Source organism: Pseudomonas sp. NCIMB 10586 (assembly GCF_023127895.1).
Classification (GTDB): domain Bacteria; phylum Pseudomonadota; class Gammaproteobacteria; order Pseudomonadales; family Pseudomonadaceae; genus Aquipseudomonas; species Aquipseudomonas synxantha_A.
This window is the reverse complement of record NZ_SPKQ01000018.1, coordinates 115,344-173,014: the sequence shown is the minus strand read 5'-3', so window position 1 is coordinate 173,014 and position 57,671 is coordinate 115,344. Positions and strand designations below refer to the sequence as shown.

The 57,671-nt window shown below is 60.3% G+C and carries 37 protein-coding genes (2 of these 37 cut by a window edge); 19 read left to right on the top strand and 18 right to left on the bottom strand.

Annotation, left to right across the window (positions count from 1 at the left end):
• On the bottom strand, positions 1-377 hold the 5' portion of the coding sequence (locus E4P01_RS08750; RefSeq protein ID WP_005785137.1) for a DNA polymerase III subunit chi. It extends 52 nt beyond the left edge of the window; the window shows 377 of its 429 coding nt (coding positions 1-377); its start codon is at positions 375-377; the stop codon falls past the left edge of the window.
• Between the two features lie 51 nt (positions 378-428).
• Positions 429-1,919, bottom strand: a complete 1,491-nt coding sequence (locus E4P01_RS08745) for a leucyl aminopeptidase (protein ID WP_032877622.1) — start codon at positions 1,917-1,919, stop codon at positions 429-431.
• A 284-nt stretch (positions 1,920-2,203) separates the two neighbouring features.
• Here E4P01_RS08745 and lptF point away from each other — a divergent pair, with 284 nt between their 5' ends.
• The 10 genes from lptF (at position 2,204) to tadA (ending at position 12,713) form a co-directional block, all read left to right on the top strand.
• The gene (gene lptF, locus E4P01_RS08740) at positions 2,204-3,322 is read left to right on the top strand and encodes an LPS export ABC transporter permease LptF (protein WP_032877621.1); all 1,119 of its coding nucleotides are present in this window, start codon (positions 2,204-2,206) and stop codon (positions 3,320-3,322) included.
• A complete protein-coding gene (lptG, locus tag E4P01_RS08735) occupies positions 3,315-4,394 on the top strand; it encodes an LPS export ABC transporter permease LptG (RefSeq protein WP_032877620.1) in 1,080 nt (359 codons plus the stop codon). The genes lptF and lptG overlap by 8 nt, the downstream gene beginning before the upstream one ends.
• 151 nt (positions 4,395-4,545) lie before the next feature.
• On the top strand, positions 4,546-6,345 hold the full coding sequence (gene lepA, locus E4P01_RS08730) for a translation elongation factor 4 (protein WP_032877619.1): 1,800 nt from the start codon (positions 4,546-4,548) through the stop codon (positions 6,343-6,345).
• 5 nt (positions 6,346-6,350) lie between these two features.
• Complete coding sequence (gene lepB, locus E4P01_RS08725; RefSeq protein ID WP_032877618.1) at positions 6,351-7,205, top strand: signal peptidase I; 855 nt, start codon at positions 6,351-6,353, stop codon at positions 7,203-7,205.
• A gap of 152 nt (positions 7,206-7,357) precedes the next feature.
• Positions 7,358-8,047 carry a ribonuclease III gene (gene rnc, locus E4P01_RS08720; RefSeq protein ID WP_005785145.1) on the top strand — a complete coding sequence of 230 codons (690 nt, stop codon included), beginning with the start codon at positions 7,358-7,360 and terminating at the stop codon, positions 8,045-8,047.
• Positions 8,040-8,942, top strand: coding sequence for a GTPase Era (era, locus tag E4P01_RS08715; RefSeq protein ID WP_005785147.1), 903 nt, complete (start codon positions 8,040-8,042; stop codon positions 8,940-8,942). The genes rnc and era overlap by 8 nt, the downstream gene beginning before the upstream one ends.
• Positions 8,943-9,099: 157 nt before the next feature.
• Entirely contained in the window at positions 9,100-9,789 is a 690-nt protein-coding gene (gene recO / locus E4P01_RS08710) for a DNA repair protein RecO (RefSeq protein ID WP_216090792.1), read from the top strand.
• A 51-nt stretch (positions 9,790-9,840) separates the two neighbouring features.
• Complete coding sequence (gene pdxJ / locus E4P01_RS08705) at positions 9,841-10,584, top strand: pyridoxine 5'-phosphate synthase (RefSeq protein WP_032877617.1); 744 nt, start codon at positions 9,841-9,843, stop codon at positions 10,582-10,584.
• Between the two features lie 249 nt (positions 10,585-10,833).
• Positions 10,834-12,216: a multicopper oxidase family protein gene (locus E4P01_RS08700; protein WP_032877616.1), complete on the top strand. Its 1,383-nt coding sequence runs from the start codon at positions 10,834-10,836 to the stop codon at positions 12,214-12,216.
• Positions 12,216-12,713 (top strand): tRNA adenosine(34) deaminase TadA, encoded by a 498-nt coding sequence (tadA, locus tag E4P01_RS08695; RefSeq protein WP_216090793.1) that lies wholly within the window; start codon positions 12,216-12,218, stop codon positions 12,711-12,713. The genes E4P01_RS08700 and tadA overlap by 1 nt, the downstream gene beginning before the upstream one ends.
• 141 nt (positions 12,714-12,854) lie before the next feature.
• Here tadA and cmoB read toward each other — a convergent pair whose 3' ends face one another.
• The 5 genes from cmoB to lon all read right to left on the bottom strand — a co-directional run bounded on the left by cmoB (position 12,855) and on the right by lon (position 18,255).
• A complete protein-coding gene (cmoB, locus tag E4P01_RS08690) occupies positions 12,855-13,811 on the bottom strand; it encodes a tRNA 5-methoxyuridine(34)/uridine 5-oxyacetic acid(34) synthase CmoB (RefSeq protein WP_103733384.1) in 957 nt (318 codons plus the stop codon).
• Positions 13,808-14,551 carry a carboxy-S-adenosyl-L-methionine synthase CmoA gene (gene cmoA, locus E4P01_RS08685; protein WP_078820363.1) on the bottom strand — a complete coding sequence of 248 codons (744 nt, stop codon included), beginning with the start codon at positions 14,549-14,551 and terminating at the stop codon, positions 13,808-13,810. Before cmoA ends, cmoB begins: the two co-directional genes overlap by 4 nt.
• 35 nt (positions 14,552-14,586) lie before the next feature.
• Positions 14,587-15,243, bottom strand: a complete 657-nt coding sequence (locus E4P01_RS08680; RefSeq protein WP_103733385.1) for a lysoplasmalogenase — start codon at positions 15,241-15,243, stop codon at positions 14,587-14,589.
• A gap of 1 nt (position 15,244) precedes the next feature.
• Entirely contained in the window at positions 15,245-15,634 is a 390-nt protein-coding gene (locus E4P01_RS08675) for a protease inhibitor I42 family protein (RefSeq protein ID WP_078820365.1), read from the bottom strand.
• 200 nt (positions 15,635-15,834) lie between these two features.
• Positions 15,835-18,255 (bottom strand): endopeptidase La, encoded by a 2,421-nt coding sequence (gene lon, locus E4P01_RS08670; protein ID WP_032877610.1) that lies wholly within the window; start codon positions 18,253-18,255, stop codon positions 15,835-15,837.
• Positions 18,256-18,567: 312 nt separating this feature from the next.
• On the opposite strand from lon, the gene E4P01_RS08665 reads away from it, so the two are divergent.
• Entirely contained in the window at positions 18,568-20,904 is a 2,337-nt protein-coding gene (locus tag E4P01_RS08665) for a GGDEF domain-containing phosphodiesterase (protein ID WP_078820366.1), read from the top strand.
• Here the strand turns inward: E4P01_RS08665 and E4P01_RS08660 are convergent.
• The 4 genes from E4P01_RS08660 to E4P01_RS08645 all read right to left on the bottom strand — a co-directional run bounded on the left by E4P01_RS08660 (position 20,901) and on the right by E4P01_RS08645 (position 28,255).
• On the bottom strand, positions 20,901-22,322 hold the full coding sequence (locus E4P01_RS08660) for a pyridoxal-dependent decarboxylase (protein ID WP_216090794.1): 1,422 nt from the start codon (positions 22,320-22,322) through the stop codon (positions 20,901-20,903). The two genes, E4P01_RS08665 and E4P01_RS08660, sit on opposite strands and share 4 nt — an antisense overlap.
• 34 nt (positions 22,323-22,356) lie before the next feature.
• On the bottom strand, positions 22,357-23,202 hold the full coding sequence (locus tag E4P01_RS08655; protein ID WP_032877604.1) for a 2OG-Fe(II) oxygenase: 846 nt from the start codon (positions 23,200-23,202) through the stop codon (positions 22,357-22,359).
• 243 nt (positions 23,203-23,445) lie between these two features.
• Positions 23,446-25,863: a glucose/quinate/shikimate family membrane-bound PQQ-dependent dehydrogenase gene (locus E4P01_RS08650; protein WP_005785177.1), complete on the bottom strand. Its 2,418-nt coding sequence runs from the start codon at positions 25,861-25,863 to the stop codon at positions 23,446-23,448.
• Positions 25,864-26,236: 373 nt separating this feature from the next.
• Positions 26,237-28,255, bottom strand: coding sequence for a TonB-dependent receptor (locus E4P01_RS08645; protein WP_216090795.1), 2,019 nt, complete (start codon positions 28,253-28,255; stop codon positions 26,237-26,239).
• Positions 28,256-28,426: 171 nt separating this feature from the next.
• Between E4P01_RS08645 and E4P01_RS08640 the strand changes: the two genes are divergently transcribed.
• Both E4P01_RS08640 and E4P01_RS08635 read left to right on the top strand, forming a co-directional pair.
• Positions 28,427-28,660 (top strand): VF530 family protein, encoded by a 234-nt coding sequence (locus tag E4P01_RS08640; protein WP_003188882.1) that lies wholly within the window; start codon positions 28,427-28,429, stop codon positions 28,658-28,660.
• A gap of 4 nt (positions 28,661-28,664) precedes the next feature.
• The gene (locus tag E4P01_RS08635) at positions 28,665-29,288 is read left to right on the top strand and encodes a Pr6Pr family membrane protein (RefSeq protein WP_032877598.1); all 624 of its coding nucleotides are present in this window, start codon (positions 28,665-28,667) and stop codon (positions 29,286-29,288) included.
• A gap of 1 nt (position 29,289) precedes the next feature.
• Here E4P01_RS08635 and E4P01_RS08630 read toward each other — a convergent pair whose 3' ends face one another.
• Both E4P01_RS08630 and E4P01_RS08625 read right to left on the bottom strand, forming a co-directional pair.
• Positions 29,290-30,057, bottom strand: coding sequence for a siderophore-interacting protein (locus E4P01_RS08630; RefSeq protein WP_078820369.1), 768 nt, complete (start codon positions 30,055-30,057; stop codon positions 29,290-29,292).
• Complete coding sequence (locus E4P01_RS08625) at positions 30,054-30,563, bottom strand: PadR family transcriptional regulator (protein WP_005785185.1); 510 nt, start codon at positions 30,561-30,563, stop codon at positions 30,054-30,056. Before E4P01_RS08625 ends, E4P01_RS08630 begins: the two co-directional genes overlap by 4 nt.
• A gap of 493 nt (positions 30,564-31,056) precedes the next feature.
• Between E4P01_RS08625 and E4P01_RS08620 the strand changes: the two genes are divergently transcribed.
• From E4P01_RS08620 to E4P01_RS08600, 5 genes are all read left to right on the top strand, one after another.
• Complete coding sequence (locus tag E4P01_RS08620; RefSeq protein WP_032877593.1) at positions 31,057-31,554, top strand: CS1 type fimbrial major subunit; 498 nt, start codon at positions 31,057-31,059, stop codon at positions 31,552-31,554.
• A 108-nt stretch (positions 31,555-31,662) separates the two neighbouring features.
• The gene (locus E4P01_RS08615) at positions 31,663-34,185 is read left to right on the top strand and encodes a CS1-pili formation C-terminal domain-containing protein (RefSeq protein ID WP_216090796.1); all 2,523 of its coding nucleotides are present in this window, start codon (positions 31,663-31,665) and stop codon (positions 34,183-34,185) included.
• Between the two features lie 47 nt (positions 34,186-34,232).
• Positions 34,233-35,459, top strand: coding sequence for a hypothetical protein (locus E4P01_RS08610; protein ID WP_248129975.1), 1,227 nt, complete (start codon positions 34,233-34,235; stop codon positions 35,457-35,459).
• A gap of 59 nt (positions 35,460-35,518) precedes the next feature.
• Positions 35,519-36,277, top strand: coding sequence for a molecular chaperone (locus E4P01_RS08605; protein ID WP_216090797.1), 759 nt, complete (start codon positions 35,519-35,521; stop codon positions 36,275-36,277).
• Between the two features lie 5 nt (positions 36,278-36,282).
• The gene (locus tag E4P01_RS08600; RefSeq protein WP_078820401.1) at positions 36,283-36,765 is read left to right on the top strand and encodes a CS1 type fimbrial major subunit; all 483 of its coding nucleotides are present in this window, start codon (positions 36,283-36,285) and stop codon (positions 36,763-36,765) included.
• A gap of 98 nt (positions 36,766-36,863) precedes the next feature.
• Here the strand turns inward: E4P01_RS08600 and E4P01_RS08595 are convergent, their stop codons facing one another.
• The 3 genes from E4P01_RS08595 to E4P01_RS08585 form a co-directional block, all read right to left on the bottom strand.
• Positions 36,864-38,882 carry a membrane-targeted effector domain-containing toxin gene (locus E4P01_RS08595; RefSeq protein ID WP_216090798.1) on the bottom strand — a complete coding sequence of 673 codons (2,019 nt, stop codon included), beginning with the start codon at positions 38,880-38,882 and terminating at the stop codon, positions 36,864-36,866.
• Positions 38,883-38,936: 54 nt separating this feature from the next.
• Positions 38,937-43,082 (bottom strand): toxin, encoded by a 4,146-nt coding sequence (locus E4P01_RS08590; protein ID WP_216090799.1) that lies wholly within the window; start codon positions 43,080-43,082, stop codon positions 38,937-38,939.
• 216 nt (positions 43,083-43,298) lie between these two features.
• Positions 43,299-48,377, bottom strand: a complete 5,079-nt coding sequence (locus E4P01_RS08585; protein ID WP_216090800.1) for a DUF6543 domain-containing protein — start codon at positions 48,375-48,377, stop codon at positions 43,299-43,301.
• 134 nt (positions 48,378-48,511) lie between these two features.
• Here E4P01_RS08585 and E4P01_RS08580 point away from each other — a divergent pair, with 134 nt between their 5' ends.
• Complete coding sequence (locus tag E4P01_RS08580) at positions 48,512-53,149, top strand: hypothetical protein (RefSeq protein WP_216090801.1); 4,638 nt, start codon at positions 48,512-48,514, stop codon at positions 53,147-53,149.
• Here E4P01_RS08580 and E4P01_RS08575 read toward each other — a convergent pair.
• A complete protein-coding gene (locus E4P01_RS08575) occupies positions 53,136-56,228 on the bottom strand; it encodes a transglycosylase domain-containing protein (protein WP_216090802.1) in 3,093 nt (1,030 codons plus the stop codon). The two genes, E4P01_RS08580 and E4P01_RS08575, sit on opposite strands and share 14 nt — an antisense overlap.
• Positions 56,229-56,308: 80 nt before the next feature.
• On the bottom strand, positions 56,309-57,671 hold the 3' portion of the coding sequence (locus E4P01_RS08570) for a hypothetical protein (RefSeq protein WP_216090803.1). Its footprint extends 3,674 nt past the window's final position; 1,363 of the gene's 5,037 nt are visible here — the last part of the coding sequence; its start codon lies off the right edge, out of view; its stop codon occupies positions 56,309-56,311.

Genomic DNA, 57,671 nt, shown 5'->3' with positions numbered 1-57,671 from the left:
AAACGGAAACTCTCCCGCGCGGCCTGACGAATAGCCGGGTCTTCCACCACCACTTCCGCCACGCGGGCGAAAGCCTTGGCAAAGGCCGGTACTTTCAGGTCCAGGTTGACCAGCAGGTCATGGTGATCGCCGCAACTGTCGCCCACACCCAGGACTACCAGGCTTTCAGGTTCGGATTCGGCGGGGCCGTGGGGCACGAAGCTTTCGCCCTTGAAGCGCCACAGGCGGGCATCCAGCTCATCGCGTTGGGCGGCATCGCTGCAATGCAGGTAGATGCGGTGGCCCATGCGCCAGGCTTTTTCGGTGAGCTTGCAGGCAAAGTCCAGGCGCGCGAGGGGATCGGCGCTGGGCAATATATAGAAGTCGACTTGGGTCATTGCGGTTCCTGAGACCGGGGCGGCGGGATGGTCGCCCCGGCATCTTCAGTTTCAGGCCTTGGCGCGATCCAGCAGGTATTGGGTCAACAGTGGCACCGGACGGCCGGTTGCGCCCTTGTCCTTGCCGCCGCTGGTCCAGGCGGTGCCGGCGATGTCCAGGTGGGCCCAGTTGAAGTTCTTGGCAAAGCGCGACAGGAAGCAGGCCGCCGTGATGGTGCCGGCTTTCGGGCCACCGATGTTGGCGATGTCGGCGAACGGGCTGTCCAGTTGTTCCTGGTACTCATCGAACAGCGGCAGTTGCCAGGCGCGGTCGTCGGCAGCCTTGCCGGCGCTGAGCAGTTGCTCGATCAGTTCGTCGTTGTTGCCCAGCAGGCCCGAGGTGTGCGAGCCCAAGGCAACGATGCACGCGCCGGTCAGGGTGGCGATGTCGATCACGGCCTGGGGCTTGAAGCGCTCGGCGTAGGTCAGGGCGTCGCACAGCACCAGGCGGCCTTCGGCGTCGGTGTTGAGGATTTCCACGGTCTGGCCGCTCATGGTCGTGACGATATCGCCCGGGCGGGCCGCGCCGCCGCTCGGCATGTTCTCGGCACAGGCCAGGATGCACACCAGGTTGATCGGCAGCTTGAGTTCCAGCACGGCACGAAGGGTACCGAACACGCTGGCCGCGCCGCCCATGTCGTATTTCATCTCATCCATGCCCGCGCCCGGCTTGAGGCTGATGCCGCCGGTGTCGAAGGTGATGCCTTTACCCACCAGGGCGTAGGGCTTCTCGGATTTCTTGCCGCCGTTGTATTGCATCACGATCAGGCGTGGCGGCTGGTCGCTGCCCTGGCCTACGGCATAGAACGAGCCCATGCCCAGGTCCTTGATCTTCTTTTCATCCAGCACTTCAACCTTCAAGCCCTTGAACTCTTTGCCCAATGCTTTGGCCTGTTCGCCCAGGAATGTCGGGTGGCAGATGTTCGGCGGCAGGTTGCCCAGGTCGCGGGTGAACGACATGCCGTTGGCGATGGCCTGGGCGTGGGTCACGGCGCGCTGAACTTCAGCCTGGGCAGCCTTGATGGTCAGCAGGGTGATTTTCTTCAGGGCGCGGGGTTCGGCCTTCTGGCTCTTGAACTGGTCGAAAATATAGCCGCCGTCCAGCAGCGACTCGGCCAGCAGGCGGGTCTTGCCGTAGCTGTCACGGCCCTTGATCACGATTTCGTCGAGGGCCAGTGCCGCATCGCTGCCGCCCAGGCCCTTGAGGGTGGTAAGGATGCCGCTGATGATCTTGCGCAATGGACGGTCGCCCAGTTCGGCGTCCTTGCCCACGCCTACCAGCAATACGCGCTCGGCCTTGAGGTTGGGCAGGCTCTGCAGCAGCAGGCTCTGGCCGACTTTGCCGGCCAGGTCGCCGCGCTTGAGGATCGCGCTGATCGCGCCGCCGCTCAGTTCGTCCAGTTGCTTGGCGGCGACGCCGAGTGTGCGGCCTTCGCCGACAGCGACCACGAGGGTGGCGGTTTTCAACGTTTCGGGGCTAACGCTTTTTACAACCAATTCCATGTTCGGGTCCCTTATCAAGGTCTGTGAGCCTGGAGTTTGTACTCAGGCTTGAAGCTCGGCAGCTTGGTAAACCGCCAGCGGACAAAGGCCGCAGTTTGAACCTCGCCGGCGGAGCCTGACAACCCTTGGCGCACGCTTTGTGCGTGCGCATGAGTAAGCTCCGTGACAGGCGCGGTCAATCACAGGATAATGCGCCATCTTTTTAGCCGATCCGTGATAAACGGGTCGTCTCGGTATGCTTGCTTGTTTGGCCGCCTTAGCCTGACAACCCTGGAGTGTCTGGTTTGATCGTCTTCCGTTATCTGTCCCGCGAAGTCCTGTTGACCCTGAGTGCCGTGAGTGCGGTGTTGCTGGTCATCATCATGAGTGGTCGTTTCGTCAAGTTCCTGGCTCAAGCCGCCGCAGGCGCCCTGGATCCGGGGTCGTTGTTCTTGATCATGGGCTACCGGATGCCCGGGATGCTGCAGCTGATCCTGCCCCTTGGCCTGTTTCTCGGCATATTGCTGGCCTATGGCCGCTTGTACCTTGAGAGTGAAATGACCGTGCTGTCGGCCACCGGCATGAGCCAGCAACGTTTGCTGGCCATGACCATGGTGCCGGCCGCCGGCGTTGCCCTGGTGGTGGCCTGGTTGAGCATGAGCCTGGCGCCCCAGGGCGCCATGCAGTTCCAGCTGCTGTTGAACAAGCAGGATGCGATGACCGAGTTCGATACCCTCGAGCCCGGGCGCTTCCAGGCGCTCAGTGACGGTTCGCGGGTCACCTATACCGAAACCATGACCGATGACCGCTCCAACCTCGGCGGCGTGTTCATTTCCCAGAAAAACCTCGGCCAGAACCAGAAAGACCGTGGCATTACTATTCTGGTGGCCGATAGCGGGCGCCAGGAAATACGCCCCGACGGCAACCGCTACCTGATCCTGGAAAATGGCTACCGCTACGACGGCAGCCCTGGTCTGGCGGACTACCGGGCGATCAAGTACGACACTTATGGCGTCATGCTGCCCAAGCCTGAGATCAGCGGCGAGGTCACCGACCGCGACGCACTGCCGACTGCATCGCTGTTCGGCAGCCAGGAACTGCGCTCCATTGCCGAGCTGCAATGGCGTTTGTCCTTGCCGCTGCTGGTGTTTATCGTAACCTTGATGGCCGTGCCGCTGTCGCGCGTCAACCCGCGCCAGGGGCGTTTCCTCAAGCTGCTGCCGGCGATCCTGCTGTACATGGCCTACCTGACCATCCTGATTTCCGCCCGTGGCTCCCTCGAGAAAGGCAAGTTGCCGCCAGCCCTTGGCCTGTGGTGGGTGCATGGGGTTTTCCTGTTGATCGGCCTGGGGCTGCTCTATTGGGAACCTATCCGTTTGAAAATGAAGAGCCGTCGTGGCCTGAAGGAGTTGGCCCGTGGCTAAGCTTGATCGCTACATAGGCAGCAGCGTACTGATCGCCATCCTGGCGGTACTGGGCATCATTCTTGGCCTGGCCTTGCTGTTCGCCTTCATTGATGAAGTGGGCAACGTCACCGACACCTACACGGTCACGGATGTACTGAGCTACGTGGCACTGACTGCGCCGCGCCGCCTCTACGACATGATGCCGATGGCGGCGCTGATCGGTTGCCTGATCGGCCTGGGCACCCTGGCCAGCAACAGCGAGCTGACCATCATGCGCGCCGCCGGCGTTTCCATTGGTCGTATCGTCTGGGCGGTGATGAAGCCGATGCTGCTGCTGATGGCGTGCAGCGTGCTGATCGGTGAATACGTCGCCCCCCCGGCCGAAGCCACCGCCCAGGCCAATCGCGCCCTGGCCCAGGGCTCGGGCGATGCGCAAAGCGCCAAGCACGGCCTGTGGCACCGCCAGGGTGATGAGTTCATCCACATCAACGCCGTGCAGCCAGGCGGCCTGTTGATCGGTGTCACGCGCTATACCTTCGATAAAGAGCGGCACATGCTGTCCTCCAGCTTCGCCAAGCGCGCGCAATACAATGCCGAGCAATGGCAACTGAGCGACGTCACCACCACCTACTTCCGCAATGTGGGCCAGGGCACCAAGGCCAGCACCGAAGTGGTCAATGCACCGACCGAGCAGTGGGATATCGCCCTGAAGCCGGAACTGCTCAACACCGTGGTGATGGTCCCCGAAGCGCTGCCGATCTCGGGGTTGTGGAGCTACATCCATTACCTCAAGGACCAGGGCCTGAACAACGGCCGCTACTGGTTGGCGTTTTGGGTGAAAGTCCTGCAGCCGGTGGTAACCGCCGCGTTGGTGTTGATGGCGATCTCCTTCATCTTCGGGCCGTTGCGCTCCGTAACCCTGGGCCAGCGGGTATTTACCGGCGTGCTGGTGGGCTTTACCTTCCGCATCGCCCAGGATCTGCTCGGGCCGTCGAGCCTGGTGTTCGGTTTCTCGCCGCTGTTTGCGGTGCTGGTGCCGACGGCCATCTGCGCCGTGGCCGGGTTCTGGCTGCTGCGTCGGGCCGGTTGAAGCTGCGCTTATGCACAAAAAATGCCCCGCTCTCGTGAGTGGGGCATTTTTGTTCTGGTCAGCAAAGATGACGTCTGGCCTGAGCATCAGGTACAATTCCCGGCTATTTTTCAGCGGGCAATCTGCCTGCAGCCTTTTTGAGTGTTGATCCGTGAGTGATTTGAGTCATATCCGCAATTTCTCCATCATCGCCCACATTGACCATGGCAAGTCGACGCTGGCCGATCGATTCATCCAGATGTGCGGCGGCCTTGCCGAGCGTGAAATGGAAGCCCAGGTACTGGACTCCATGGACCTCGAACGCGAACGCGGGATCACCATCAAGGCCCACAGCGTTACTCTGTATTACAAGGCCAAAGACGGCATCACCTACCAGCTGAACTTCATTGACACCCCGGGCCACGTCGACTTCACCTATGAAGTCAGCCGTTCGCTTGCGGCCTGTGAAGGTGCCTTGCTGGTAGTCGACGCCGGCCAGGGCGTCGAGGCGCAGTCGGTTGCCAACTGCTACACCGCGATCGAGCAGGGCCTGGAAGTCATGCCCGTGCTCAACAAGATCGACCTGCCCCAGGCCGAGCCTGAGCGCGTCAAGGAAGAGATCGAGAAGATCATCGGCATCGACGCCACCGACGCCGTCACCTGCAGCGCCAAGACCGGCCTGGGTGTCGACGAAGTACTCGAGCGTCTGGTGCACACCATTCCCGCGCCGACCGGCAACTACGAAGATCCGCTGCAAGCGTTGATCATCGACTCCTGGTTCGACAACTACCTGGGCGTTGTCTCCCTGGTCCGCGTGCGCCATGGCCGTGTGAAGAAGGGCGACAAGATCCTGGTCAAGTCCACCGGCAAGATCCACCTGGTGGACAGCGTCGGTGTATTCAACCCCAAGCACACCGCCACCACTGATCTGAAAGCCGGTGAAGTAGGCTTCATCATCGCCGGTATCAAGGACATCCACGGTGCACCGGTGGGTGACACCCTGACCCTGAGCTCCACGCCCGACGTCGACGTACTGCCCGGCTTCAAGCGTATCCAGCCACAGGTCTACGCCGGCCTGTTCCCGGTCAGCTCCGACGACTTCGAGGATTTTCGCGAAGCGCTGCAAAAGCTGACCCTCAACGACTCGTCGTTGCAGTACACCCCGGAAAGCTCCGACGCCCTGGGCTTCGGCTTCCGCTGCGGGTTCCTGGGCATGCTGCACATGGAAATCATCCAGGAGCGTCTTGAGCGCGAGTACGACCTGGACCTGATCACCACGGCGCCGACCGTTATTTTCGAGCTGTTGCTCAAAACCGGTGAAACGATTTACGTCGACAACCCGTCCAAGCTTCCGGATCTGTCGGCCATCGAAGACATGCGTGAGCCAATCGTGCGGGCCAATATCCTGGTCCCGCAGGAGCACCTGGGCAACGTCATCACCCTGTGTATCGAGAAGCGTGGCGTACAGCGCGACATGCTGTTCCTCGGTACCCAGGTGCAAGTGACCTACGATATGCCGATGAACGAAGTGGTCCTGGACTTCTTCGACCGTCTCAAATCCACCAGTCGCGGCTATGCTTCGCTGGATTACCATTTCGATCGTTACCAATCGGCTAATCTGGTGAAACTGGATGTGCTGATCAACGGCGACAAGGTAGATGCCCTGGCACTGATCGTGCACAAGGACAACGCGCACTACAAAGGTCGCCAACTGACCGAGAAGATGAAAGAACTGATTCCGCGCCAGATGTTCGACGTTGCGATCCAGGCCGCCATTGGCGGGCAGATCATTGCACGGACTTCCGTCAAGGCTCTCAGAAAGAACGTACTGGCCAAATGCTACGGCGGTGACGTAAGCCGTAAGCGCAAGCTGCTTGAGAAGCAAAAGGCCGGTAAAAAACGCATGAAGCAAGTAGGTAACGTGGAAGTTCCACAAGAAGCCTTCCTTGCGGTGCTCAGGTTGGATAGTTAGGTCCTATGTCACTAAATTTCCCGCTGTTGCTGGTTATCGCCGTCGCCGTTTGCGGCCTCCTGGCGTTGCTCGATCTGGTGTTCTTCGCCCCGCGTCGGCGGTCGGCCATTGCTTCCTATCAGGGCAGCGTCAGCCAGCCCGATGCGGTGGTGATCGAGAAGCTGAACAAAGAGCCCTTGCTGGTTGAATACGGCAAGTCGTTCTTCCCGGTGTTGTTCATCGTGCTGGTGCTGCGTTCGTTCCTGGTGGAGCCGTTCCAGATCCCTTCCGGGTCGATGAAGCCGACCCTGGACGTGGGCGACTTTATCCTGGTGAACAAGTTTTCCTACGGGATCCGCTTGCCGGTGATCGACAAGAAAGTCATCGAGGTCGGTGACCCGCAGCGCGGCGATGTGATGGTATTCCGCTACCCGAGCGACCCCAACGTCAACTACATCAAGCGTGTAGTCGGCCTGCCGGGCGACGTGGTGCGCTACACCAGCGACAAGCGCCTGTTCATCAACGGTGAATCGGTGGCCGAGAAGCTGCTGGGCGCCGAGCCGAACACCCTGGGCAGCGCCGAGTTGTACCAGGAAAAACTCGGTGCGGTAGAGCACGAGATCCGCAAGGAAATGAGCCGCTACCGCGCAATGCCTGATGGCCAGTGGAAAGTACCCGCCGGGCACTACTTCATGATGGGCGACAACCGCGACAACTCCAATGACAGCCGTTACTGGGATGACCCCAATATTCCCAAGGACCTGCTGGGCATGGTGCCCGACGAGAACATCGTCGGCAAAGCCTTCGCGGTCTGGATGAGTTGGCCGGAGCCCAAGCTCAGCCACCTGCCGAACTTCTCGCGGGTCGGGCTGATCAAGTAATACAGGCGGCGCTGTGAACACAGCGCCGAATGCTTTTCTGGGGTTTGGACAATTAACCGTCCGGCCCCATGCAGCACCAATCAGGATGTGAATTTGAACACTGCGTCAATCGTCGATGGCCGCCGGTGCCACCAACTAGATATGGATAAACCGTGACCGTTTCTCTAAGTCGTCTCGAGCGCCAGCTCGGCTACACCTTCAAGGACCCCGAATTGATGGTCCTTGCCCTCACACACCGCAGCTTTGCAGGGCGCAATAACGAGCGCCTGGAATTCCTCGGTGATGCCATCCTCAATTTTGCCGCCGGTGAGGCGCTGTTCGAGCGTTTTCCTCAAGCGCGCGAAGGCCAGCTTTCGCGCCTGCGGGCGCGCCTTGTGAAAGGCGAGACCCTGGCCGTGCTGGCCCGAGGTTTTGGCCTGGGCGAGTACCTGCGGTTGGGGTCCGGTGAGTTGAAAAGCGGCGGTTTCCGTCGCGAATCGATTCTGGCCGATGCCCTGGAAGCCTTGATCGGCGCGATCTACCTCGATGCAGGGATGGAGACGGCCAAGGAGCGCGTGGTCGCCTGGCTGGCTTCTGAAATCGAAAGCCTGACGCTGGTCGACACCAACAAAGATCCCAAGACCCGCCTGCAGGAATACCTGCAGTCCCGCGGTTGCGAACTGCCACGCTACGAAGTGGTGGATATCCAGGGTGAGCCCCATTGCCGCGTGTTCTTCGTGGAGTGTGAAATCACCTTATTGAACGAAAAAAGCCGAGGTCAGGGTGTGAGCCGTCGCATTGCCGAACAGGTAGCGGCCGCTGCAGCACTGATTGCCCTGGGCGTGGAGAATGGCCATGACTGATTCAACCGCAACACGCTGTGGCTATGTTGCCATCGTCGGCCGCCCGAACGTGGGCAAGTCCACGCTGCTCAACCACATCCTCGGCCAGAAGCTCGCGATCACTTCGCGCAAGCCCCAGACCACTCGCCACAACATGCTGGGCATCAAGACCGAAGGCAACGTGCAAGCGGTGTATGTCGATACCCCGGGCATGCACAAAGGCGGTGAGAAAGCCCTGAACCGCTACATGAACAAGACTGCTTCGGCGGCGTTGAAAGACGTCGACGTGGTGATCTTCGTGGTCGACCGCACCAAGTGGACCGACGAAGATCAGATGGTTCTCGAGCGCGTGCAGTACGTCACCGGCCCCTTGATCGTCGCGTTGAACAAGACCGACCGCATCGAAGACAAAGCCGAGCTGATGCCGCACCTGACCTGGTTGCAGGAACAACTGCCGAACGCCCAGATCATGCCGATCTCGGCCCAGCACGGCCACAACCTCGAAGCCCTGGAGCGCGTGATCGCCGGTTACCTGCCGGAAAACGAGCATTTCTTCCCGGAAGACCAGATCACCGACCGCAGCAGCCGCTTCCTCGCCGCCGAGCTGGTACGCGAGAAAATCATGCGCCAGATGGGTGCCGAGCTGCCGTACCAGATCACCGTCGAGATCGAAGAGTTCAAGCAGCAGGGCAAGACCTTGCATATCCATGCGCTGATCCTCGTCGAGCGTGACGGCCAGAAGAAAATCATCATTGGCGACAAAGGCGAGCGCATCAAGCGCATCGGCACCGAAGCGCGCAAGGACATGGAGCTGCTGTTCGACTCCAAGATCATGCTTAACCTGTGGGTGAAGGTTAAGGGTGGCTGGTCAGATGATGAGCGTGCGTTGCGCTCACTGGGCTATGGCGACCTTTAAGAACACCGCAGGTCTGAAAAAATGTGGGAGGGGGCTTGCTCCCGATAGCGGAGGGTCAGTCACTTATTTGTTTAACTGACCCACCGCCATCGGGAGCAAGCCCCCTCCCACATTAGGTTGTGTGGTTTTAAAAATTGCATTCCAGCAGTGAGTTCCCATGTCTCAATCCCCACCTCCCAGCCAACTCGCCTACGTGTTGCACAGCCGCGCCTACCGCGAGACCAGCGCGCTGGTGGACTTCCTCACGCCTCAAGGCCGCCTGCGTGCGGTGCTGCGCAGCGCACGGGGCAAGGCAGGTACCTTGGCGCGGCCCTTCGTGGCCCTGGATGTGGAGTTTCGCGGTAAGGGCGAGTTGAAAAACGTCGGCCGCCTGGAAAGCGTCGGCACCTCTGCCTGGCTTAACGGCGATGCACTGTTCAGCGGCCTTTACCTCAATGAACTGCTGATCCGGCTGTTACCCGCCGAAGACCCGCACCCGGCGGTCTTCGATCACTACGCCGCGACGCTGCTGGCCCTGGCTGAAGGGCGCCCCCTGGAACCGCTGCTGCGCGCCTTCGAATGGCGCTTGCTCGACGACCTGGGCTATGGCTTTGAATTGCACAACGACCTGCACGGCGATCCCGTCGCCGCCGACGGCATGTACCGCCTGCAAGTGGATGCGGGCCTTGAACGCGTGTACCTGTTGCAGCCGGGGCTGCTCCAGGGCAGCGAACTGCTGGCCATGAGCGACGCGGACTGGAGCGCGCCGGGCGCCTTGTCCGCCGCCAAGCGCCTGATGCGCCAGGCCCTTGCCGTGCACCTGGGCGGGCGACCGCTGGTCAGTCGCGAGTTGTTTCGAAAGCCCTGACATCCCCGTGTATGCTGTGCACCGATTCTTTCCCTTTTCAGGAGCGCTTCCGTGACCACCAGCAATCGCATTCTTCTTGGCGTCAACATCGACCACGTCGCCACCCTGCGCCAGGCCCGGGGCACCCGTTACCCTGACCCGGTCAAGGCCGCGCTGGACGCCGAAGAAGCGGGCGCCGACGGCATTACCGTGCACCTGCGCGAAGACCGCCGCCACATCCAGGAGCGTGATGTGCTGCTGCTCAAGGACGTGCTGCAAACGCGCATGAACTTCGAAATGGGCGTCACCGAAGAAATGATGGCGTTTGCCGAGCGCATTCGCCCGGCGCATATCTGCCTGGTGCCCGAAACCCGCCAGGAGCTGACCACCGAGGGCGGCCTCGACGTCGCCGGCCAGGAAGCGCGGATCAAGGCCGCGGTGGAGCGCCTGTCGAAGATCGGCAGTGAAGTCTCGTTGTTCATTGACGCCGACGAGCGCCAGATCGAAGCCTCGCGCCGGGTCGGTGCCCCGGCCATCGAATTGCACACTGGCCGTTACGCCGACGCCACCACCCCGACCGAAGTGGCCGACGAGCTGCAACGCATCATCGACGGCGTGAACTGCGGGCTCAACGAAGGCTTGATCGTCAATGCCGGCCATGGCTTGCACTACCACAACGTCGAAGCTGTGGCGGCGATCAAGGGCATCAACGAGCTGAACATCGGCCATGCACTGGTGGCCCATGCGCTGTTCGTCGGTTTCAAGGGTGCGGTTGCCGAGATGAAAGCCTTGATTCTGGCGGCTGCCAGGACCTGAGCAAACACAATATAAGCCACAATGAAGTTCACAATGTGGGAGGGGGCTTGCTCCCGATAGCAGTGTGTCAGTCAGCATGTTTTTAGCTGACCCACCGCCATCGGGAGCAAGCCCCCTCCCACATGTTGATCTTTATCGACATCCACAATTGCGCCATGCGGCAATGCGAAGCCTTACTGTTTAGGCGACGCAGGTGTATCGTATCTGCCCTTTGCGGGCCTTGGCCTGCGGCAGATACGTGAGGTTGCTGTGTCCCAATCGTTTTCCCGTCGACAGATCCTCGGTGGCCTTGCCGGCCTGGCAGTCGTCGGTGTGGGCGCCGGTGGCGCCTATCGTTACTGGCTGGGCAAGGTCGCCGATGCCAACGCAGGAAGCGACTACCAACTGATTGCCGCGCCCCTGGACGTGGAACTGGTACCGGGGCACAAGACCCAAGCCTGGGCATTCGGCCCTTCGGCGCCTGGCACCGAGTTGCGCGTGCGCCAGGGCGAATGGCTGCGGGTACGTTTCATCAATCACCTGCCGGTCGCCACTACCATCCACTGGCACGGCATCCGCCTGCCGCTGGAAATGGACGGTGTCCCCTACGTTTCGCAATTGCCGGTGCTGCCTGGGGAATATTTCGACTACCAATTTCGCGTGCCCGATGCCGGCAGCTACTGGTATCACCCCCACGTAAGCAGCAGCGAAGAACTTGGCCGTGGCCTGGTCGGCCCATTGATTGTGGAAGAGCGCGAACCCACCGGTTTCAAATACGAACGTACCTTGAGCCTGAAGAACTGGCACATCGACGAAGAAGGTGCGTTTGTCGAGTTCAGTATCCCCCGTGAAGCGGCGCGGGGCGGCACTGCAGGGCGCCTCTCCACCATCAACGGCGTGCCCCAGGCGGTCATCGACCTGCCCGCTGGGCAAATCACTCGCGTGCGCTTGCTCAACCTCGACAACACCCTGACCTATCGCCTCAACATCCCCGGCGTCGAAGCGCAGATCTACGCGTTGGACGGCAACCCCATCGAGCCGCGCCCGCTGGGCAAGGAATACTGGCTGGGCCCAGGGATGCGCATCTGTCTGGCAATCAAGGCCCCGCCGGCGGGTGAAGAATTGTCGATCCGCAACGGCCCGGTGCGCCTGGGCACCTTCCGTTCGGTGGCCAACACCGATGCGCCTACCCAGTGGCCACCGGCATTGCCGGCCAACCCGGTTGCCGAGCCGGACCTGGCCAATGCCGAGAAACTCAACTTCAATTTCGAATGGGTCGGTTCGGTGTCGGTCAATGTCGAAAACGGTAAGCCACCCAGCCTGTGGCAGATCAACGGCCAGGCCTGGGACATCACCGACAAGACCTGTGCCGACCGCCCGATTGCCAGGCTTGAAAAGGGCAAGAGCTACATCTTTGAATTGAAGAACATGACCCAGTACCAGCACCCGATCCACCTGCATGGCATGAGCTTCAAGGTGATTGCGTCGAACCGCCACAAGGTCATCCCGTATTTCACCGACACCTACCTGCTGGGCAAGAACGAACGCGCCCGTGTGGCGCTGGTGGCGGATAACCCGGGAGTGTGGATGTTCCATTGCCACGTGATCGACCATATGGAAACCGGCCTGATGGCCGCTATCGAGGTGGCGTGATGCGCCAGATTCGCCCCGGCGCGATTATCGACCGCAGCCGCGACCAGGACTTTATGCGCGAAGCCCTCGCCCTGGCCGCCCAAGGCGCCGCACTGGGCGAAGTGCCGGTGGGCGCGGTGCTGGTGCAGGATGGTGCAATCATCGGCCGCGGTTTCAATTGCCCGATCAGCGGCAACGACCCCAGCGCCCATGCCGAAATGGTCGCGATCCGCGCCGCTGCGCAAGCCATCAGCAACTATCGCCTGGTGGGCAGCACGCTGTATGTGACCCTGGAACCGTGCAGCATGTGCGCCGGGTTGATCGTGCATTCACGCATCGCAAGGGTGGTGTATGGCGCACTGGAGCCCAAGGCCGGGATTGTGCAGAGCCAGGGGCAGTTCTTTACCCAGGGTTTTCTCAACCATAAGGTACTGTTTGAAGGCGGCGTGCTGGCCGAGGAGTGCGGCACGGTGTTGAGCGAGTTCTTCAAGGCTCGCCGGGCTAAACCAGCACTCTAAAGAACACTGAGAACAAAAAATGTGGGAGGGGGCTTGCTCCCGATAGCGGTGTATCAGCCATAAATGTGGTGGCTGACACTCTGCTATCGGGAGCAAGCCCCCTCCCACATTTGGCCCTGTGTTTCTTCAGGGAGATCGGGGTTACTTTTTGGCGATGATCACCGCCCGCATCGGCGCCGGCAGCCCTTCGATGGTCTTGCTGTGATCTTCGGGGTCGAGGAAGTCACTGAGCGACTGATATTTCATCCACTCTGTTCCACGCTGTTCCTCAACCGTGGTCACGCTCACATCCACGCACCGCACCTCACTGAAGCCTGCACGGCGCAGCCACAACATCAACGCCGGCACCGAGGGCAGGAACCACACGTTACGCATCTGTGCATAACGGTCTTCCGGCACCAGCACCTGCTGCTGATCGCCTTCCACCACCAGGGTTTCCAGGACCAGCTCGCCGCCCTTGACCAGGGTGTCCTTGAGCGCCAGCAAGTGCTCGATCGGCGAGCGGCGATGGTAGAACACGCCCATGGAGAACACCGTGTCGAAGCCTTCCAGGTTCGCCGGCAAGTCTTCGAACGGGAACGGCAGGTGCCAGGCTTTGGGCTCAGACAGATAACGTTGCACTGCCTGGAACTGGCAGAAGAACAGCCAGTTGGGGTCCACGCCAATCACACTGTCGGCGCCCGCGCCGAGCATTCGCCACATGTAGTAACCGTTGCCGCAGCCCACATCGAGGATGCGTTTGCCCTTCAAGTTCAAGTGCGGCGCAACCCGCGACCACTTCCAGTCCGAACGCCATTCGGTGTCCACATGCACGCCGAACAGGTGGAACGGGCCTTTGCGCCATGGGCTCAGCCCCATCAGTGCCGAGTGCATCCGGGCGCGGGTTTCGTCGTCGCAATCGGTGTCCAGCACCAGGCCGTTCAACAGGTCGACTTCGTTGGGCTGGATCTTCGGCAGTGCGTCCAAAGCACTCTGCCAACGCTCGAGGTCGCCGTGACCTTTTTCCATCTTGCTGTCGAGCTGCGCTTGCAGGCCCTGGGCCCAAACGGCCAAAGGAGTGCCGACCAGATGGCGGGCGAGGGGGGATAAATCAATCATGGCAAGGCAATCAACGAGGCAAAGTTAAGACACTGGAACCACGGCACGACTTTCGAGAACCCGGCCGCCAGCAGGCGTTCGCGGTGTTCTTCGAGGCTGTCGGGTTTCATGACGTTTTCGATGGCGCTGCGCTTCTGGGCGATTTCCAGTTCGCTGTAGCCGTTGGCGCGTTTGAACGCGATATGCAGGTCGGTCAGCAGTGCGTGTTCTTCAACATCGTTAAAGCGCAGCTTTTCCGAGAGGATCAACGCCCCGCCCGGCAGCAGCGATTGGCGGATACGCCCGAGCAACGCCAAACGTTCGTCAGGGGCGATAAATTGCAGGGTGAAGTTCAGCGCTACTACCGAGGCGGGCTGAAATTGCAACGCGAGGATATCGCCCTCGATCACCTCGACCGGCAGCAACTCCTGGAACATCGAGTCCTGGCCGTTGAGGTATTCGCGGCAACGTTCGACCATCGCCGCCGAGTTGTCCACCGCGATCACCCGGCAGCCATCGGTGCGCACATGGCGACGCAGGGCTTGGGTCACGGCACCCAGGGACGAGCCCAGGTCATACAGCACGCTACCCGGCTGGGCAAATTGCGCGGCCAGCACGCCGAGGTTCTCGACGATGGTCGGGTAGCCCGGTACCGAGCGTTTGATCATGTCCGGGAACACCCGCACCACATCCTCGTTAAAGGCGAAGTCCGGCACCTGGGGCAGGGGCTGGGCGAATAGGCGATCGGGTTCTTTGCTCACGGTTGTTCCGGCGACGAGGGGGAAAGGCCGGCATTTTAGCCAAGTTGGTCGTCGGATGCGCGGGTTGTCTGATGGAAAGCTGAGGCGGTGATGCCCCATTGCCCGAGCCAATAAGTGGCGATCAACAAATAGGGCGCCGCATCGAAGGCCAATACAAACCGGTTGATACCGATCAACGTATCGGAAAACACAAACGACACCGCACCCGCTGCCGCCAGCAGTGCCGAGCGTTGCGGTACCGCGCTGCCCAACCTTGCCAATGCACGCCAGAGCATGGCGCTGATCACCAGCGCGTAAACCACCACCGGTATCAGCAACTCGCCTAAACCGTGGGAGATCAGGATGCCCAGCAGGATCGCCCCGACAGCCAGGGCCAGCACCAGCGGTACTATTGCCAGGCGCCGACAGTCGCTGAAATAGGCTTTGAGGTAAGCCAGATGCGCAAACAGAAATGCGCCCAGGCCAAAGATAAACAGGTCCCCCGGCCAGGCGAGCAATACGTCGCCCACCACGGAAAAAATCAACCCCAGGCTGATCCAGCGTCGATAGTCGGTAGGCGGTGCGTCATGCAGCCAACCCAGCAGCGCCAGAACCGGCAGTGGCTTGACCAGCAGGCACAGCAGCGTCGCGTGAGTCGCCAGGCCGTAGATAAAGGTACCGGCGCCCATCAAGGCAAGGATCAGCCAAGGCATATCAGTTCACCGTAATGGCGCAGTCAAAGGTTTCGACAGGTTCGGCTTCCGGCTCCCAGGGTTGCTGGGAGGTCAGGCGCAAACGGCCTTGCCCTGGGGCGAATGCCTGGAAGCGCCAGGTCGATTGACCACCGCCGCCGATCACACCGGATTCGGTGCTGCTATAGACCTCGGGGCTTAATGCGCGCAGAACACCGCCAGCCGAATCCTGGATGGCCCAGCGGTAGCCGGTGGTGGGATTGCTGGGCAAGGTGAGGATCAGGTTTTGATTGGTTTTAAGCTGGAGCGGGCAGGCGCTCTGGTTGTCCACGGTGACGTTTTGCTTCGGTGCACTGGCGCACGCGGCCAACAGGGCAAGGCTCAAGGGGAGAAGCAGGCGGGCAGCGGTCATGGAGGCTCCGTTTATACACGACGAAGGGCGAGCATAACCGAAGATGAGGCAGGGTGTGACAAGCAGGATATGTGTCGCGGCCACTCACGCCATCGGGGGCAAGCCCCCTCCCACATTTGACCGCGTTGTCATTCACGACGCCGGTTCCCTGTGGGAGGGGGCTTGCCCCCGATGAGGCCGGTTCAGGCGCTAGAGCTCTATCAGAACAGCACCTTCGCCACATCCGCAAAGCGCTTGGCGAAGTGCACTGTCATGCCTTCCTTCAGGTACTCCGGCAGCTCTTCAAAGCTGCCACGGTTGGGCTCCGGCAGGATCAGCTCGTGGATCTTCTGGCGCCGCGCCGCAATCACCTTTTCACGCACCCCGCCAATCGGCAGTACATGCCCGGTCAAGGTCAGTTCGCCGGTCATGGCCACGCCTTTCTTTGGCGGCTGGTTGCGTGCCAGCGACAGCAGCGCACTGGCCATGGTCACACCCGCACTCGGGCCGTCTTTCGGCGTGGCGCCTTCCGGCACGTGCAAGTGAACGAAGGCTTCGTCGAAGAACTTCGGATCACCGCCAAACGACTTCAGGTTCGAGCTGATGTAGCTGTAGGCGATTTCTGCGGACTCCTTCATCACTTCACCCAACTGCCCGGTGAGCTTGAAGCCGCGATTGAGCGTGTGGATACGCGTTGCTTCAATCGGCAATGTGGCGCCGCCCATGCTGGTCCAGGCCAGGCCGGTGATCACGCCGGTGCCGGACAGTACCTGCTCGTTACGGAATACCGGCATCCCCAGGGAGCTTTCCAGGTCCTTGTTGCCGATCTTGATCACGCTGTCGGGCTCATCCAGCAGCTTGACCACCGCCTTGCGCACCAGTTTGCCCAGTTGCTTCTCCAGCTGACGCACCCCGGCTTCCCGCGCATAACCGTCGATCAACGCGCGCAGCGCGCCGTCGCTGATGGTCAGGCTGTTTTTCGCGACGCCGGCTTTTTCCAACTGTTTGGGCCACAGGTGGCGCTTGGCGATGGCGACTTTTTCTTCGGTGATATAGCCCGACAGGCGAATCACTTCCATGCGGTCCAGCAACGGGCCCGGAATCGAGTCCAGGGTGTTGGCGGTGCACACGAACAGCACTTTGGACAGGTCCAGGCGCAGGTCCAGGTAGTGGTCGAGGAATTCGACGTTCTGCTCCGGGTCCAGGGTTTCCAGCAGCGCCGATGCCGGGTCGCCCTGGAAGCTCTGGCCCATCTTGTCGATCTCGTCGAGCATGATCACCGGGTTCATGACTTCCACGTCTTTCAGTGCCTGCACCAGCTTGCCGGGCAGGGCGCCGATGTAGGTGCGGCGATGGCCCTTGATCTCGGCCTCATCGCGCATACCGCCGACGCTGAAACGGTAGAACGGTCGGCCCAGGGACTCGGCAATGGATTTGCCCACGCTGGTCTTGCCCACGCCCGGCGGGCCTACCAGCAACACGATGGAGCCGGCGACTTCGCCTTTATAGGCGCCCACCGCAAGGAATTCAAGGATGCGACTCTTGATGTCATCCAGGCCCGCATGGTGCTTGTCCAGCACCTTGCGCGCGTGTTTGAGGTCGAGCTTATCTGCGCCGTACACGCCCCACGGCACCGAGGTAGCCCAGTCCAGGTAGTTGCGCGTGACGGCGTATTCCGGCGAGCCGGTCTCCAGGATCGACAGTTTGTTCAATTCTTCATCAATGCGTTTTTTCGCCTGGGCCGGCAGCACCTTGCCTTCCAGGCGCTGCTCGAACTGCTCGACGTCCGCACTGCGGTCGTCCTTGGTGAGGCCCAGCTCCTGCTGGATGACCTTGAGCTGTTCCTTGAGGAAGAATTCGCGCTGGTGCTCGCCGATCTTGCGGTTCACTTCGGCAGACAGTTCTTTTTGCAGCCGCGCCACTTCGACCTCTTTGCGCAGCATCGGCAGCACTTTTTCCATGCGCTTGAGCATGGGTACGCAGTCCAGCACTTCCTGCAGCTCATTACCTGTCGCCGAGGTGAGGGCGGCGGCGAAGTCGGTGAGCGGCGACGGGTCGTTGGGGCTGAAGCGGTTGAGGTAGTTCTTCAACTCTTCGCTGTACAGCGGGTTGAGCGGCAGCAGTTCCTTGATCGCATTGATCAACGCCATGCCGTAGGCCTTGACCTCGTCGGTGGGCTCGCTGGGCTGATGCGGGTATTCGACCTCCACCAGGTACGGTGGGCGATGGTGCTTGAGCCAGGTTTTGATGCGCACACGGGTCAGGCCCTGGGCCACGAATTGCAGCTTGCCGTTCTCGCGGCTGGCGTGGTGCACCTTGACCAGGGTGCCGTACAGCGGCAGGGCCGAGGTGTCGAAGTGCCGCGGGTCTTCTGGTGGCGTGTCCATGAAAAACAGGGCAAGGGAGTGGTGGTCGGATTTGCTCACCAGCTCCAGGGTCTCAGCCCACGGCTCTTCATTGACGATCACCGGCAGCACTTGCGCCGGGAAAAACGGCCGGTTGTGGATCGGGATGATATAGACCTTGTCCGGCAGGTTCTGCCCAGGAAGCGCCAGGCCGGTGTTGGACGAGGAGGTTTCTGCGTTTTCGGGGTCGGCGTAATCGTTGAGGTCGTAATCAGGGACGTCTTGCTGGTCGCTCATGGGGCACCTGCATAAGGGAGTATGCAGGTTAGATGGGGCGGGGGAGCGGTGGTTTCAATGGTGGGGGTGAGATAGCAACATATTGCATGAAATTACCAAAATGACGCTGTCTCAGTGCTTTAGTCAATAATATGACGCTAACGGTGCCGTATTTATTGGGTTTACTTATGCCTTGTCCAAGCTAATCTAGCCTAAACAAAATTCTCTTTAAGGATGGACGTTTTTTTGACGCCAGCTCAGCAACCGGCAGGGATGCATATGAGAGACGCAACGCACCGCACAGAACGCCGAGCGCGGCCGGCGGGTGCGGCATTGCAGTGGCGTCACACCTTTCAAACCCGGATTGCCGGAGTACTGGCGCTGTTGTTGCTGGTGGTCGTGGCGGCCACGTATTTCGCCGTCAAGGCCGCTACTACCCGCGCCGTGGAGAACCAGGCCCAGGTGCAGTTGGACACTGGGCGGCAGGTGTTCGAGCGCTTGTTGGACCTGCGCGGCCGCCGCCTGCAATATGGGTTGGACTGGCTCACCATCGATGGCCCGTTCAAGCAGGCCGTGGCCGGTGGCGCAACTGTGCCGATCCTGGAGGCCCTGGGACGCCACGGTACGGGGGTCAATTCCAGCGAAGTGTTCGTGTTGGGCCTGGATGACAGGGTCATGGTCAGTACCTTGCTGGCGATGACGCAAGGGGAGGCGTTCCCTTATGCCAATGCATTGCGCAGCGCGCGCCGCAGCGGCCAGCAAATGCTGATCGTCGCCATGGCTGGGCGCCCCTACTTGCTGGTGCAGAAGGAAGTCCTTGAACCCGCGCCCATCGCCCGAGTGATCATGGGCTTTCCCATGGATACGCAATTTGCCCATGAGTTGCGCTCCATGAGCAACCTTGAGGTGTCGTTTCTCAGCGTACAAGGCGGCCATGTCGGCCAGCTCTTCACGACCCAGCCGGGCAGTTTGCGCCCGAGCGTTATCGACCTGCTGCTGGGCACGTCAATCGATCCGCAGGCGCGGGTCCAAGGGTTCCATGGCCAGCGCGTGCTCAGCCAGGTGTTGCCCTTGGCCAATAGCGGCGAAGGCGATGAAGTGCGCGTGTTGCTGCAAAGCCCGCTGGACCACGCCCTGGAATCCTTCGCACCGCTGGACCGGCAGTTTCTGGTGATTGCCGTGGCGGTGCTGTTGGTCTCGCTGGGGGCGGCGTTATTTCTTGCGCGGCGTGTATCACGCCCGCTCAATGCATTGGTGCGGGCCGCTGAGCGGATCGGCGCCGGTGACTACCACACGCCGGTGCGGGTGCGCAGCCACGATGAGTTCGGCCTCTTGGCCCGCGCTTTCAATGCCATGCAAAGCGGCATCGCCGTGCGCGAACGACAGTTGGCCCATAACGCTTTGCATGATGCGCTCACCGGCCTGCCCAATCGCGCCCTGGCCATGGAGCGTCTGGGCAGTGCGATCAGTGCGCGGCGGCCGGTGGTGTTGCTGTACCTGGGGATTGAAAACTATCGGGTCATCAACGAAGGCTTCGGCCCCCAGGGTGTGGAAGAAATGTTGTGCGAAGCCAGCCGCTGCCTGTCCATGAGCCTGCTGGCCAGCGACACCGCCGCGCGCATTGCCGGCAGTGAGTTTCTGCTATTGCTGGAAAACACCGAAATCGACTCCGCCGTCGCTCGTGCCGACCGCGTGTACGGGCTGCTGACCGAACCCCAGCGCATCGGTAACGATGAAGTGCGTCATGAAGTGAGCATCGGCATTGCCGCGTATCCCGCAGACGGTCAGCAGGTCGAGGAACTGATCAACCGCGCCGCCATCGCTCGGCATGACGCGGCCACCATGCCGGGGCATTTGCAGATCTACCAGCCTGATCGCGACCTCGCTCACCAACGCCAGATTACCCTGATCCGCGATCTGCGCCGGGCGGTGGTCGAAGGCGAGTTGTTCCTGTGCTATCAGCCCAAGCTCGACCTCAAGCACGGCCATGTGGGCCAGGCGGAAGCCTTGTTGCGCTGGCAACACCCGACCCTTGGGCAAGTGTCGCCCACAGAATTCATTCCCCTGGCCGAACGCACCGGCAGCATGGGGCCCCTGACCTTATGGGTGATTGAAGAGGCCATCCGCCAGATTGCCGAATGGGCGCTGCGTGGCCTGGTGATTCAACTGTCGGTGAATATCTCGGTGAACGACCTGGTCGATGACGACTTGGCCATTCGCGTCACTGCGCTATTGATCCAATACGAGGTGAGCGCCGAGCATTTGCTTTTCGAAATCACCGAAAGCGCCATCATGCACAATCCACAGCAAGCCCTCAGCGTGCTGGAACAACTGCGCGGCTGCGGCATCAGCCTGTCGGTGGACGACTTCGGTACCGGTTACTCATCACTGGCGCAGTTGCAGCGCCTGCCGGTACAGGAGTTGAAGATCGACCAGTCGTTCATACGCAACCTCGACAGCACCAGCGGCGACGGCGTGATCGTGCGCTCCACCATCGAGATGAGCCACAACCTGGGCCTCAAGGTCGTGGCCGAGGGGGTGGAGTTCGAGCACAGCCTCACCCTGCTCAAGCACTGGCAGTGCGACACGGCCCAGGGCTACCTGATCAGCCGGCCACTGAATGCCATGGCGTTCGAGCGCTGGATGCGCCGTTCGCGGGTGTCGACCTAAGAATACGTTTGCTCGACCAGGCTTTGCAGCCGCGTCCATAACCGTTCGACATGCTGGCGCTCGGTGCCCAATGCACCGATGGACACCCGCACCATCCAGCGCTCTTCGAGGAGGGCAGGGGTGACATAGGCATGACCGGACTGGTTGAGTTTTTCTGCCCAGGCCCGCGTGTGCTGATCCAGCGCCTCACCGTTCAGCCCTGGCGGTTCATGGCGAATACACAGGGTTTGCAGGGCTGGCGCGGCCACCAGTTTCCATTGCGCGCTGCTTTCGATCAGTTCAGCCAGCCAGCGTGCATTGGCCAGGTCGCGCCTCAGCCGCGCCTGTAAGCCGCTGACGCCTTGTTCGCGTATCAGAAACCACAGCTTCAGGGCGCGGAAGCGGCTGCCCAATGAAATCCGCCAGTCGCGGTAGTTTCTGACTTGGCCGTCGGCACTGGACTGCAAGTAGCTCGGGTTGGTGGTCATGATGCGAATCAAATGCTCGGGGTCGCGCACGAAGTACACCGAGCAATCGAAGGCCGCGCCCAGCCATTTGTGCGGGTTGAGCACCAGGGAGTCGGCTTTTTCGATGCCCTGCCACAGTGCCCGGCATTCCGGCAGGATCATCGCAGCGCCGGCCATCGCCGAGTCCACATGCAGCCACACACCGTGGCGTTGTGTCAGGTCGCCAATCGCATCCAGAGGGTCGATCGCCATGGCGGCTGTGGTCCCGGTGGTAGCAATTACTACGCAGGGGCGATTGCCGGCGGCCAGGTCCTGTTCGATGGCGTGCGCCAATGCCTGGGGCGACATTGCATTGTGTTGGTCGGTGGCGATGGTGCGGATATGGTTCTGGCCGAATCCGGCCAGGATCGCCGCCTTGTTGACCGAGCTATGGGCGTGGGCTGAGGTGTAGACGATCAGGGGGGCGCCGCTGTTTTGCAGGCCGTCATGCATCAGCGCGTAATCGGAGCTGCGCTCCCTGGCGCTGATGAGGGCCACCAGGGTGGAGGTTGACGCGGAGTCCTGGATCACGCCGCTCCAGGCGCTGCTCAGGCCGAGCATGTCGCGCAGCCAATCGGTGGTCACTTCTTCGATTTCGGTGAGGGCCGGGCTGGATTGCCAGGACAAGCCCACCACACCCAGGCCAGTGCTCAGGCAATCGCCCAGCACCGAAGACAGCTCCACGTTGGAAGGGAAGAAGCCGAAAAAACTCGGATGCTGCCAATGCAGCAGCCCGGGCATGATCAGCTTTTCGACATCGCCCATGATCTGTTCGAACGGTTCGGCGCTGTCAGGCGGGCTCGCTGGCAGGGCGGCCTTGATTTCGCCGGGCACCGTGGTGGGCTGCACGCCGCGTTGCTCGATGTTTTCTCGATAGTCTGCGATCAGGTCGATCATGGCGTAGCCATGGCGACGGAATTCTTCGGGGGTCATAAAAAGATGTCCATTTGCAAGAGGGTTAAAAGTATCAGCACCAGAAATAAAACGGTTTGCCAGCGGTATAGCCGATAAACGACTGCATGCTGATACGTTTGCCCGATTCGAATCCGCAAATGGCATGGGGACGGCGAGTATTGATGATCACCAATTCGTTCTTGCGCGGCTGGATACGCAACGGCTTTTGCAAGCGCTCCTCGGGTAGCTGCGCACCTTCGAAACGCTTGACCTCGGCATAGGCAAAGGCCTCGGTATCCCAGATGATCAACTCTCCGCCTGATGGCGGCGTTTCCAGATAAATATTGGCGCTGAATTGGTGTTCCAGTTCCGCGATCGACAGGGGCAGGCAATCAACATGGGGAACCGTTTCCGAGAGGTGCGCCGTCTCGGGAAACATGGCGCGGATAATCCCGCAGAACATCGGCTGGCCCTGGAATGCAGCGGCTTGTGCGCCTTGCGGCCAAATGCTCTGGAACTGCTCCATCAAGTCTTGAATGGGCGGTTGTTGCGGGGCGCAAATGCGGTCGATCAGGCTGCGCATATGGGCAGCGTCAGCGTAATACTTGCGTTGGGCATCACTGCCCGCAACCTTGCCATAGGTGGAATTGAACGGCGTGCCCCAGCGATGCACGCCATAGAAGTGCTGTACGACGTGCCCGCCCTCGTAGGTTTCGTGGCTGTATTGTTCCAGCGTGGCGGTTTCGCTGATGCTCTGAATCAGCCGTGCGCTGGTTTTTTCGTTGGCGAAGTCGGGCACTCGAATGGCAAGCACTTGCCCGCTGATCAGCTTTCTTAAACTTGGACTGTCGAGTTGTTCCAGTTCCAGGATTTTTGTCGAGATACAAAGGTTTGGTTGTACAGCGCTATGGTCCGTCATAGTGAAAAGCTCCATTTAAAATTTCATCCGTGCGCCCAGGTATTGCGTAAGCGGTGCGCGAGCTAAAGCAATCTCGAGCGGGAGGCTAAATCATTTTTGCGCAGTTAAAACCTGTCAACCATGACAGGTTTGGATAGATATTTGCCATACCCGCTAGCATCCTGTGGCTGATGGACAGGACACGGATATAAAAAAAGGCGGCTACTGTGAGGTAGCCGCCTTTGCTTATATCGCCGGTGCTGCTTAATCCGGCAGTTTGAACGCCATCACATAGTCACCCTGCTTGGTGCCCAGTGAGCCGTGACCCCCGGCCATGACCAGCACGTATTGCTTGCCGTCCTTGCCGGTGTAGGTCATCGGGGTGGTTTGCGCGCCTGCTGGCAGGCGGCCTTCCCACAGTTGCTTGCCGTTTTTCACGTCATAGGCACGCAGGTACTGGTCCAGGGTGCCGCTGAGGAACGCGACGCCACCTGCGGTGGTGAACGTACCGCCCAGGCTAGGCACGCCCATGGTCAGCGGGATCGGGACCGGCGAGCTGTCACGCACGGTGCCGTTCTTGTGCATCCAGATGGTCTGGTGGTTGGTCAGGTCGACCGCTGCCACGTAGCCCCACGCTGGCGCCTGGCACGGCAGGCCCATCGGCGACAGCAGTGCTTCAAGGATCACACCGTACGGCGCGCCTTTGTTCGGCTGTACGCCTTCGGTTTCGCTGACGCGTGGGCCTTGCTTGGCGATGTCGGCTGCCGGGATCAGTTTCGATTTGAACGCCATGTAGCTTGGGTTCACGAACGCGATCTGACGCACCGGGTCAACCGAGATGCCGCCCCAGTCGAACACGCCGAAGTTGCCTGGGTACACGATCGAGCCTTGCAGCGACGGCGGGGTGAACGGGCCGTCGTAGCGCATCGACTTGAAGTCGATCCGGCAGATCAGTTGGTCGAACGGCGTCACGCCCCACATGTCACGTTCCTTGAGGGGCGGCGGCATGAAGTTCAGGTCGGACTTGGGTTGGGTCGGGGAGGTGCGATCACCAGCCACTGCGCCTTGCGGTACAGGGATTTCGTTGATCGGAACCACTGGCTGACCGTTGCTGCGATCCAGCACGTAGATGCTGCCTTGCTTGGTCGATGCCATCACCGCTTGCTTGACGCCGTCAGCAGTCTTGATGTCGATCAGCGAAGGCTGGCCGCCCACGTCCATGTCCCACAGGTCATGGTGGGTGAACTGGAAGGTCCACTTCACGTGGCCGGTGTCGATGTCCAGAGCGGTCAGGCCCGCTGCGTATTTCTCGGAATCATCGGTACGGTCGCCGCCGTACTGGTCGGGCATCTGGTTGCCCATCGGCAGGTACAACATGCCGAGTTTTTCATCCACGGCGAACATGGACCACATGTTCGGCGAGTTGCGGGTGTAGGTCTTGCCCTCGGCCAACGGGGTGGTGTCGTCCGGGTTGCCGCTGTCCCAGTTCCACACCAGCTTGCCGGTGTGCACGTCGAACGCGCGGATCACACCGCTAGGCTCGTCGATGGAAACGTTATCGGTCACATGACCGCCGATCACCACCAGGTTCTTGGTCACGGCCGGTGGCGAAGTGGAGTAGTAGCCGCCTGGGGCGAAGCTGCCGATGTTGGCGCGCAGGTCGACCTGGCCTTTGTCACCGAAGTCTTCACACATCTTGCCGGTGTCGGCGTTCAGGGCGATCAGACGGGTGTCGGCAGTCGGCACGAAGATGCGTTTCGGGCAGGCAGTCGGTGCCGCAGCCGGGCTAGCGCTGCCAGTCGGGCTCTGTTCGGAAGCGTAGGCGGCGTCATCGTGATACGACACGCCACGGCAGGTCATGTGCGCCCAACCCTTGAAGTTCTCGGCGCCCTGGCTGCTGATCTTCGGATCGAAGCGCCAGATTTCCTTGCCGGTGTCCGGGTCCAGCGCGATCACCTGGCTGTGCGGCGTGCACACGTAGAGCATCCCGTTGACTTTCAGCGGGGTGTTTTCCGCGGTGGTTTCACCCGGATCGTTCGGGCCCGGTATATCGCCGGTGCGATAGGTCCACGCTGGCACCAGTTTGTGGGCGTTTTCCGGAGTGATCTGTGCCAGTGGCGAGTAACGGTCACCAAAGGCCGAACGGCCATAGGAGTTCCAGTCGCCATCGGCTTGGGAGGGTGCGGCGCTGGCCATGCCGGGTACCGCGTCGCGGTCCAGTTGGCCGGTCTTGACCATTTCACCTGGATTGGTGAACTGGCTGGCCAGGGCGGTTGCGCCCGCCAGCACCACGGCCACGCTCAGCGCGCCAGTGCCCAGCGGCGCGGCTTGGCCACGCAGCAATGGCCGGCGAAACCACGGCAGCAGCATGACGATGCCCAGGGCGAACAGCAGGGCCAGGCGCGGCACCAGCTGCCACCAGTCCAGGCCCACTTCCCACAGGGCCCACACGGTGCTGGCGAACAACACCAGTGCATACAGGCCCAGCGCAGCGCGGCGGGTAGCCAGCAGCAACACGCCGGTCAGGGCAATGCCGATACCGGCCAGCAGGTAGTACAGCGACCCGCCGAGCATACTCAGCTTGACGCCGCCGGCCAGCAAGGCCAGCCCCATGATCAGCAGCAAGACCCCCAGCAGCCTGGGCAACAGGCGGCTTGGGCTTGAGGCACCATCAGTGCTCATAGTGTGTTTCTCCGTTACGTTGGAATTATGTAACCCCGTGCTTCACTCACTGTAGATGACGATTCGGCTCGGGCTTGGTTCATCGTTATTTTTGGTTTTTTCTGTGGATAACTCGGTTATCCACAGGCGGGCAATAACCCCCCCCGGCGCTGGTCGATTCAAGACAGCGCTGTCTTTGTGCATGAAGAGATTCGGCAAATGGGGCGACCGGGAGGTGAAGCGTTTCAGATTGTTGCGAAGGATAATGCGGCGGGGCGTTTTGAGAAAGGGTGAATCGCAAGATGCATCATTTCAGTTTTGGTAACAGTGACAGATAGTCGCTGGCTAATAATGTGGGAGGGGGCTTGCTCCCACAAAGGGTTTTCGGTGTTGGTCAGAAGGTGGTGCGGATGCCGAACTGCACACTGCGCCCCGGTGCCGGTGCGATGTCGCGCAGGATCGAGCTGGCGTAGCGCACGGTCTGGTTGGTCAGGTTTTCACCGTTGACGAACGCCAGCCACTGGCTGCCACCGACGTTGAAGCGATACCCCGCGCTTGCTCCCAAAGTGGTGTAGCCATCGGTGCCGCTCTCGTTATCCGGCACGCGCCCTTGGCCCGCAGCATGTTCCACATCGATACGTGCCTGCCAGCGATCCAGTTCCCACAGCAAGCCGCTGTTCAAACGCAGGGGCGCAATGCGCGGCAAGGCTTCGCCGCTGTCCAGGTTGGTGGCGCGGGTGTAGTCGCCCGACAGTTCCAGAGCGAACTTGCCGTAGGCGCCTTCGCCGAGCTTCCAGTGATCCTGGGCTTCGAAACCGGCGAAACGCGCACGTACGCCGGAGTAGCCGTACTCGGGAATACCGCCAGCATCCTCTTCACCCTCGTCGCTCAACGTGCGGCCAGTGCCGAGCAAACCGATGTAGTTGGAGAAGCGGCTGTAGAACACGCCAAAGCTGCCCTTATGGGTGCCATTGTCAAAACGCAGGGCCAGGTCGCTGGACACGGCCTTTTCTTTCGACAGGTTGGCGTCGCCCAATTCATAGGTGCCGGTGGCGACGTGGGCACCGTTGGCATACAGCTCGTAGAAGGTCGGGGCGCGCTCGGTGTAGCCCAGCGTCGCGGCCACCGACCAGATTGGCGTAAGCGTGTAGACCGCACCCGACGACAGGCTGCCTGCGGTGAAGTCGTTGGATTTATCCGCAGTGGCAAAGCGCGCATTGCCCTTGCCATCCGGGTCGACGTTGGTGTGCTCAAGGCGCGCACCCAGGCTGAGTTTCAAGCGCTCGGTGGCTTGCATCTCTTCCAGAATAAACAGGGCGCCAGCGTTGGTATCGGTCTGCGGTACGAACGCTTCCTCACCCAGGGCCGAAAATTCATTGCGGGTCACTTGGGCGCCGACCACGCCGTCGAACGGGCCGATGGGCTGGTGACGCGCCTCCACTCGGGCTTCATAGCCTTTGTTCTTGAAGGTGGTGCCGGTTTCGCCGCCTTCAATTTCGCGGTGCTGATACTCGGTGTAGCCCGCGTCGATCTTCACCGAGGTAAACGGGCCCTGCAGGTTGCGGATTTCGGAGGCAAAGGCGTAATGATCCTGCTTCATGCGGATGCGTACATCCTGCTCGGCGGGGGAGCCATAATTACTGTCGTAGTTGCTGTAGGACAGGCCCGCGTAACCATCATCCCAGGTGTAGGAACCACCCACCGCACCGCCGTCCTGACGTCCGTTGCTGTTACCCAGGCGGCCGTTTTTGCCGGGGCCGTTTTCGCTCTCCGGCGCGTGGCGGCTGCGCGCATAACCGGGGATTTTCAGGTCATTGAATTCCCGCGCATTGGCGTCCAGGTGCAAGGCGAATGTGCCGTTGCCGGCCTCCAGCTTGCCCGCGCTGCTGCGGGTGGTGTCGGCGCCGCCGTAGCGCAGTTCCCCCGCACCGTGGATGCCTTCGATGGCCTCGGTGGGGATGCGGTTGTCGAAGGTGTTGACCACGCCACCGATGGCACTGCCGCCGTACAGCAGTGCTGCGGGGCCGCGCACGATTTCGATACGGTCGACATTGATCGGGTCCAGCGGCACCGCGTGGTCATAGGACAGCGACGACGCATCCAGCGCCCCCACGCCGTTGCGCAGGATGCGAATACGGTCGCCATCCTGGCCGCGAATGATCGGGCGGCTGGCGCCTGGGCCGAAATACGACGATGACACCCCGGGCTGCTTGTTCAGGGTTTCGCCGAGGCTGCCTTTTTGTTGCAGGGTCAGCTCATCACCTTCCAGCACAGTGGTGGGCGAGGCCAATTGTTCGCTACCCAGCGGGTTGCCAGTAACGACTTGGGGGGGCAGTTCCAGGGCATAGGCTTGTGAGCTGATCAACAAGGCGGCGGCGAGAGGGGACAAGCGCCAGAGAGAAGGCAGGGACATCGGATATTCCTAGGCAAAACGTCTGATAGATATAGTTACAATATAACATCTCTTTTTTCGTCTGGAAGGGGAACTTTTCCTGGCGGGCTATATTCAATGCGATGCTTCCACCTGCACGCCTCGTCGGCTAAGGTGCGCGGCTGTGTTTCCTCTTTTTGCAAAAGGCCCGGCATGACCGCGACAAGCAACGACCCGCTCCACGGCGTGACCCTGCAACACGTGCTCACCACCCTGGTGGAGCATTACGAATGGAGCGGCTTGGCCGAACGTATTGATATCCGCTGCTTCAAGAGCGACCCGAGCATCAAGTCGAGCCTGACCTTCCTGCGCAAGACGCCTTGGGCGCGGGAAAAAGTCGAAGGGTTGTACGTCAAGCTGATGCGCACCAAACGCCCGCTGGACTGAACCCATGAAGCGTTTTGTCGCGACGGCGGCGCTTGCCGGCTGGGTGGGGTTGGCGATCCAGCAGTACCTGATCCTTTATTCACGCTGGTCCATTGAAGCCAGCTTGCTGGGTGGGCTGGTGAGTTTTTTCAGTTTCTTCACCGTGTTGACCAACACCCTGGTGGTGGTGGTGTTGAGCTATGCCTGGGTCAACCGGGAGTCAGCCGGCAAACGGTTTTTCCTGGCACCTCACATCAGCAGTGGAGTCGCCGTGAGCATTGTGGTGGTAAGCCTGGCCTACAACCTGCTGCTGCGGCATTTGTGGAGCCCTGAAGGCTTTCAATTTATCGCCGATGAATTGCTGCACGACGTGATGCCGTTGCTGTTTCTGATTTATTGGTGGCGCTGTGTGCCCAAGGGTTTTTTGCGCCTCAAGCACATCGGCGCCTGGGTGATTTACCCATTGATGTACTTCGCGTATGTGCTGATGCGTGGGCATTTGCTTGGGCAATATCAGTACCCGTTCATCGATGTGGACCGCCTCGGTTATCCACAAGTGTTTGTGAATGCCGGGGGGATTCTGGCGGGGTTTGTGGCGATAGCGTTGGTGATGGTGGGGCTGGATAAATTCATCAAGCCCCGGCCCTGACTCACTCTTGCGGGCTACCGTCGGCGCGCCAGTAACCCACGGCCTTGAGGTATTCCTCATTGACTTTGTGGGTGTCCAGCAACACCCGCCGTACTTGGCGCGACAACCTGGTTTCGGTCGCCACGAAGCTGTACAGCGTGCCGTCGGGCAGCGTCAGGTTTTGCACCACCTCAAGCAGGTCATCGCGGCCACGCAGCGCCCAGATCACCTCCACATCGGCCGCACTTTGCAGCGTCTGTTGCTCCGCCGCATCGGCGATTTCAATCACCGCAAGCACCTTGCGCCCAGCGGGCAACTCCTCCAGACGCCGCGCAATGGCGGGCAGGGCAGTTTCGTCGCCTATCAGCAGGTAGCTGTCGAAAATGTCCGGCACGATCATCGAGCCCCGTGGCCCACCGATATACAGGTGCTGCCCGACCTGCGCCTGCTCGGCCCAGGTGGACGCAGGGCCATCGCCATGCAGCACGAAGTCGATATCCAGCTCGCCGGTTTCCAGGTTGTAGCGCCGTGGCGTGTAGTCGCGCATGGCCGGTTGCGGGCCGTCGCCCTTGATGGCGAACGTCGGGCTTTCAAGCGCTGCTTGCTCGGCGGCGTTCTGCGGGAACAGCAGCTTGATGTGATCGTCGCTGCCCAGGCTGATAAAGCCCTCCAGTTCAGGCCCGCCCAGTGTGATGCGACGCATGCGTGGGGTGATGTCCACCACCCGCAGAACTTCCAGGCGGCGGCGTTTGATTTCGTGGGTCACGCGATGAATGGCTTGTGTGTTCATTGGTCTGTCCCGTCGGCAATGGCTTGAGCGGTGCGATTGAGCAGCGCCGCGACACGAATGATTTCTTCCGGGCTCCAGTGCCCGTTGTGCGAATGCAAGGCGTGGCGCAGGTTGTGCACCGCCTCATGGATCTGGGGTGGGCGGTCGTGGCCACGCAGCGAGCGCTTGCTGACATCCAGGCGCATGCGCACGCCATCCAGGGCAACGGCTTGTTCGCTTAAGAAGAGACGACCGGCGTCGGTGATTGTGTAGCGTTTTTTTCCACCATCGGCGTCGCCGCTGATCAGCTCGCTCTCTTCAAGAAAGGTCAGGGTGGGGTAGATCACGCCGGGACTGGGGCTGTAGGCGCCGTCGAACAGGCTCTCGATGCGGCGGATCAGGTCGTAGCCATGGCAAGGTTGCTCGGCGATCAATGACAACAGCAGCAGCTTCAGGTCGCCGGGGGCGAATACCCGTGGGCCGCGGCCGCCGCGTTTTTCAAATTCGCCGCGATGCTCGTGTTTCATGCGCAAGTCCTCTGTACAGGTTTAGATATAACTTAAGATATATCTTTGTACGAAGGGTAGCCCTTGGCGACCAACGGTCAACGGGGTAGCCGCGGGTTTCGGTCATAAGTGAAACAAGTCCGATTGGATCTTTTTAATTTATAGAGTTATAACTTTAATTAGAGTCATGACTCGAATTCTTATCTGGCCCGTGGTTGTGGAGGCGCTTTTGAGTTGGTGTGGTCTGCGTCTTACAGTAACTTCCTTATCGTGTTTTTAAGTGTGTAGCCTGTTTCCTACGGATACTTTTAAAGTTTTGGCGAAATGCCATCTTTTTCGCTCGACCCCTGTTTACAAGGGCTACGCTCATTTTAGAATGCGCCTGCATACCTGCCTCTAGTTTCAATTGATCATTGTTTGGCATTGCTTGTTCCAACTAATCGGCAATGTAATTCGTTGTTAGGGATCTCCTTGGCAATGAATCAATCAATGTTGTCAACTACAGGTATTGACCATGTTCAAGAAGTTTGCTGTTGCTGTTCCCCTGGCTGTTCTGGCGCTGTCTTCCTCGGTAACCGCTATCGCTGCCGGTGAAGCCAGCCACACCGTCAACCTCAAGGCAAACATCCCGACCACCGTGTTCCACGCCCAGCCGCGTGATCCGAACTGGGGCCGTGACGAGACCATGACCTACAACCTGGTCAGCGGTGAATTGGCTCCCCTGAGCGCCATCTACGACATCAAGAACACCAACGGTTCGGTTGCCGCCTACATCGAAGGTGGCCCGGCGGTGCTGTTCAACGGTGATGCCGCGCAGAACATCCCGGTTACCACCACCCTCAACGGGGTGACCCTCACCGGCACGCCACAGGAAGTGGTCAACGAAGCCGACTCCACCCCAGGCGTGGGTGCGGAAATGCGCATCGCTGCCGCCAAGCCTACGGCGACTCAGCGCGGTGCCTACACCACCACCATTCCGGTGGTATTCGACGCCGTACTGCCAGCCCTGTGATGCCAATGAGTGCCTGTTAATCACGGGCATTCACTTGCAGGTCGGCTGATTCCCTTCTCTGTCCGCCGACCTGGTTTTTTTATCTCTTGGCATTCAGGGTATCCGTTCATGTTTCCGATGACGCCTATCGCGGCTGCGCTTGCGCTGTTGATGTGTACGAGTGCGCTGGCTGCACCCGCTGCCTCCGGCGCTGCAACCCCTGGCAGCTTGATTACCCAGGCCCAAGGCCTGCCCGCAGGTTTCAGTGATCACTTTTTCGACGTGCCGTTGGCGGTGCGTGTGGACCTGGACCAGCAACCGCTGGGCGAGGCTCTGATTGTGCTGTCACGGGATGATCGCGTGACCTTGCTCGAATTTACCGACACCGGCGACAGCAAAGTCCCGGCCGCTACCCGTGATACCTGGCAAGCCGTGTTGGAAAAAGGCGTGGCCCTGGGCGCCTGCACCCAGGCCTGCCCGGAAAAAATGATCTCGGCGTTCTACAACCTGGAAAACTCCCAGTTGTCGATCCTGACCCAGGACGTCGAACGCAGTGACGACATTCCGCGTTTCTATGACCAGCCCGAAGGCGGCAGCCTGGGGCTGATCATTAACAACCAGCTCAACCTCAACGGCAGCCAGGAGGACAGCCTGGGCGGTCGCTATGGCTTGCAAGCCAGTTCCAGCGTGGGTAACTGGAGCCAGGTGTTCAACCTGCAACTGGCGCGCCAGAGTGGCGATGAAGAACAAGTGCGCCATGCGATTCACGAGCTGTACACCCAGCGCGAACTCGAAGGGCAGTTTTTCCGCCTGGGTCACTTCACCCCCAATTCCGACGGCCTGACCCGTCAACTGCGCAGCTTCGGCGCCAGCCCCGACACGGCGCTGGGCCTGATGTATGGCAGCTCCGACAGCCTGGCCATCAACAACACCAAGCCCAGCGTGTACCCGATCTACGTTACCGCCAACCGCCAAGCGGCGGTGGAGATCTACCGCAACGGCTTGCTGATCAACACCCAGGCGGTAGCGGCAGGCCTGCAAACCCTCGATACACGGCCACTGCCCGGCGGCATCTATGAAGTGGAAGTGCGCCTGGTGGAAGACGGCCTCACCACCAGCACCACCCAGGAGCTGGTGTACAAGCCCAGTAACTGGCGCAACGCCGAAGACCGCTGGCGCTACAACCTGTTCGCCGGGCGCGAAACCAAGTTGTTCAGCAACTGGGACGAACAGGCTTCGGGCGCAATGACGGCCGGTGCGTCGCTCAACTATCTGGTACACCCGCGCGTGATCCTTGGCCTGTCGGCCCGCCAGGTGCGCGAGCAACTCCAGTACGGCGGGTCGATGGACTGGACGGTGGCCAACAACACCAGCGTCTATGCCAACCTGTACCAGACCCAGGAACATGGCACCGGCATGGACCTGCAAGGGCTCTACACCTTGGGCTCAACCAACCTGGTGTTCAGCCATAACCGCAGCTGGCTAGACACGCGTGACACCTACGAAACACTGCCGGACGGTACGCGTCTGCGCCGCAATACCTTCGTGGGCGAGGCCAGCAACACCGCGTTGTCGGTCAACCACCGGCTCGACGCGAAAAACACCCTGAACATGCGCCTGTCCCACAGTGAGGGCAATATCGAGGGCGCGGGGTTGGACCTGGGCTGGAGCCGCCACGACAACCTGTTCGGCAGCGATGCCAACTGGCGCTTCTCGGTGTTCGATCGGCCCGGTAGCGCTGGCACCAACGATGCGCGCAATCGCGGCGTGGACGTGAGCGTCAGCATGAACCTGGGCCGCGATGGCCGGCAGATTTCCGGCAGCATCGGCACCCGTACCGCCCGTGATGGCGGGCGCGACAATAACGCTTCGGTGACCCTGCGCCAGGACCTCACCGACCACGCGCTGCAAAGCGTCTCGGCGACAGCGATCACCGATACCTATGGTGTCGGCCTGTCGGGCATGGCCAGCTTCAATACAGACGCGTTCAGTGGCGACGGTTTTGTGCAGCGCAGCTCCTTCAATGGCGACCTGAGTGGCGGTTTGAACCTCAACAGCACCTTTGTCGCCGGTGCCGGCAAGATGCTGCTGAGCAGCCAATACCAGGGTAACGGTGCCGGGATGATCATCGACGTGGAAACCGACCTCGATGAAATCGCTCTGCGCGCCGACGATCTGGGCGGTGGCGGCGCCATCTTGCGGCCCGGGCGCAACTACGTGCCGGTCTCGGCCTACAAGAGCAGCAGCGTGAGCTTCGATTTTGAAGGCAATCACCCGCCCGCCGCCAATATCCAGCCGACCCGCGCCAGCTATCACCTGAACAAAGGCGGCGTGGACTACCGGAAAATCACCGTGATGAAAACCGTCACCGTGCTCGGCCGCTTGTTGGATGAGCACGGCGCACCGCTCAAGGGCCATCACGTGATCAATCATGCCAGCCGTGGGGTCAGCGAAGTGGACGGGTTCTTCTCGATGGAAATGAGTTCCAGCGCACCCACCTTGCAAGTGCGCTACCAAAACCAGCTGCTTTGCCAGTTTCGCTTGGACCCCAGCAATGCGCCGAACGAAAACGACGTGTTGATGATTGGCGACTTGCGTTGCACCCCGGATACGTTGGCCGAGGTCGGTCGTGCGTCCGAGGCGGCCGGATGAACTTCCTAACCAGAACGATGCGTGTTCAGAGGCATGAGTTGACCAGCATGAGCAATCCAATCAAGAACCTGACTTGGCGAGCAGTATCAGTGGCTGCAGCATTGTGTGCGTTTACGCCGTTGTCCTTGGCTGCCACGCAAGACATTACCGCTGAGTTCCGCCCTGACCCCGGTAACCCGATGGTAAACAAGTTCACCAACACCACCCCACAAAGCGGGGTATGCCCAGGGCATATGCCGGCAAGGTGCGAGGCGTTGGGGATTTTCAGTATCCGGACCTGGGATATCAACTTTGTCGCCAGCGGTCCGATAGAGGCCAACCATGCAAACCCGCGTCAAGGTTTGATGTTCAAGGTCCCCTCCGAGTGGCGAAGTTTTGAGGTGGTTTCATCCAAGGGCGACCGGAAAACAGTGGAGATGCGTATTTCCGGGGTTGGCAGCCGCTTCAATACGACTAATCCGCCGGGCGTTCAGGCCTGGAGTTCGTTACCCGCCAACTGGACGAACGCACCGGCTCCGTGCCAGTACACCGGCATGTGGGCAGCTGCCCCCACGTTAAGGCTGTGGTTCTGGCTCGTACCGGAAGGCGCCGGTGCTTGTAATCTGGTGACGCCGTTTGATGTGCCCACCTCCAGTTTCAGCATGCTTGAGTACACGTACGAATTGCGTACGCCTAATCCTTTGGATATGGAAGCGGGGGATTACAGAGGGTCGATTACTTACCGTGTCGGGCCGTATCAGGATTTCGATTTTGGTGACCTCTACCTTCCAAACGATGATGTGTTGACCTTCAACTTCGATCTTCGGGTAGAGCACAACCTTAAGGTGGACCTGCCACCGGGGGGCAACCGCGTGGAGCTGTTGCCCGAGGGCGGCTGGCAGGCTTGGCTCAACCGTGGGCGCCAACCGGCGCGGTTGTTCCGTGACCAGACCTTCGTCATTTCCGCCAGTACCCGCTTCAAGATGCAACTCGAATGCGGCCTGACCATCGGCAACACCTGCGGCCTGCGCAATAGCGCGGGGGACGAAGTGCCGCTGCAGGTCGGTGTGACCTTGCCTTTTGGCTTGCAAGACCAGTACGGCCAGGCCGTGAGCAAGTTGCCTTTGCGTCTTGACGGCACTGGCACCGAGCTGTTCCAGCCTGGCCATTACGTCAATAACCGTCCCGCAAGCCTGCACTTTGCCGTGGAGCGAGACGACGTGAAAGAGATGCTCAAGCAACCCGGCAGCACCTACACCGGCGTGGTCACGGTGATCTGGGATTCAGAAGTCTGAGTGGGCACTGGCCGTATATCAGCCGTTGGCTGGGTTCAATCTATAAGGCGTAATCAAACATGAAACATGCAGTGTTAGCGGTGGGGCTGTTCCTGATGTCGTTGGGCGCTTATGCGGGGCCGGCGATCAACGTTGGGGTGGTCTATGACTATCTGGACGGCGACCGCAGCTCTTACCTCAAGCGGGTCTACAACGGCGGCACCAGTTCCGCGTTTATCAAGGTCAATGTGCTGGAGATCGTCTACAACGCCGACGGCACGTCCCGGGAAGTGCCCGTCGCGTCGATGACCGACGCCAAAGGCAGCACCACCAATCGCGACGGCCTGATGGCCAGCCCGGCGCGCCTGATCGTACCGGCCGGTGGGCGTCAGGGCACACGGTTGCTGTATATGGGCCTGCGAGACAAGGAGCGCTATTTCCGCGTGCGCTTCATTCCGGTGGTGCCGGAAAAGGAAGATGACTTTGCCGTGACCGATCAAGAGCGTGCCGAGTACAAAAACGCGCTGGCGGCCGGGGTCAATGTCATGGCGGGCTACGGCACGGTGTTTTTCGTCAGGCCCAAGGACACCCGTTTCGATACGCAAATCAGCGAGACCAGCAGCCAGTACACCCTGCGTAATGCGGGCAACAGCGTGGTGGTGCTCGATGAGTTCCGCGATTGTTCGGTGGCGAAAAAGACCGACTGTGAGGCTACCACCAAGCACCACATCCTGCCCGGTCGCCAGTTGGTGCTCGAGAAAAAGCCGGAGCGCCAGTTCAACTTCCAGATGATCGAAGGCCGCAACAAAAAACCGATGTCGGTCAGCAGTAACGGGTGATGACTATGTTCAAGCAACTAACGGTACTGGCGGTACTGATGGCGCCTGTGCTGATGGGCGAACGGGCGCTGGCGTTCCAGGAGCGCCACACGTTTGATGTGTCGGTGACCATCCCGATCCATGAAGCCTATGTGCTGCCCTCCGAGCCCGACTGGATTGGGCAGGACCAGGTGCTGGCCTGGGATCTGGCGACTGCCCGGCTGGGACGCCTGCGCAAGAACTTCGACGTGAAGAACATCAATGGCGGGGTGGCCGCGCGCCTGGGTGATACGCCTTACCTGTTGAGTGGCCGCAACCGTATCGAACTGCAGGTGTTGTTCAATCGGGTGCCGCTGACGCTGGATTCGACCCTGGTCCTCAGCGCCGACGAGGCACGTGCCGGCCGCCGCGCCGAGCTGGAAATTGCCGCCATCGAACCGGCGGACGGTTACAAGGGCGGCGAGTATTACGGCACGGTGCACCTGTTGTTTGATTTTCCGGCGCCTTGACCGCAATAGGTTTGCGAGTATGAATATGATGTTGCTGTGTGTGATCAGAAAGCTGGTGGCCCGCACTGCGCGAGCGCGGGCCAAAACCGAACACGGCATTATGAAGCGGCCGTCAAACCCACGTCCTTTATGAGTGCATCAATCAAATCATCCAGCGTTGGGTAACGTTTATTTTGCAACTGCGGCCAACGATCAATATAGAACTGCCCCTCAGGATTTGTTTCAACGACGGTGGAATATATATTCATATCACCGGAACGGTGGATCACAGTGGCTTGAGGCGGTAAAGCCCGTTGCTCAACCACGAATTGACCTGCCGATACCAGCCGCGTTCGGGGCGAAGCCGTAGGGGTGACAAATGACAACTGGACTTCTCGCTTGAGTGCCTCGATCAAATGTTCGACCGTCCGGAAGCGCCTGTTGTCCAGGTTCCAACGTTTAATAAAGAACTGATTACTGGCGTCCTGTTCAATAAGCGTGCGAACGACTTCTCCGCTGTTGGAATGGTGGACCAACCAGGTATCAAGAATAGTAGGTCGCTCGATCAGGGCGTCGCCGATGGTTCTCAGCCGTGCGCTCGGCAGGGTCGTAGCGGAAACGAGGGTCATATACGCGTCGTCTTTAAGTGCCTGGCTCACCTGTTCCAACGTTGTGAAACGTTTATCTTTCAATAGCGGAAAATCTTCAATAAAGAACTTCCCCAGGTCGTCAATTTTAATCGGGGTGCTCGCCTGCCCTCCGAGAATGGTGCGGTAGACCACATTGGCTTCGGTGCTTGAGGGTTGTTCGATCAGGAAGTCGTCGACATTTCTCAACCATGCACGATCCGGTGCAGTTTTAGGCGACGGCGCGCGAATGTCGGCAATACCGACGTGCAATTTGAAGTCACTGCGCAGGGTTTTTGTTCCGGGAGAGCCAATCTGACCCTCGACGAATTCCCATCCTCCCCTCTGCAGCGGCAATGCCTGGGTGGGGTGAACATCGCGTATCCTCAAGCTGACCCCATCCTGCAATTGCGCAATGCCTGGGACACCCAGGTACGTATCGCAGTGGGAGTCCCCTATGAGCGCTACCCATTTATGCGGGCCCTGTGCCAACTGGTCGGCCTTGATCACCTCATTGGCGAAATAGTTGAAAAGGTTCGTGCGGGCGTTGTTCGTGTTCATGCCTTTAACGTGATAGCTGGCCGTACAATCGAGCGCACGCACGCGAATGCCTACCTTGTTCGCGGCTTTGACCACATTGGTGTAAGTGTCGGGCCCGGTATAACCGTGCATCTGGCCGGCATCTTGCGCTCTCAGATAGCGTTTCAGGTTCTTCGGCATTTTGCTCGTGCGGTAGAAAAGCTCCAGTTCTGCCTGATGCAGATCGGTGAGCAGGTGCTCCAGGTACAAGGTCTCGACGCCCTCCTTCTTCAACAGCTTCATGTATTTGATCAGGAACTGTTTGCTGTAGGTATCAAGATGGGATTCGCCGATAATCAGTCCCCGTATCTTTTTATACAGCTGCCTGATAAACGCCTCCTCACTTGTCGCCGTGGCGAGGTCGGCGAAGTCCGGGCGTGGCAGTGGCGTGTAAGCGGTAAAAGCCTTTTTGGCGGCTTCATCCAGGCGACTGCGTGTTTGCTTGAACGCCTGGTGCGCCGGATGGTACGGGTCTTCCGCTGCAGGTCCGTAGCGGGGGTCAAAGCTTTTTTGCCTATGCACCATTTCGTCCAGGTCCGGTTTGAACGATGCGGGCAGATCAAACTCATTGTAATGAGACGGTGATGGGGGGACCTGTACCGCTCTCGAGGGGCCGGCCTTCGGCAAGGTTTGGGTGTTTGCGGCCATTGTCAGCTTGTAATCACCCCGAGACAGCGCGGCGGAGGATGTATCAGGCAGGATGCCCACTGCCTGGCCAGGGATAGCATCATCCACACGCAAGGCGATGACATTCTGCAAGTCGGCCAGCCCCGGCACCTCGTCGGTACTGCCTATGCGAATGTGATCTACCAGGGCGATCCAGCCATCATCGGGATCGTTTTGCGCAAGCGCTTGGTGGGAATAAAAGTTTCTGAGTTGACTGTTACGCGGGATAAATCGCTCTTTGTCAGATAGCTCCAGCACATGCTCCATATGATATGAGCTCGAGGCGTCCACGCCGTCGATCGCGACCTTGTGCTGATGGGCTTAAAGCATCAGTTTACGGAAGGTAAAAGGCGCATCTGCATCCCAGCCCAAGCCTGCGTCGACCCGCGCCAAATGGTCCTCGACTTGCTTCAAGGCATGCGCAAGATTGCCCTTGGTTTCGCCGTTGATTATTTTGAGTTTGGTGCGGAAAACATCGGCCGGCAGGTTTTCGATGTGCAAGCGTTTGAGCCCTTGCGCGGCCAAGGCCTGAAGGTTTTCGATCAGTAACTGCTTACTGGCAACGCTGGTGTTGGATGCGCCGATGATCAGCGCCTTCTTGAGTGGGAACAGGGTGGCAAGTACGGTAGACGGGTTGGAGTCCGGTGCCAGTGCCGGCAAACCGGTGCGGTCCGGGCGCGCTGGAGGTGAGGCGTAAAGCGCCTGCGCATCTTCAGTCAGGTGTTTCACCTGATCGGGATAGCTATTACGTAGAGGCTTCAAATCAAAATGGGCCCCTTCACGTACGCCCTGCGCAATAACGTCATCCGGATGGTTGACGACGTTGCGCACATATTCAAGGTTGAGCGCTGATCTGAAGTACTTACCTTGCTCGGATGCAATCTCGTAGCGAGCCAGTGGCTGGTCCACTTCCTCCTGGAGTACCGTATATGTCTTTCTGCGCCCGCCTGCCGCAACCCCGGAACGTATCCACTGGCCATCGGTGTTCTTGTTGACCAGACGTGTAGTCGACTGCATTTGCCCGGTGACTGGGTCATGGCGAAACAGCAGATGCCGCCCCAGAGAATCCTGTGTGTTCTTGACCCAGAACGGATGGCCATCGAACAGCACCGGTTTCATTCCGGCAGTAATGCCAGGGTCGATATCGTTGATCAGCGTGGCCTGCTGTATCGCTTTAGTAACCGGTCTGACAGACAGTGTGTTGAAAGGGCCTTTTAGAGCCGGGCGAAAGTCAAACAACACAGCACCGCCCACATTGGCCAGGTAGCCGATGTAGTGTCTCAAGGCCCCGGCCATGTCACCCTGTTGGTAGGCACTGATGGCGAGCATCGCGTCCTTGAACGCCAGCAAACCACCCAGGCCCAGGCTCAATACGGGAAAAGGGATGGTGGCGATGGCGGTGACCAGTTCGACGCACATCCAGAGAATCCCCATGATCATCTCCGTTCGATTGACCGTGGTGGCGATCACATCATCAATTTTTCGCTGCAATACCATGTTGTAGAGGTCATTGCGCAGGTCGGTCAGGGTTGTGTCGGAGGTTGTCCGGTCATAGCGCGCCGGGCTTGGAGTGGTACGGTCAATCGTCGCTGGCAATCCATCGCGGGCAGTTTTCAGAAACATCCCGATCCGTACCTGGGATTGGATCGGCACCCGACCCTGCAGGTAACCCGACACGCCGTCGACTTTTTTCAGCCAGTAGTTGAACAGCTTCGCCTCACGAAAGCTGATGCCATCGGGTGCGTTGGGGGAGTAGAGCAAAACCGGGTTATCGGCGTGGCTGAACAGGTAGTTGCCCATCACCCAATCGCCGTCAAGCGTCAGGCGATGTACTTGGTAAGTGGAGCGAGTCGCAGCCGCTGTATCGCCCAGGCTGTCGATGGCACGCTCCAGCCAGGTCAAGTCGACCCGGGCGATATGGCCGCGTAGACAGCAATCCAGAGCTGCGTATTTCATCTGCAGTTGCGTGATCGCCAAGGTGGCGTCGCGCCGTTTGGCGTAACCGGGGCTGCTCGCGCTTTGCAATTTGGTGCGCACTTCGTCGGTGTAGCGTTGACCGATCCATACACCGGTCACCGACCTTGATAAGTTCTGTGGCGTCAAGTGGCTCAGGTCGACACCCGCCGGGCCACTGAACGTGGCCGAGGTGGAAAATTTCGCGTCGATGAAACCGACGTTATCCGTGTAACCGTCCCTGTACAGCCTGGTATAGGAGATGGGCTGGGGCTTGCCACCCAGTAACGGCCAGGGCGCCGACACGAACACGGTGTCCGGGTCGATATCATTCTGAGGGCGGCCCAGCAGCGTGTTCAGGCTGAGTTTGGCTTTATCGTGCAAATAGGCATTGAAGGTAATGAAGTTCGCTTCTGAATCGGGCATGGCGTTATAGACGCGCAAGGCACCTGCGGCATCTTCAGCAAGGCGGGTCAAACGGGTTCGGTCTTGCGGCTTGGCCGAGCGATACCAGAGCGGGGTGCTGTATTCGTAGTCGTCCTGCGCTGCGCTTTGCGAATGAACGACCATGGCGTCCAGGCAGACCGTGTGGGAGCACACTGGGCCGAATGTCACCTCTTCGTGTTCCTTTGCGTCGGGCCTGAAGCCCAGCCCGGCGAGAAAGGTGCCCATCTTCGGGCGAAAACGCAGCGGGCATTGCTCCAACAGGTAGTCGCTCATGGTGCGACCCTTAAGCCGCGTTTTGTCATCGGCCCAACCGATGATATGCGTCTGGCATTCGCGCTCGGTGGCAAATACCAGGAACTGTCGCTCACGTGGCGAATCCGGGGTGCACAACAGCAAGCGCCGGATTTGGCCGTCGGCATCCTCCTCGCGCAATAACCACAGGTCTTTGAGTTGCGCGCCATGCAGCAGCACGGTTCGCGCACACAGGAGCGGGTTCGTACCGGCTCGCAACGTGTCGAACAGGCTGTGGTCTGCCTGGCTCAGGTCGCCTCGCAACCGAGCGATAAAGGCCAGCAACACCAGCCGGTGATCAAACAGGTCGCGAGCAGCCTTGTTGAACTCAGTATCGGCCTGCATTTTTTTTTGTAGCGCGGCAAAGTCCAGGCGCGGTTGCAGGCCGGGTTCGCGGAGTATGTCGAGCAGGCTCTGCGCGTTCAGAATGGCATGGTCGCCTTGCAGTGCCGCGCCCGCGTAGGTCAGGGTGGTATTGGCCAAAAAATCAGAGCCGGGCAACTCGTCGCCGGTGTGCAGCCCGTCATAGCTTAACTGCACCAGGTCGCGTGTCTGCTCATAGGTGCCGACATGGGTGACGTTGCGCCGGGTGGTGATCTTCAGGTGGTGCGGGTCCAGGTCGTGGATTTCCAGCGCTTCGTCCAGATACTCGGTCAACTGGAAATTCGCCAGCGCTTGAGGCGAAGCGACAGGCCCCAGCAACTCGATATAGGTGGCCCGGGCCTGATTGTAATCCTGCATGAAACGACTCAGGGTTTGCTGGTCCGTCGCAGCTGCATTGCGATACCAGTGCGGCAGGCTGTTATAGACGCTGCGCTCCAGTAGCTGTTGGCGCCTGAACGCCAAGCGTGACGACAAGTCTGGCAGGGCGGCCTTCACCGCGTTATCCAAGGCTGACTGGAGCAGTGTTGCCTCGTGGAGCGGGTTTTCAACCAGGCTCAATGCCAGTTCAATATCCTGGCTGCGCTTGTTGATGATCGCGTTGTAGGTATGTTCGAACAGTGGCTCGTCGTCGATGGGCAGCAATTGCAATGGCCAGATGTCATCGACGTCCAGCGCCTGATAACGCATAGGCAGGTGTTGGCAGAATTCCTCATGGCCTGCCGGCAACGCCAGCGTCGCCTTGAGTCGCTGGTCCAGTTGCGCCAGCGAGTCGAAGGCCTCCAGGCCTCGGTTTGGGGTGAACAACAGGACCTGGCCGAGGTCTTCTTTCGACGTCAGGTTGTCTACGACTGGGCTGGGTTTACGCGTCAGTACAAACGCCCCGGCAAACGCCACGGTTTTGTCCTGGTAGCTGAAGTTGAGCGAGTACATGCCAGGGCGAAAGGTCGGGCCTCGGGAGCAGTCTTCAACCATGCGCTGTTCGGCAGGGCTTAGCAGGTAATCGCGCACATCCAGCTTGGCTTGCTGCTCCAACGCGCCAAGGCCAGCTGTTTGGATGAGGTAGCTCTTGCGGCCTTGACCGTCCACGGTGCTGGCTTCGTCAAGGCCTAGCAGGTGCTTGTTCAAGTCGGTTTTGAGTTGGGCAAGCAACGTCTTGCCGGCCGCTTGGGTGAGGTCTGCTTGCGTGAGTGCCTCAAACAAGCTGTGTGACCTCGCCAGCAGGACGTTGTTGGCGCTGGTTAGGGTAGTGTTCAGTTTTTCCAGCGCAAGCAGTTCAGGCGGTACTGCGGCAGGCTGTTGGGTTTGAGTGCGCAACGCTGGGTCGATTTCAAGCAGGTGGGTACGTATTTCTTGAAGCGTCGGTGATGCCGCTGGTGTGTTCGACGTGCTCATTGGCATTGTGCTCATGCTGATGGGGTGAACCATCAGCATGAGGTGGGTGAGGATTGTGTCGGCGGTAACTATTCACGGTGCGGGTCAAGCACGCGTGTTCAGATCGTTACGTACCTTAACCACTACACGGGCCTTTCATCTCTGCGCTCAGTTGAGGTTTTTGCAGGAACCAGGGGCACGCCTGGTGCCTGCTCGCTTCTGCAATGGGGGGGAGGGTTAAACCCCGGCGGCAACCATGGCCTCGCGAGTCAGGCGGCGGCCCAGTTCCTGTTCATCGTCGAAACTCTTGAGAAACAGGCTCAAGTACAGCTCTTCTGTCATAGGCTCGCCGGTCAGGACTTGTTCAGGGGGTACATTCAGCCTGTCTGCCAGGTCGAGCAGACGCTGGCGCAGTTGGGCTGTGGTGGCGGAATTCTTGCGTTGCACTGACAGTTGTTCATTGGCCGCCCAGGCGTTTTGAGCCAGGCGCAAATCGTCGATGCTTTCACTGGCTAGTTCATGCTGGCATTTGATTGTCCGGTATTCGTCGGGATGCATATTGAGCAAGTAGTCGCTCCAGAAGTACTGCTCAAGCATTTGGTTCACCAGCCCATCACCTTGCTCCTGCTCAATGACTTTGTCGTAGGCGTCGGCCAGTTGCCGGGCTTCGACGTTGCCGGCACTGCGATAGAGCATGTGATCGGCCAGCCAAGGCAGATCCAGGCGGATCTTCAGGCCAGTCTGATAGGCGCTGTACACCTCGACTTCATCCACCGTACCCGCCACACCGCCGACGACATCGGTGGTCAGCCGCAAGGCCGGGCCTTCACTGCCATCATCATTGAGCGTGGGGGTATTGAGGCGGGTCTGGATATCCTGCTGCGCGATTCGATTGACCTTGTTCAACCGTGCCTTTTGTTTGGCCAGCCGCACCAATGCATGGGTGCGAGCTTCAACGGTGGGCTCGCGCCAAGCCTCCAGCTTCATGGCTTCGATACCCATGGCGTTGAACAGCTGGGCGCCCGCATCGGCACAGTTGGCCGGCGTGGCGCTCAGGTTGAACAGCGCGGTGCGGGTTGGCTCGTCACTGTCGGCGGCCCTCAGCAGGCGTAGCACATTGGTACGCAATTGGCGCAGGTTCAGGTTGTAGCGCATTAGATCGTCCGGGTCGTGGACGATTTCAGGGGGCGGGAGCTGCTGGCTTTTGATGACCTCGAAAAAGCCCTGGGAGCCGTGCTCTCGTTCAAGGTCGTCCCAGATCTCCTGCCACCCCTGGCGTTGTTCGGGGGGCAGGTGTTCGAGCCAGAATTGACTGTCCAGTTCACCGCGTGGGGGGTAGGTACGATAGGGGTCCAGGCCAGCCGTGCGGCGGTAGCGGACCAGCCTGTCCTCGGCGTCGCTCGCCAGTTTGTTGTTGTCCAGGCGTGCCCGTGTCACCAGTTCGGCGTGCGCCGAACCGGGTTCGACAACTGGTACTTGGGTGATCCGTGTATTCAACAGGTTCAGGTTGAAGTCGGGCGAGCGCGGCAGTTCGAACAACCCTATGGGCCAATCGCGAATGAGCGTGTTATTGAGCGCCAGTATGCGCAGTTCCGGCATCCGGCTGATGTCCGGTGGTGTGACCAAGTGTTCGTTGTGCGAGAGGATCAACACCTTCAGATGGTTCAATTGCCTGAGGTGCTCCAGGTGCTGCGCACGCCAGCGAATCGGATTTTCGGCCAGGCCCAGGTGGGTGAGGCGACGCATACCAGTGACGGCCTGGGGGAGGGTGTTCAGGCGTTTACCGGTGATATCCAGAATGCGCAGGTTGGGGAAGTTGTCCAGGAAGGGGCTGTCGGCATCCGTGAAGTCGGTGCCTGCCAGGTTGAGACTGGTGATGTGTTCCAGCCGGGTATCGAGGGGGGGGAAGTTCTGCAAAAAGCCGTAGATGGTTTCTCCGCGCAGGTCTAGTTCGCCACCCACTCGACGCTCACCGAAGTCCGTTTCGTAACCCTTGGCCGATTGCTCCCAGCTTTGCTGTATGAGCGCGCTCACGCGTTTCCTGAACAACTGCTCCGGGAATGCCGGGCGGCGTCTCTGGGTGCCGGCGGCGGGGCGTTCTTGCCAGTCTTTGAGGGACTTGCACAGGGCTTTTTTTTGGGTTTCAAGCTCGGTCAACAGGTGCTGCCCTTCGGTCGAGCGCAGCGATTGGGCGTAGGCCGTCACGTCGTCTTCGGTCAGCATCGGATACAGGGCCCTGAGCCGCTCTTCAACGCTGGCGAGGCCCAGCCTGTGGCGCAGTGCGCTGAACCGAGGCTTTTGCAGCAGGTGCTGGATAGCTGGAGAGGCGACGTCAAGGGTTGGCGGTTCGGCCAACACCGTGCGGCGTTCGGCGGGCGGTTGCAGGGTACGTGTCAGCCATTGGCGCAGCGCTTCGCTGTCGCCAGGCGCGAAGCCCAGGGTGTTACGCGGTATGGCTTGAAGTACGGCTTCATACAGATCCAAAGCGGTATCGGCGCTAGCGCCGTGGAGCAAGTATCGCCCTGGCGCTGTGCGTATCAGCAGCGTATCGGTGGTCGCGTCGTCCGGGCCGACGCGGCAACGCAATTGCCCGCTGGGCTGTTGCTCGCGGATGCTCAGGCGCAGGTCGCCGAAGGCGTCACTGTGGATTCTCAACGCGTTGAGCAGCAGCCGTTCGGTATCGGGTGTGGGCGCGTTGTCCGGGTAGAAACCTTCGTAGGCGTGGGTGGTTCGCGTTTCAAACTGCAACTCCCTGGCCAGGTGTTTGAGGCGCAGTGGCACGCGTTGTTCTTCGTTCATCAACTGCACTTCAGCCGGGCGGGCCTGGGCCACTATCGCTCGGGCCAGGTTGTCGGGCAGCTCGGGAAACTGCCGTTGCAGCAGTAACCCGTGGGTGCTGTTGGATTGGCGTTTGAAACTGTACAGATGCTCGAAGATGTCGTCTTTACGCGAGGCCACGTAACGGCTCAGTTGTTCACGCAGGGTGTGTACGCGCGTGTTGTTGTCGGCGGGCAACGGTTCGCCGAGCAACCCGGCGAGTTCGGTTTCATCCAGAAAGTCCACCACTCGCTGGGCCAATCGGCCGGCCAGCAGGTCTTCACGGCTGAGGGTCAGTGTTGCGTCCGGCGTGGCCTGCATCGCGCCATGTCGGATCGACTCGCCGCTCAAGTCGGACGCTTCGAATACTGCGAGCGCTTTCCCGCTGGGCCAGCCGTCCATTCGCGTGACCATGTCGGCCGCCCAGTAGGCCGCTTCACCGTTGTCGGCGGCTGGATCGCTGAGGGTATCGATGTGCTGCCGGAGTTCAAGGCGGCCTAAAGTGTCGGCCAACAACGGCGGCGGTGGTTGGTTTTCAGAGTAGATATGCCGCAGCGTGCCGGGTTCGATACCACTGATCGCGCGCAACTGCTGCAGGCGTGCTTCTGGCCAGGTAGCGGTGGTCGGGCTCAGGCGCTGGAGCAGTTGTGAGTCGCTCCAGGCCCGGGGAGCTTCGCCCTCCAGCACCACGGCGCCGTGACCGTTCAGCCGTACTTCAGGGCGATAAGCCTCGGTGCGTTGTGGGTGGATGATCCGGTGCCGGCCGGTGTCGGGTTCCTGGCTGACCTCGTAGTGCTTGTTCTCCAGGCGCAGGATTTTTTTGCCTGCGTGCGAGTGAAACCCATGGGCATCGGGTTTCGAACCGGGGGCCAGGGTTACGGCTTTTTGTTCATAGGGGCTCAAGTCCGCATGCCATAAACGGGTTTTGCCGTCAGCCGGCGTCACAGGCTTCAAACCCTCGACAAAGGGGGACAGCTTAAGATGGGCCAGTTGCCCGGCGGCGCCGAATGCGATCAGTTGCACCACGTTCTCCGTCACCCCTGCCACATGTTCAATGGCCTCCAGGCCCTGGCCTTCGGCCCAATCCAACAATCCTTCGAACACCTCGTCGGCGAGTTGGTAAGCGGTATAGGCCAGCATCAATTCGCCCAAAAACGGAACGAAGGGGGTCACCACTAATAGCGCCGCGTTGAGAATGTCCGAGAGGACTTTTTCTAGATTGTCCCACCAGGCCCAACGTGCCATGCGGTCGGCGTAGGCGGTTGCGATCGCCAGTTCACGGGCATCGTTGAGGATTTTATTGAGACTTTGCTGATACAGGTGCTCCCACAGTGGCGTGCGTACACGCGTCACGCTGAACTGCAGGTTGGGGTTGTCGCGGGGGGTTTCACGCCAGGTCGGCTGTGGATCGCCGGGCGCGTGTTGATGCCATTTCACCTGGCTCAAACGCGTGCCCAACTGGTTGAAAAAATGCCCCTGGTACTGATGCTCGACAAACCGGCTGAAGAATTGCTGGTAGTCGGGCTGGCGCAGTTGCCCCGTCAGTGCCTGCATGAACTCCACCGTCGAGGCATAGCGCTTGAGTGGGTGCTGCGGGTCATTCGGGATATAGGCGATCACGGGCGATGCCTGGCGACTGACTTCCAGGTCGGCGGCAATCAGTACCACGCCGGTCAAGGTGGCATCCATCAGGCTCAGGTCATGACAGTGCGCGGCCTTGCCGTCGAACGTGAGGTTTTGCTGGCCCCTGACCAAGCCTGTGATCAACGCATGATCCAACGCCTGGATATCGCCCCTGATTAATGCCATGCGCGCAGCCACCTTGAGGGCGGCCTGCTGATTGAGCATCACCCGGGCTCGCAGCACGCCTTCGACCACCGGGGCGGTGCGGCCGAGATAGTTCTCAAGGTGCTGTTGGTACTGGGCGCCGATGTCCAGGCCGCGAACCAGCGTTTTGAACTGCTGGATCGACAGCTGGGCTTTCAGCGGGACGACGTCGAAATGGCCCAGGGCGTCGGGCCGGGTGATGAATTGCGAATCGGCGGTAAACGCCTCGCTGTCGGCAAAGTTGTGCAGTGCCGCGTCCAGCAGCGACACCGTGCGGCTTTGCACACCACCGCTAAAATCTCCGACCCACCATGCCTGGTTGGCTGGGGCATAGAGCCGCAGGCAAGTGCTGCGGACATCGACGTCGAGGTTGTATTGCTGTTTCAGCGCGGCTTTCAACAACGGCTCGGCAAAGCCTTTGAGGTCGGTGACCGCGGCGAGTTTCTGGTCGACAAGGGTTTGGGTTTGCCAATGTTCGGCAATCGCGGTTTTCAATAATTGATGCTGGTGGGGCGAGGCACTTTTATACCAGGGCGCAATAGTTTTGCGGCTGGACTTCAAGGCGCTGACACGTGATGCCGACAGCGTAGTGATCCAGTCGGGCAAGGCCTTGCGAATGACTTCGTAGTGCTGGCCTTTATCTTCGTGTGTCGAGGGGGTAATGGTGCTCATGGCTTGTTTTCTGTAGTGGGTCGGGCACTCAGACTAGATTCGCGCAGGGGAGCGTCTGGCAGTAACTGTTTATCGACACTGGGTGTCGGGCAGTCTGTAGCGTCGATGGCTCTATCACAGCGAGAAACCCTGTCATGACCTCGACCGAGCCCAGCCCCGCTTCCCTGCGCCAACCCCATATTGACCAGATCGAGACCCTGTTCCGCGATCCGCCGTCACTGCTCACTGTGGCGCAAGAGGCTGCCCAAGCCTATCTGGACCAGCATTTTGCGCCGCAGCAGTGGATGGCCGGCCTGATCCATATCGCCACACCTACCGCTGGCAGCTCCGCTGCATTGCCGTCCTACACTTACCAGCCTTTGCCCGAATTACTGGTGCAGCGCTTGGCCAGTGCCAGGCCGACATTGCTGGTCGAGCAGTATCAGGTTGTGGTCCGGCGGGTTCGCGAGGTGTTTGCGCCGAGTGGGCCGACCCTGGCTGAGCTGGAGAAATTGATCAATGAGTGCGGCGCCGTGCTTCTGAAGTCTTTTTCCAATCGTTTGCAAACATGGTGGCGTGAGCTTCTTGCGAAAAACAGGGGCCGTTGGGGCTATCTGTCCGACCACCTGTTGGCGTTGCTCTACGACTCACCGAACCCCCCTGGCATGGACGAAAAACATTTCGCTGCGCTGTTCCCCAAAACCCTGTTACGCCCGGTGCGGCCGACCGCTGCATGGAGCCTGCATGGCGGCCCGTTGCGGGTGCAGACCGTCCACCTGCAAGGGGGCGATCAAACGCAGATGTTGCCGCTGCTGGTCCTCAACCATGGCTCTACTACCTTGCTGTTCAGCCCTGCGAGCGGTATGCACGTGCTCAATAGACTGGACGACATCGGCGCTTTGTTGGCGGCTTACACCAGCCCGGTGCTGACAGGGGCGGCTGACCAGTGGTTCGTCGTGGAGGCTCAAGGCGACCCGTTCGATGCCTTGGCGTCGAGTTACCTGGCACGCCAACTGCTGGAGATCGCTAGCATCCCGCGCACGGTGCTGCGTACGCCGCAGGTGTGCCAAGCGTTGCTCGATTACATCATTGATCCCAGGCGTTGGTTTATCTGTGAACTGAGCGCGCCCCAGCAGCGTTTGCGCCAGGCCATGCCGGGGTGGCTGATCCAGGCGAGCCCTGAGGACAGCATCGCCTACGCCCAGTTGTTGCAGCAGTGGGTGTTGGCCCAGCATGAAAGCGGGGCTGCGCATTTTCTTGAGGGTATCGAGTCGATTAGCCAGTACGCCGACCGCCAGTTACAGCAGTGCCTGAGGAGGCAACCGGGTGCGAAGAACCTTGAGCCGGGTGACGTTTCGCTGACTTTTGATCGAGTGGTCGCGGCAGCCGTGCCGGTGCCTGGCGGGTTCATTGCCGGGGAAGTGGACCCTGTCACGGTGACAATGACCGAGCTGGCCCTGGAAAATCTCGCCGGCTTCCCGCACACCCCCAAACGCATCACGCTCAACGACGCAGAGGCACCGGCCTGGCTGACGTACGACCTGATCAAACGCTGTATGGACGAGGCGGATGTGGGACAAACCTATCCTGCCCTGCTGAAAAAAACACTGATCGACGACACGGCTGGGGCCGCCCGCCGCCGGCAGCAGTTCAGCCGGCAACTGCGGGTGCAACTGCCGATGTTGGCCCTGGAATCGAAGATCAAGGGCGAGCACGGTGTGACGTGGAGCGGTTTTCAGCGGGTACTCGCGGCCTTGCAGGCGAGTGCCGTCGAACGCAAGGCGGGTGGGCAGGCGGTCGCGCTGTGGCCGTTGGCGTTCAAGGCTTCGGCGCAGGCCGCAGCGGATGTGGTCGCCAACATGTTCATCATTGGGCCGCAACAAGGGCAAGTCGGCCCGCACCTGTTGTACCGGCCACTGTTCAGCCCGATGCTGCTGGAATATGAATCGCTGGAGGCTCTGTTTACGGCGATCAAGACCCCAGGTGCCCTGCAGGACAATGTGTTGACCTGGCTTGTGCCTGAGCGCCAGGCGATCTATGCCAACAATGGCTTTCATGAGCCGCATATTCGCCGCGTTCTACCGGGCGATGAGTTCAGCGTGTATGAGGCGCCGGCACCGGCACAACTGAGCAAACAGGTAGGCGCCACCGACCCGGCGGACCAGGTGTTCAACGCCACGACCCAGGCATTGGTAGCCCTGGCAGACCGCCAGTCGGTGTCGAATGCCGAGCAGCGTTGGGCCAACTTGAAGCAGGTCGGTTGGCTGCTACTGGGCACTGTGCTGCCGTTGCTCAACGGGCCGTTGATGCTGGGAGGCTGGCTGGCTCAGTTAGTTGACAGCGCGCAGCGCGATGTCCGAGGGCTGCAGAGTGACGACGCGCAAACGAGGAGTGCAGCCCTCACCGACATGCTGGTGAACCTGATGGCGATTGTGGCCCATCAGGCCACGCCCCAGGATGCCCAACAGCATTTGGCACTGGAGCACCCGGTGTTTGCACCTTTGGCGCGTGTCGAACCCGTGCAACGGGCTGTACCGCTCAAGCCTGTTCCCCCGCCGGCGACGTTCTACACGCCCACCCGCTGGGCCAATGCCCGCGACGTGCTGACCCCGCAACAGCGGGCGTTGATCCAGCCGTTGCGCCTGAAGACCTTCCCCACGCCCTGGCCGGTTGCCCTGGATAACGCCGAGCCCAGTGGTGCGATCCAGGGCTTGTTGCGTGATACCTCCCATGTGCCCCCGCAATGGCAGGCGTTGGTTCGAGGGGCGCTGTACCGGGTGCAAATCAATCAAGGCGTGGTCCGGGTGGTCAGCGCTGATGGCGCCACCCTTGGGCCTTGGCTCAGGCATCTGGGCCAGGGGCGGTGGGACTTTGACTTGAGACTGCGGTTGTCGGGCGGCAATGCCGACGAGGTGATTGAGCAAGCCCGGCAAGCGCAGCCGGCCATCCTCTCAGCACTTGAGGCTGACTATAGAAATGCCCAGGCGGACTGCGCCAGGGCGAACACCGCGATGCACCTGGCACGCACGTTGGCGACCCGGCCCGCCGGGCAAATCACTGACCCGCAACGTACCCAGGCATGGGAGCGCTATGGTCGGGAAATGAGCAACAAGTTTCAGCATGCACAGCGGGAGTTGCGACTGCTCAAGCACCTGCGGGAATTGGCTCCTCGCCCTGGTTATGAAGAAGAGCTTTGCAGCGTGTTGGCGTCAGTGATTCTGACCGCACAGTTATTGGATACACAGTCTCGACGACACGTAGTGGACTGCAATGCCAGGCTCAGACCGCTGCTGGACCGACTGAGTGAGGAAACCCCGGAAGAAGCCGAATCGGATATCAACCGGCAGGATCATGCCAAGCTGGGCACCCTCATGCGTGAGTTGGCGGCCGTGCAGGAAAAGGGCATCCGCTGGCGAACCCTGGAGGCCGGGTATCTGGATGACTTGAGCCGTGTTCCCCGACTAGGTCGGGACAAGGCCCAAGAGCTGACACTAGCCGGGCGCCCTTTGATACAGGATCTGCAAGTCTTGCAACTGACGACCTTGTGGGGCATTTCGATTGATGTTGCGGGACCTGAGCTCAGCGACGATTTCTTCGACGCTGTCAACGAAGCCGTCAAGCGTGCACGCCGTGCCACTCGCTCTCTGGCGGACTTACAACAGCTGCAAACAACGCCGGCAGAACGAATTGAACTGCTTAAGAATATTGACCACGTCTATGCGCAAGTCGACGATCAGATTGAATTCTGGCGTGCCATGGAACCGGAAAGATTCGACTTGGAGTACCTGCAAAAACTGCAGGAGCTGCTTGCAAGCCTGCACCAACAGGTCGAAAAAGAACTGGCGAGCCTCTTGCAACCTGAACCCCAGACAGAGCGGCCTACTGCACCCGCCCCAGTGCCCCAGGGCGCCCGGCGTAAAAGAATTATCCGTACGCGTAATCACGATATGTATGTGGTACAGATCAATGAAGCCACGTCATTGGCGCCCGTCACCGCAGAGCTGCATGAGGCTGACGGCGAGCTGATCGGCACGTTTACCGAGGCCCGGGACGGGGTTTGGGAACCGGTGACGCCGACGCCCAAGCCTGATGCGCAGCTTGGTAGCTTGCTGAAAAAGGGTCAGGCACTGCTGGATGATGAGCGTAGAGCGATCCAGCAGGTGGAGGTTCTGATTGAGCGGATCAACGATCCGTCTTCCCTGGAGTACCTGCTCGAGGCGCAGGCCAATAACCGCCGCTGGACCGCCGAGGCGATTGACCGCAGGCGCCAGGGTATGGAAACCGTTCGACTGGTGGCTGTGCAGCAAGCCAAGGCACTGGCGATGGCGCGCGACCTACGGCTGGCCGAGGCCCGACTGAAGGCTGCCGGGTTGGCGGCACGGATTAAAGCGACCCGGCTGCGGCCCCGCACTCAGGACCACGTCGACTTTCTTAAGCGCCACAATGAAGTGCTCATTTACCGCAAGGGGCAGCGCGTACTGCTCAAGGACACGGTTGATGATTACCTGCAGGTGTATGTGGTCGTTGACGCGAGGAATACCGTCCGGGTTTTGTGCTATGCCCACTTCCACTACAAAACGGCCCAGGGGCCGGATGATCATTATGTGGGCGATCCCCACCTCAAGAGCCCCGAGCAGGAGCGCCTGGGGCGCCAGGCCCAGGCCCGGGTCGAGGCCGAGGCGTTCACACGTATGCGCAGTGGCCAGACCGGGCGTGTGCGCCAGACTCTGGAAATTGACCGGGATAAGATTACGCGGCCTTTTGCCCGACGCCTGTTTTTCAGTGTTGACTAGCCACGGGCTGGCACAGCGTGTGGCTGCCTGGATTTAGGTACGGCAGCAGAATTGGCGCCATGCCTTTGAGCACCTGCACGGGCAGCGCCGAGGTGAACTTGAAGGTTTGTGCCGAACTGCCTGGGACGAAGGCAGTGAGCGTGCCGAAGTGCCGGTCACCGATATAGAACACAAAGGTGGCAGTGCGGTTGATCGCCTTGGAACTGAGTACCCGGCCGCCGGCGCCGATGGCTTCGATACGGTTGTCACCGGTGCCGGTCTTGCCGCCCATGGCCAGCGGTGTGCCGTCGTCCAGCTTGAAACTGCCGGCCACGCGTTTGGCCGTACCGGCATCCACCACTTGGGACAAGGCCCCGCGCAGTGCTCGCGCCACTTCGAGCGGCATCACCCGTTTGCCTTCGGCGGGGTCGTTGATCACTTGGGTTTCATACGGTGTATCAGCGGCAAAGTGCAGGCTGTCGATACGCACCACCCGCGCACGCACGCCATCGTTGAGGATGATCCCCATCAATTCCGCGAGCGCCGCCGGGCGATCGCCGGAGCTGCCGATGGCCGTGGCCAGGGAGGGCACCAGATGGTCGAACGGATAGCCCACCGCCTGCCAGCGCTGATGAATATCGAGGAAGGCTTCGACCTCGAGCATGGTCCGGATACGACTGTCGCGGGCGCTCTGATGACGGCTCTTGAACAGCCAGCTGTAGACCTCCTGGCGCTCGAACTGGCTGGCTTTGACCACCTCACTGAAGGTTGCCTCGGGATGATTGAGCAGGTAGCCCATCAGCCACAGGTCCAGAGGGTGCACCTTGGCGATATAGCCCTGGTCGGGCAGGTCATAGTTGCCGGGGCCGTAAGCTTTGTAGAGATTTTGCAGGCGCTCATCGGTGAGTTTCTCATTGGTTTTGATGCCGTTCAGGTGCGCACGCACGAACAGGTCGAAGCTGCCCTGGCTGGCGTTGGGCAACAAGTAACGGTGCACGGCGGCCAGGCGGATCGGCGTGGGGCGCAGGCCGTCGAGAAAGGTGTCGAGGCGGTCCTGGGTGTCTTTCTTCTGGTACTTCTTCCAGAACTTGCGCAGGAACGTCGTACCCTCGCGGTCGGCGAAGTCGGCAAGGTATTCCTGGCGGCGCGGGTCACTGTCGTCCTTGAGCAACTCGGCGCTGTTGTTGGCGCCCGCATAGGTGCTGAAACGCACCAGGTCACGCATTAGGCGAATGAACGGCAGGTTGATCGACTCGCGCAGGGCGTCGCGCAGGGTCGGGCTGCGGCCGTTGTCTTCGTTGCGAAAATTGTGGAAGCGATGCATACCGCCGCCGGTGAAAAAACCTTCGTTGGGGCTGGCCGAGTAAGTGCGGTCGAGGGCGGCGTCGAGCATGTTGGCCAAGGATTTATCCGGTGTCTGGATCAGATAGTCGACGGCCCAGCGGCTGATGCGGTCCTGTTCGGCGATGTCGACTTTCTTCAGTGCGGCGCTCGTTTGGGTGGCGTACTTGTCGTGCAGCTCGGTGATGATTTGCAGGTAGGTGGTCAGCACTCGCAGCTTGGCCGTGGAGCCTAGCTCGAGTTTGCTGCCTTCGTTGATATCGAAGGGCTGGTCGGTATTGTCGGTTTGTACACGTACCCGTGAGCCGTCCGGTGTCAGCTCGAACAGGGTGAAGCTGTAACGTACTTGCGCGGTACTGGTTGGGGTCAGCAGGCGATCGCCGAGCAGGCCGACCTGGCGTGCGTAGTCCGGCTCGGCGAGGCGTTTGAGGTAATCGCTGACCTGGGCCTGCAACGGCGCTTGCAGAGTGCTGGTGGCCGAGAGATCGAGGCGGTCCAGATCGTACAGCGGGCGGTCGAGCAGGGCGGCGAGGCGGGCGCGGGCCATGCTGATGCCTTTGGTCGTCTCGATGGGTTGCATTGTGGGTTGTTGCACCCAGTCGCGATAACTGACCTTGGACGTCAGCGCTGCCTGCAACAGCGCAGGGGCAATCACACCGTTGTGGGCCAGCAACCGCAGATGGCTGTCGGTGAGTTGGGCCAGCTCTTCACGACCTTTGGCCAGGTAGTAAGAAGGGCGGCGCTGGGCAATGATCAATGACAACACCTGACGCAGGGCCAGACCTTGCTCGCTATTCACCGGGCCGACCAGCGCCTGGTTGACCTGGTTGAAGTCGGCGCCGTACCACACTCGCAGCCCCTCGGCCAAGCCGTGCACTTCGCCATGGCCGGGCACTGCCGACAGCGGCACGCTGTTGAGGTAGTCACGCAGGATATTCTGCCGCGCCGGTAAGGTTTGTGGCCCATTGCGATAGGCCCGCACGGCGGCAGAAAACATCTGTCGCAGTTTCTCGGTGCCCGACACGGTCAGGCCATCCGGAGAGTGGCGGTATTTTTCCAGCTGCGTGGCCAAGGTGCTGCCGCCGGCACTCTGTCCCGGCAGATGCAGCGCCTTTGCCACTTGCGACCACGCGGCGTTGGCAAAGCGCGGCCAGTCAACGGCAGGGTTGGCCTGAGGTTGAGTGGGGTCGAGAAGGTCGCGGTTTTCAATGAACAGCAGGCTGCTGATCACCAGAGGCGCAATGGCGTCGAAGCTCTCATACAACTGTTGCGGGTACTTGTACTGGTAGAGCGGCACGGCTCGGCAATCGGTGATGGACAGCCCGGCCTGGATCTTTTCCGTGTAGGGCACGAACAGGCCCTTGGCGCTATAGTCCATCAATTGGGGCGAAAAGCGTGCCTGGGCCTCGATTACATAGCCGCGTTTGAGCAAGCGCGGCAGGAAGGTGCCGAGGTCGCTGTAACCCAGGCGCCGGTCGAACGGGCCGGCACCGGGATAGGCGATGGCATCGCTGGGGCCGGGTTGTACCTGGTAGGTGAGGGTACGGGCCAGGCGGCTGAGTTCCTGGGCCTGCAGGCGTGACGTGCGCATCTCTTTGGTGGCGGCAAACCCCAAGGCCACCAGCGCCATCAGCACGATCAACCAGAACAGCCGCCGTACATAACGGGGCTGGGGTTTATTTTTAGGTAAAGGCGCTGGGTCCGGACTGCCTTGTAGTTTCGCAGCCTTGCTTGATTCGGTTTGCCACAGTGCGCCCATAGTCGATTGACCCCTGCACGCAGATTGATCGGACTTGCCTGAAGCTTAGTCGCGGGTAGCCGGTTGGGGAAAAAATGTGTTCATGGCATCGGATATTTAATGCTGGTCTCCAGTATGTTCAGCCAGATCGGGTCATTGGCCGGTGCCCAGCGACGGCTCACGCCATCATGGAAAAACACCATCTTGTCCTCCAGGTACCAGACGGTCATTTTTATCTTCAGTTGCCGTATATAGTCCTGCGCCGGACACGTAATGGATGCCCAGGGGTCGCAGATAGACAGGTTCGCCCAGTCGGCGCCCTGGAAATCCAGGGTCTGGGTCAAGCCCGCAGGGACCGTACCCACCACCACAAAGGTATGACCCCGGCAGTACCACACGTGAGCGACGCCACCATTGGTTCGGATCATTTCACATGCCACATGGGCCATCTGGTCACAATTGCCGGCACCGGTCTTGAGAATGACCTCGGTGTAGTTCGGGTGGCCGATCTTGCTGTATTCCCACATCACAACGGGTTCAGCTTCTTGCAGTCGCAGGATTTCAGCCGGGGTCGCCCCGACGACGTTGTTTGATCTCAGGCCGGTTCTATCCACCACTGCCTGGGTGCTGACGTTGGCTTGCTCTGCGAGGTATTTGTTGAGCGGGCTACCCGTGGCGGAGCTGGGTGGCCAGATGTCCAGTTGCACCGGTCGCGAGACCACATTGATATCCAGGCGCCTTCCCTCGTCCGAGGCGTTAAGCAGCAGTTCCCGCTGCTTGATGACCCTCAGGGTGCTGGCCTTTTTGCGGATATTTTCGATTTTTTTCGGCAAAAACCCGCGCTTGCTCAACTGTCGGTACAGGACTTCGAGGGTCGGCAGTGTGACCAGCGGTTGGTCGGGAATCATCCCGCCGGCTTTCAAGAACTGCATTTTGGTGTCGCAGTAGGCCCTGATCAGCGCTGTATCGTCGCCGCCTTGGCTGAAATCCAATTGCTGGAATTGCAAGGTGTCGGCGCCGCTGGGCGTTGCGTTTGTCCGGTAAAAAACACCCACATCGGGCTCGGCCACCCAGTAAGGTGTTGTCGTGTTGGGTAGGGTGATCTCCAGCGCCCGAAGCGTTCTGCGGTCATTGATGAGGTTCACCAGCCCATCGATTTCAACGACTTGGGTTTTACGGGTGAGCAGGTTGTCCAGGTCGTCTTCGGGCAAGCCGAACTGCGGCTCGCTGTCAATGCGCCTGCCGCTGACCTGCTGTTGGTAGATCAATGCTGAGGGTTGGGGGTGAGGGGTCAGCTCGAAGCCGTCGAAGTCCGGGGTGACATCATGCACGTTTCGGTAATAGACCAACTGGCGTTTGTTGCCGCCGATCATCGGCGCCGGCTGGATGCGAATATGGTCGAGCGCCTGGACTCGACGTTTATGAATCGAATCCTTAAAGGCGTACAGCCTTTTGGTGAAACAG

What these genes read in the sequence shown, in the direction of transcription:
- E4P01_RS08600 (WP_078820401.1), top strand. Translation starts at nt 36,283, where the DNA reads ATGTTCAAGCAACTAACGGTACTGGCGGTACTGATGGCGCCTGTGCTG.
- E4P01_RS08585 (WP_216090800.1), bottom strand. Translation starts at nt 48,377, where the DNA reads ATGAGCACCATTACCCCCTCGACACACGAAGATAAAGGCCAGCACTAC.
- E4P01_RS08595 (WP_216090798.1), bottom strand. Translation starts at nt 38,882, where the DNA reads ATGGAGCATGTGCTGGAGCTATCTGACAAAGAGCGATTTATCCCGCGT.
- E4P01_RS08675 (WP_078820365.1), bottom strand. Translation starts at nt 15,634, where the DNA reads ATGACCGCTGCCCGCCTGCTTCTCCCCTTGAGCCTTGCCCTGTTGGCC.
- E4P01_RS08620 (WP_032877593.1), top strand. Translation starts at nt 31,057, where the DNA reads ATGTTCAAGAAGTTTGCTGTTGCTGTTCCCCTGGCTGTTCTGGCGCTG.
- cmoB (WP_103733384.1), bottom strand. Translation starts at nt 13,811, where the DNA reads ATGATTGATTTATCCCCCCTCGCCCGCCATCTGGTCGGCACTCCTTTG.
- E4P01_RS08625 (WP_005785185.1), bottom strand. Translation starts at nt 30,563, where the DNA reads ATGAAACACGAGCATCGCGGCGAATTTGAAAAACGCGGCGGCCGCGGC.
- E4P01_RS08680 (WP_103733385.1), bottom strand. Translation starts at nt 15,243, where the DNA reads ATGCCTTGGCTGATCCTTGCCTTGATGGGCGCCGGTACCTTTATCTAC.
- recO (WP_216090792.1), top strand. Translation starts at nt 9,100, where the DNA reads ATGTCTCAATCCCCACCTCCCAGCCAACTCGCCTACGTGTTGCACAGC.
- lepB (WP_032877618.1), top strand. Translation starts at nt 6,351, where the DNA reads ATGTCACTAAATTTCCCGCTGTTGCTGGTTATCGCCGTCGCCGTTTGC.
- E4P01_RS08575 (WP_216090802.1), bottom strand. Translation starts at nt 56,228, where the DNA reads ATGGGCGCACTGTGGCAAACCGAATCAAGCAAGGCTGCGAAACTACAA.
- E4P01_RS08655 (WP_032877604.1), bottom strand. Translation starts at nt 23,202, where the DNA reads ATGACGGACCATAGCGCTGTACAACCAAACCTTTGTATCTCGACAAAA.
- tadA (WP_216090793.1), top strand. Translation starts at nt 12,216, where the DNA reads ATGCGCCAGATTCGCCCCGGCGCGATTATCGACCGCAGCCGCGACCAG.
- E4P01_RS08745 (WP_032877622.1), bottom strand. Translation starts at nt 1,919, where the DNA reads ATGGAATTGGTTGTAAAAAGCGTTAGCCCCGAAACGTTGAAAACCGCC.
- lon (WP_032877610.1), bottom strand. Translation starts at nt 18,255, where the DNA reads ATGAGCGACCAGCAAGACGTCCCTGATTACGACCTCAACGATTACGCC.
- E4P01_RS08605 (WP_216090797.1), top strand. Translation starts at nt 35,519, where the DNA reads ATGAAACATGCAGTGTTAGCGGTGGGGCTGTTCCTGATGTCGTTGGGC.
- era (WP_005785147.1), top strand. Translation starts at nt 8,040, where the DNA reads ATGACTGATTCAACCGCAACACGCTGTGGCTATGTTGCCATCGTCGGC.
- E4P01_RS08635 (WP_032877598.1), top strand. Translation starts at nt 28,665, where the DNA reads ATGAAGCGTTTTGTCGCGACGGCGGCGCTTGCCGGCTGGGTGGGGTTG.
- E4P01_RS08650 (WP_005785177.1), bottom strand. Translation starts at nt 25,863, where the DNA reads ATGAGCACTGATGGTGCCTCAAGCCCAAGCCGCCTGTTGCCCAGGCTG.
- E4P01_RS08630 (WP_078820369.1), bottom strand. Translation starts at nt 30,057, where the DNA reads ATGAACACACAAGCCATTCATCGCGTGACCCACGAAATCAAACGCCGC.
- E4P01_RS08660 (WP_216090794.1), bottom strand. Translation starts at nt 22,322, where the DNA reads ATGACCCCCGAAGAATTCCGTCGCCATGGCTACGCCATGATCGACCTG.
- E4P01_RS08645 (WP_216090795.1), bottom strand. Translation starts at nt 28,255, where the DNA reads ATGTCCCTGCCTTCTCTCTGGCGCTTGTCCCCTCTCGCCGCCGCCTTG.
- E4P01_RS08610 (WP_248129975.1), top strand. Translation starts at nt 34,233, where the DNA reads ATGAGCAATCCAATCAAGAACCTGACTTGGCGAGCAGTATCAGTGGCT.
- E4P01_RS08590 (WP_216090799.1), bottom strand. Translation starts at nt 43,082, where the DNA reads ATGAGCACGTCGAACACACCAGCGGCATCACCGACGCTTCAAGAAATA.
- E4P01_RS08580 (WP_216090801.1), top strand. Translation starts at nt 48,512, where the DNA reads ATGACCTCGACCGAGCCCAGCCCCGCTTCCCTGCGCCAACCCCATATT.
- E4P01_RS08640 (WP_003188882.1), top strand. Translation starts at nt 28,427, where the DNA reads ATGACCGCGACAAGCAACGACCCGCTCCACGGCGTGACCCTGCAACAC.
- E4P01_RS08615 (WP_216090796.1), top strand. Translation starts at nt 31,663, where the DNA reads ATGTTTCCGATGACGCCTATCGCGGCTGCGCTTGCGCTGTTGATGTGT.